Source organism: Prochlorococcus marinus XMU1408 (genome assembly GCF_003208055.1).
Classification (GTDB): domain Bacteria; phylum Cyanobacteriota; class Cyanobacteriia; order PCC-6307; family Cyanobiaceae; genus Prochlorococcus_B; species Prochlorococcus_B marinus_A.
Window position 1 is genome coordinate 1 of sequence record NZ_QJUE01000004.1, and the last position, 57,671, is coordinate 57,671.

Here is a 57,671-nt window from a genome sequence, read left to right on the forward strand (position 1 = left end):
GAAGGCGATTCAGTGCTCAAAAGATTCCAGGAATGATTTGACCAGTTGTGAAGTAAGAAACGAGAAGACTAAAAAAGCCAATCATCGCCCAACGACCATTTGTCTTCTCTGCTTCTTCTGGGTAGCTTGTGTAATCCTCGACAAGCTGTGGCTGTGTTTCACGGCCAAAGATGTTTTGCTTGCCGTACTCAGTGATTACCTGAGAAGAAGCTGCGTTAGAAGAGGTTGTCATTACTGGAATTGCGTTGATGCAAAAAACATAAAGTATTAGCTTTGTTAATCAAAGATTCGGTCCGGTACGGCTTCTTCTAATCCTTAATCGCTTTAAACATCAAACACCAAATACAGCAACTAGTTAGAGAGATATTTATCCAATGATTAGATCTATTGATGACTCTAATAAGTATAAATAGCCCGAACTGGATAGCCCTACTTCAACCGTCCTACTACTATTAAAAGCTTCTATTTATATTGTATTCATCTTTTTAAAACCAACTCAACCAAACTTTTAGTCATGCTTGCAATTAACAAAACTACTGCTGCAAAACTAATCGTTCTATGGAATCTTCCTGCACTTCTTTTATTAGTTGGTGCTTATGAAGTTGGTACTACCGTATTTGCTTAACTCACAATGACATCATCTGATAACAGTCCAAAGAATTGGTCCGAGTGGAATAACACAAAGCATTTCACTGATTATTCAAGAGATTCTGGAACAGGCAAATTTGTTCGCTATACGATCGCTGCATTGCTTTTCGTTCCTATTGGTTTTCTTGCTTATATGACTACTATTTGATAACTAATGATTTCAACGGACAATATTAGAAATAACAACAGAAAAGCAAATAGCTGCATCTAGCGTTAAAGCTAGTATCTAATAAAAAGCTCAAATAGAAAAAGTTCTACTGGCAATTAGGCTCTCGGATGTAAATCTGGGTACCTTGTCGTTTCATCTTTAACTCTGTTTGGATTTTCACGATCAGAGTTTCTAGCTGCGTTAAAAATCATTAGGAATGGAATAGCTATTGCAAAGAAATAAAAATGCAATAAAAGAAGGTCCCAAGGAACTCCTGAACTTCCATAGTCAGGAAAAAACAAGGCAGTCGATAACAGCATCATACGAAGGAACACCTTATTTTTATAGACTAAAAGGATTCTGAACAATTCGTGAGATATTTTGCTTTAACTGGAAGAATGGCTTAGATGTATGTCTGGAAAAATAATAAATAACAGATATAGAAATTACTGCTGGAGTTGAAAAAAGATTGCCGGAATTTATGAAGTGAGTCCTACTACTGCCAGGCGTTGGTCTATTGATTAGTAACGAGCGTAAAGATCAAACAGAATCCCACCAATAAACTCACCTAGTCCGAACCATGATTTCTTCTTTGGTTGTGCTGGAGTAGATGTGGTCATTACATACATTGGCGAAGTCTATTAACAAGGATTGTTGAAAAGCCAATAAACAACCCAGTGGGTATAGCCAAGCTTGCAATAATTGCTACTTCGTTGATTCCGTACATAATTTTTAAGCGTTGGCGTTGGCTTTGCTTAGTCGTAGTTTTAAATAAAAATTGTTTAATGGCTCTTTTATGGAAAGTATTTTTCCGTAGAACTCTTCGCAATGTTGGAGTAACGGATTGAAAGGATTCATGTCCATTTTTTTAGTCCTAAACGATAACTGAAAAAGAGAACCCCCACGTTGGAGGGTTGACTAATGGTTTTGATTACAAAAAAAGTGCAGACTTAATGAACTTTTAATGAATTAGCGAAGAGGGGACTGGGATTTCGACGACCGTCCCCCGATCTAGCTTGATGATGCTTCCGTATCACGCCATCAATATGGTCCTAATTTAAAAAGGATTTATTGAGTCCTGATGTTCGGTTTAGGTAGGGCTATCCAATCTTTTCTTGTTTTCTAACTTGATTTCGCCTATATATTTAATTGAGGCCAAACCTCATCAAGACATAATTGACTTTATATAGTACGAGTCGATTAATAACCCCTTTAGTTATTGGAATTTCTAGAGGGGTTTCTTGTTTTAACCTGTTTTTACTTGATCCATAAAACTTGGGGCCAATGCCCCCAAGTAAATCGACTGTCAAGCTAGTAAGTGTTTAAGTCGAATTTTGCTTCAGTAGCCTTAACTGGAATTAGATTATTTGCTAAAGAATCATCTCCTGAGGAGGCTTGAAAAATAACTCCAGCCCCACCTATCAATAAAACTGCGAACATGATTGCGTGATATGCAGTAAACATTTTCTAAAACCTATACTTATGAAAATCTAATCAGATGAGATATCGCAGTGATGTAGTACAAAGCGAATGTTTCTGGGGTGTTTCTGCTACTACTGCTTGGCGGTGATCAATGGCTTAAAAATTAGAGTTTCACCAAGTAAGAAATAAACCAAACGGCAAATATAATTTTTCCCAAAATAAGAAAAGGAACAAACTTAAAAGCCTTCTTTTCGAATGCTGCTTTATCAAATGCTTGTTTATCAGTTGAAGTCATGAGAAAGAAGCAACTGAATTTCTAGCGGGGTTAAATCACTATTTTCTATTCCCCAAAGCTCACCTTTGTCTGAAGCTTCAAGGATAGATTCGTAAAAATCAGGTGAGAATTTTGAAGGCATTGTTCTAATTAAACGATTACGGAAGAAGCAACATCAAATGAACCTGATGCAAGTAGTAGCGCAGGGATACAAAAAAGAACTAGGAATTTAGCTGCTGAAGAATTATTGATTGAAGTCATGGCAGGGAGGGGTTAAAAATTTTCGGTGATACAGGTATTGAACATTCCATGCACCGATGTAATAAATATAAAAAGTACTCTTGAAGTAATGATGTTCGGTTGGGGTAGTGCTTCCCTACTCCCATCCAAAAAAAAGAAGGATTAGACCAAAGGTGTAAGAAAAGAGGCTTTATGAAACTCTTTACTCCCTTCACCATCCCCAAAAAAGACAACTGCGATCTTTGCAGAATTAAAAGGAATAATCAAAAGAGAGGCTATTTGCCTCTCTTTTTTACAACTGCTTTATTTCCTCGTAAAGCGAAGAAGGCTTTTTAATTGTTGTTCGATATTCGCAAACTATTTCAGTAACTTCTTCCCCATGAATCCAACGGATTTCGCCAGAATCTACGTTGGCAATTTGAAAGAGTGAGGGTGCATCAGGATCACGAGAGCCGCCAGCAAAAGAAAGAACTTTTCCAATTTGGTCCTTTTCATATAAAACAGCGTCCCCAGGTCTGACTTTTAAAAATAAAGGTTCATCCATAAGTTCATTCTGTCCAAATCCATCAAGCAAGGGAAGTATCCTTTTAGACCAAATTTCTAAGTCTGTTAAGTCAAGTAGTTTCAGACAGTATTTGCCTAAGAAATAAGGTTTCTCCTACTACTGCTAGGCGGTGGTCAGTTCAGTAATAAGCCGATATTCTGCCAATGATCGAGCAACTGTCTTATGTAGCTATTAATACTTCAGATTGTCTGTTTTTTTACAAGAATAATTTAAATTTATTTTGTGTGAGGACACAATGAAGCTTTTTCAGCGTTTGCTGGTAGCTCCTGCTGCTCTAGGCCTTATGGCTCCAATAGCCGCTAATGCAGATACTGCATTTTCATCAACTACATCTCTTGGTGGAAGTGCTTTTTTTACTGTTGGTTCTGTTGCTGACGGTGGAACAACAGATACGGAAGAAGAACTTTATATGCAATACAAGTATGTACTTAGCATGAAATCTAGCTTTAGCGGCGAAGACTTGCTTGTTACTGGTATTAAAGCTGGTAACGCATCTGGTCCATTAGCATCTATGGACAGCGCTTACGGTGGTGGTTCTGATCTTACTGTTAAAGATCTTTTTTACTCTTTCCCAGTTGGCGATCTTTCAGTAACTGCTGGACCGTTACTTGATCAGGATGATGTTGTTGCTGCAACAACTTCTGCTTATTCAGACGCTTTCAGACTAGGCAGCATGCCTTACTCATTGGCTGGTAACGAAACTGGTCCTGGAGTTGGTGTTACTTACTCTGGAGACAATGGCGTAGTTGCCTCTGTAAGTTTCGTTTCTGTTGGTGGTGCTTCTTCTACAGTAGGAATCGGCGCTGATGATGGTGATGATGTTTCAACTTTCACTCTTGGCTATAACGGCGACGGCTTTGGTGGCGGTCTTGTAATCGCTTCAAACGACGGTGAAGGTGGAACAACTGGATACGACACATTCGGTGGCGGTATCTACTACAGCCCTGAGTCAATCCCAGCTACTATCAGCGTTGCTTATGACACAAATGATCCAGAAACAGGTGCTGATGCAACTGATTTGTTCGTTGGTGTTGACTATGAAGTTGGTCCAGGAACATTAAGTGCTGCTTACAATTCAACTGATGTTGATGGCAGTGATTCTGAAGACTCAACAGGATTTGAAGTTTCTTACACTTATTCATTGAACGACAACGTTACACTTACTCCTGGTTTCTTCACCGTTGAAGATACAAGTACTGGTGATGACGACACAGGTGTTGTTGTTGAAACAGTTTTTAGCTTCTAAACCTTAAAAGCTAAATCAATCCCTTCGGATGGGTCATTGAATAAAAGGGCTGGCAAAAGTCAGTCCTTTTTCATGTGATGCCTAAAAGAAACAGAATTAACAGATATAGAAGTTACGGCTGGAGTTGGAAAAAGATTGCTGGAATTTATGGGGTAAGTCCAACTACTGCTAGGCGGTGGTCAGTTCAGTAGAAAGCCGATATTCTGCCAATGATCTTTAAAAACCCAAATGAAGAAAACTGCGATTGTAGGTGTTGTTGCAGCGGCCATAGGGCTTGCTATAGGTTCTCAACTTCCTAAATCTGGTACTGCGGGATATGCCGTAATTACAGGAACCACAAAAGATAGAGAAGCAGCTAAAGAGTATTTTCAAAACGTTAATCAATTCACTAAAGAATGTGGTTTTACAACATTGGTATTAGATAGAAATACAGATATACGAGAAGGAAATAAGAGAGGAGATGGTGGTCCTCTAACTGTTATTGCAAGACATCCAAAAGGTAAGGATGCAGTAATTAAATGCTACGAATCTGATGAATATCAAAGGCTAAAAGCAATTCGAGCACCTCATACAAATTGGAATTTCCGACTAACAGAAGGAAAGCTATAAATAAAAAGGGGGCTAATGCCCCCAAGATAAATCGACTGTCAACCGAGCTTTAACTATATAAGAACCTCAACTTTTTCTTAATGAGTTACTCCGCCATCAATGATGGTGATATTGGTATCTGTTGAATTTGCCCAACGTAATTTGCTTAGTTCTTGATATTCCGAACTATTGAAAGCATCAATCGCAGCTTGCTTTGAGGGAAACTCAATGATGACTCCTAATTTTCCACCCTTTCCCTCAACAGTTTCAGCTTCCATATCTTTTGCATAAACTGAACCACCTACTGATTCAACCCAAGGTTGAAAGGCCTCAACATATTCAGCAAAAGCTGGATTCGTAACTGTTGTAGTAACAAGCCAAAGACCCTTAGCCATCAAAAAAAAATCAATTCCAAAGAGTTTCACATACACCATCTACTTTGTATATAAATATTAGAGAACCCTTTAACTTCCCTTATCTCATCTTGCTTTTGGGTTCACTTTTGGGTTCAACGAAAAATTAGCATTAAAAAAGACAGGCCGGGAAACCTGTCTCTGACTGATCGGGGCGACAGGATTCGAACCTGCGACCTAGTGCTCCCAAAGCACCCGCGCTACCAAGCTGCGCCACGCCCCGTTACTGCTTTTTTAGGCCCTCACTAACTTTGTGCTTTCTTGTGACTGGTGATGCATGGGCATGAATTTTATGCTTAGGCCGCTACTAGGCCGCAAAACCATTACCTAAGAAAATAGACTACAAAGACGGGAAGAAACCCTAAAAGAAGATGTTAAAAGTTTAGCCCGTGGGTGGAGCATTCAGGAAGAAAAGGCGAAATACTCGAAATTTTTAAAGGATAGAACCATGAAAACTTAAAGGATACGATTCTTCTAGTCTTATTTAAAAAGAACGAAAATATATCAATTACAGGTTGGGACTTTGGGTTTTCTCCAATTATAAGGAAATAAGATTTCGGATTGCTAGCCCCTTTTAAATACTGCTGACCATTAATTGATTCTAGCCACAAACCAATTAAACTACCATTTCGATAAGCATGAAAGTAAGGATATATCAGCAACAAATAAAACCCACTGAAACTCAATTTTGTGAAAAATGAGTATCTCTTGTTCCTTGCCCTGCTCAATACGGTGGATTTTATCCGTCATCAAAGTTCTTAAATAAAGATCAAACACAAAGTGATAATAAAAAAACCTGCAGTATTAAGCAGGTCTTTTTATTTGATATCTATCTTTTTTGAATCAAAAGATACCAGGAATAATCTGACCAGTTGTGGCATATGCACCAAAAGCCGCAACAAATCCAAGCATTGCAGCCCATCCATTAAACTTTTCTGCTTCAGGAGTCATAGCCGATTAAGAATAAAACATGAAGCAATATTAATAAGAGTATTAAGACTTGTAAAGCTCATTTTGGCTTTTGCGTGGCTTTGCTTATTGAACAAAGAGCCTTTCTTCTGTTTTTTGCAAACTCATGAGATTCATTCTTATTAGTTAGGATAATTTTTGATCTTAGTGAACCCTTTGGCTCCTCATTTAGAACACCCTTTTTTGATTCTTATTTGGCATTTACTCGTTGGCTATCTTCTTACCGTTAGTTGCGATTGGAACTGGATTCCTCTAACCAAGGAGGAGAAAAGCAGAGGGCCCTCTCTTGATAAAATTAGAGGTAAATTATTTGGCTAGCAATTCAAACAAGTAAAAATTATAAAAGCACGATTAGACACAGTTCATAGAGCTAAAAAAAATTTATTAGTTTTTTATTTCACATTGAAGTAAAAGATAAATGGCTAAACGAATTAACTTTGTCTTAAGTTATGTCCCTTGAAGTAGCTTATATTTAGTAGAATATATTCTTACAGTGCTGTTAACTTTAATTCTTGCAATTTGAGTTTAATTTGAAAAGTTCCAGATTGATCTCGTAAGGATAGGAAGTTAATCAAAATAATTAATGACAAGATTTTTAGTGACATGCATATATAAGAATTTTTTATCTTAGTTTTTTGTCAAAATTAATTTGATAATTTTGACAATTCGTTTAATCCATATAATTTTACTCTTAAATATTTAAAATATAAATTTTTCCTCATAAATATATAAATAAAATTTATCTTATATTTTAGCAGGCTTAACAATTAATATTTTTTCTTGTCATGATGACGAATTTTATTCTACCTATAGGCTAGAAGTTTAATGAGGATAAATAGCTAGTGACTTAAAGATTGGGAAAGTGTTATTGATAGAAGATGAAGAACATATTCGAAAGGAAACTTTCGAGTTCTTTAAGTGAGCGAATTGAAGGCAGTTTTTTTATTTGATTTTAAACTGCCTTCTTTCCAAATAATATTTTGAGTTATTTGAATATTTTATGAGATCATAGAATTATATTTAAAAAATAGATCAGACTCTTCTAGTTTTTGTTCACGAAAAGAATAAAAACCTTTCATAATAAATTTGTCAATAACAGCTCGGTAAGTGAGACTAATACCAAATTTTGCTGAGCTTTTGCATGAAATCAAGCTACCATCGCCTGAAAAATGTTTTCTTATAGAACACGGTGATGAAAAGTACATAGAAAAATGGATAAAAAATGGTGAAATCTCATGTGAACTAGAAATTCTTTTCGAATGGCTTAACAAAGAATACAAACTAAAGAAAAAACATTTGAATCATGAAGAAAGAAAAATTGCTGAAGAAGTAAAAAAGCGTTTCCCTATGGAGCAATGGCGTGTAATTAGAGTGATTAGCGATCACCAAAGGAAGTACCGTTACTACAAAAAGGCAATAGAAGACGTAAAAAATCGAACTTCACCTCGAATGAATGAGCAAGCCATTATGACTATCTTCAGCCCAGGTTGGGGTATAAATACTTAGTATGGTATAATTACCTATAAGCTCTGAAGCCCCCTCCCTCATGATTGAAAAGTACCCTTTAATTCCTTTTATCATTTTTGCAGGAGCTTTGATAAGCACAGCAACGATAGGTTTACCTGTATTTGCTGGGTAATTTAGTTTAAAAAATTTAATAGTCGTAATTGAAAAAGCTTCTATTTATATATACATAATTTGAATATTAATAAATTAAATTATTTTTTAATTTATTAACAGTATAACAAAAATAAGTTGTTAAGTCCCCAAATATATATCCTATTTTACTAATATTGATGACCAATAATTAAATAAAAAATAAGAAGAATATATAAATATTCCAAGATACACCCAGTTTAACCAAGCAGGTCTCTTATTACTATTTTTCATTAAGTTGATCAATCCATATTTAGCATAATATACTTAATAGTCTAATATCTGTCCTTTAGCATCAAAGGCTTAATGTAAATTCTAAAGTTAAAACCTAAAAATAATTACATTGGGAAAAGTATTTATGAAAAAACGTTATAAGTTTTTAAAGAAACATATAAATGAGTTTATTGAAACCTACAAAAAAGTACAAGGAGATAAATGGTCATTAGGTTTTCCGGTCTTTCTCTTTGACAGAGATTGGTTCAGACTTAAAAAAGTAAGCGTATATGATCTAGCAATAGAACTAAAACCGGACAACTCACAAGAAGCTCCTGAGATAATTCAATATCAACAATTACTTAAAGAAGGACTTGATCCTTTACTCGCTATTCAAGAGTGTTGGAATGAATTTGGAATTGAAGATTTTTATAGATCTCTTAGAAACTCGTCAGAATGGGAATCAAAAGGTAACAATGGATGGACATTTAAAAAATACGCTGAACTAGTGGTTGGATATAGGAAAACAATTGAAAACAAACAGGTTCGTGTACCAATAATTATTTTAGGAAGAACTCCGAAAGAGGATCATCAACTAGATTGGATTAGTGAAGAATACATTTCGGAATTAAAAACATAGCGTTAATGCCTTAAAAAAATCTATTTTTTATTTTCTTAAGCAATAGTCAAATCATCTGATCTTGTTCCCCATTCAGTATCTTCCAAGAGATCAGAGTACCCAGATGCATTGACCAAATTATATTTCTGAAATTTCCAATCTGAATCTTCAAGGTAATCTGAATATTCAAATGTTTTCGCAAGGAGAGAAAATTCTTTGCTGAAAGGGCACATAAATTTTATGTATTTTTTCAATCATTCACACTCCTATAGGTAAAAGCAAGTAAAAATTATAATTCCTAAATATTTAAGTAAAAGAACTATAAATTCATAAATGACCTCAATTTAATCATTGATATAAGATAAGAAAGTGCTAAGGCCTTTAAAGAAATAAGAATGGGTTACATCAGAAGAGTGCAAAATGGAGAGTTTGACTTCGATAAACTTCCTGAGGGAGTTTATTCCTTTTCTGGACAAGAAGGATTTGTAAAAGTTGTGGTAGACCAAAAAGGTAATCAATTTTGGAATCTTGAAAATTGGTTTGCCTCATTAGATCCAGACGAAAATGAAGAGCAGCGTAATAAAATAATTCAAGACATCAAAACTCGACTAAATGCAGATACAGGTACAATCAATCCGCCTAAAAAGAAACAAAAAAAACTTTTTTTGAATCCATTTAAAAAGGAAGTGTAATATAAAAATTATTAAAAAAATAGAATGATTTGATTTGAAGCTACTCCAATTAGGAAATATCTTAATAATGTACACCAAGCATATAAATTAACACATTCATAATCTGACTTTGAGAGTTCAGCACCCTTAAGTTTTAATAAAAGACTAAATCTATAATTTGAATTATTCTTTACAATGAAGGCTATGCAAATTAGCAATAATAACAATAAATTTGTCTTAACTAACAAAAAGAAAGCAATAATAAAAGAAAGATTTGCGATGAAGTCAATCCTGGGTATAAGAATAGCTGGTATAACAAGCAGATTAGACAATGTATATATAACTCTTCTAAGGTTTGACCAAGAGAACATTTTATTGATATTAATATAAATATATATATCTTTAGCAAACAATCTAAAAGATGGCAATTTTAAATCAAGCTTTATAAAAGCAAGGTAAAAACTAAGCTACGCTTGAATTTAATGGACATTGTTTAGAACCAAAAAGGCTATTGAAGATATTAAAAGCAAATCAAAAAAAATTGTTAGCTATTTATTTATTTTTTTTGTCATATATCTACTAAAATAGTTTAAGAAGTTATGATTACAAAATTAGAGCTTTTAGAATGAAAATAATTCTTCTCTTTTCACTCATTTTTATAACGATTTTATTCATTGGAAGAAAATTCGTATATTCCGCAAAACGAAATCTTTTTAAGGATCAAGCAGCATGGTCTGGAAAAGATATAAAAATAAAATATAATGCTTCAACAGAGATATCAGAATCAAAAGGAAATGAAAATTTCCTAAAAATCATTGCTGATGAATCTAAAATCTATTTAGATGACCAGGCTAATAAAGATGATGAAACCCTTTAAATCAAAATATAAAGAAACAGATAGTCATCAAATTAGAAGTATTTATTGACATCTATGATAAAAAAAATAGTTTTATTTTTAAATTAAAATGTACAATCAAATTTTACAATTTAATAATATCTATTCCTTTTTAGTAAATAATACATTAATTGATATGACTATAAATAATCCAATCTTTGTTTTTGCTATCATAACAGTAATTTGGTTTATTCCTGGAATTATAGTTAGAAGAGTAAACGAGCAAAAACAGATAAAGAGAAAACAAAAGCTACAGGATGATGCTATTAAAAAACTATATCCCAAGCCAAAAGATTAACTAAATTCATTTATTTTTAAATCTGTAAATTATACAATAAAAATATATTTATATCTTATATTTAATTGTCTTTTTACAAGAGGATTCTTTATCAAAAATAGCATTACTATTATTTTTTGAAATCTCAAAAAATCCTCAGATAACTATCTTATAGTATTAGGACTATTATTGAAGATATAGTGAGATACTGTAAAAGACAAAACAAGCAGTCAATGATGATAAGAAAGCTAGGACAATATGGTGGGTACTTGCTAAGTGGAATATTAATAGCATGGCTTATAAACCCAATAGCTGCATTAGCGTTTATTGAGTTTTTCTTAAAGATGACTGTATTAATATCTATTCCTGTAGCTGGAGCTTATTTTTTAAATAAAATTATTCTATTAAAACATCAAAAAGCATGGAATATAATCTTACCTAGCTGGATAATAGGAAGTATATATTTTAGTTTTAGGCTAGTTAAATTAATAGAAAGCCTCATCAATTAAGTTTTAACTGAATAAGGTGATTAAAATGGGGATCCTTCCATAACTCGATTCATATGTCTTTGTGATGAGACGTTATAGTAAGCCTTGGACTAACCCATAGCATTTCTAGAAGTTAAAATATCTAGCCATGCCGAAAGAATTTGTGCTTTATGGATAATGATTAGTACAGTAAAGACTTGAACAACATGGTATTTCCTTTTCTTACTGCAATATTTTTCCCTGATTATGGTTACCAGGGTATCCCATGGGATTTGTATCTACTTCATTTCTTCTTCTTTGCAATAGTAATCCCTTTTCATGTGATCATTTTTGCAGCTCGTAATGCTCAGACTGTAAAGCCTAATGGCGTAAAGGACTGGCTCAAAGGAGAGACTAAAGCAACTAAAGACGAACTAGATACTATGTTCCCTAACAATTTTCCAACCGCTTAACTTCTCTTTATATCCTTTAAAAAATGTCTGAATTTATCAAGGTGCTACAACTTCACTAAATTTGGGCAATTTTAGGTTTATATATATACCTGCATCTAAAAAAAAATGCTTCATTTGCCATTCTTAACTTTTGCTTTGGGAGGAGGAAGCCTCTCAGCGACTATTGTCGGTGTTGTATCTCTTGTTCTATTTGGACTAGTTGGTGTAATTGCTGGACCAAATCTATCTAAGTTTGATTCTGAAGCTTAGTTTTTAGCCAGTAGCAAATCCTATTGGCAAATTCTTAAAACAGATTGGATTTTAAATTTAGAAATCTATCTGTTTTAAAAAAATTTCATAAGAAACTCAATTCCATTAAGTGATTTTCCGCTTGATGGAATTTTTTTTAAACTCTGCTAGTTTTTTATCAACTAAAAATCCATAATACATAATCAAAATCATTACCCTATCTTTATCTCAAAATTTAAGTTAAAAGACATTTACGATATCGCAATATTCATAGCATATATAAGTTTTACTTATATATGCTATGAATATTGCGTATGTAGCTTGATTAGTTGCAGGTCGTGCTTATACATTAATGAGAATCAAATGTACAAAGTTAAATCAAATGGAAATGAATCCTTATAAGCCTTTCATACAAGCTATTAAAAAAATCTATAGGAATTTCAAGTAAAACCTAATAATCTTTAATGAGCAGATTTAAATTCTCCTCCTCTTCCTCCTGCTTCAGTTGCTTGCCCTATTCGAGAAAATAAATCCAAACTTTCATCATTTAAATTAATCACTTCAACCTCAGACCCGCCTAATTTTATTCTCCTGATTACTTGATCTAAAACGGTTACTCCACTTTGATCCCAGATATGAGCTTCAGACATATCAATTGTAATTTTTTTAGGATGTTCGTGAAGTTCAAACCCTTGTCTAAAGTAAATACTACTAACAAAAAATAATTGCCCCTTAACTTTATAAATCCTGTGATTTTCGCTGGTTAAGGTAGAATCAACCTTTATAACTTTTGCCACCTTTCTACTAAATAAAATAGCTGCAAGGCCTACACCAGATAAGAGTCCCAAAGCTAAATTATGTGTAATTACAGTAACGAATACAGTTAAAATCATAACTGAACTATCACTTCTAGGAATGCGGCGTATATCTTTAATTGAAATCCAATTAGCAGTATTAATTGCAATCATTATCATTACTCCAACCAATGTTGCCATTGGAATTTGATTAACCCAATCTTTAGCAGCAAGAATCATTGCTATTAAACAAACCCCAGAACTTAAAGTTGAAAGACGAGTCCTTCCTCCATAACCCACATTCATAACCGATTGCCCTACCAGAGCACATCCAGCCATACCTCCAAAAAGAGAACTAACAATATTACCTATACCTTGCCCACGTGCTTCAACATTTTTATTTGTACTTTTGTCTGTCAAATCATCAAGAATATCTTGAGTAAGAAATGTTTCCATAAGCCCTACCAGAGAAATTGCTAAAGCTGTTGGCAAGATCAAACCAAGTGTTTCAAAATTAAAAGGTACTTTTGGAAACCCGAATCCAGGTAATCCATTAGGAAGGATACCTAAATTTGAAACAGTAGGGACATTTAATTTAAAACCGATTGAAATAGCAGTACAAAGAAAAATTGCAACCAATGCAGAAGGCAGCAGCTTAGTAACTTTTGGTAGCAAATAGATAACTAATAAAGTAAGTATGGTTAATCCCCAAACCGCTGGCAATTGACCTGCAGTAACAACTTTTGCAGAATGAGCCAAGTCAATACCCAAATGAGGCAATTGAGCTAAGAAGATTAAAATAGCCAACCCATTCACAAAGCCATCCATTACAGGCTGAGGTACAAATCTCATCTGATGAGCAAGTCTTAAATAGCCCCAAGCAATTTGAAGAACTCCTGTTAGCAATCCAGCAGCTAAAAGATATTGCAATCCAAGGCCAGGACTAATATTTTCTCCCTGCTGAACAATCCCAGTCATCAAAAGTGCAGTCGAACCAGTTACCGAAGTAATCATGGCCATTCTGCCTCCAAAAATTGCGAGAGTGACTGACAGTAAAAAGGCGCCAAACAGGCCAACTCTTGGATCTACTCCTGCAATACCAGAAAACGCTATGGCCTCTGGGATCATTGCAAAAGCAACAACAAGACCAGCAAGCACATCACGAGAAGGAGAAACAAATTTCTCCTTTGCTAATAAATTGTTCAATTTCAAAACAACTCTTCTACCATCCTGCCCTATTAGATATGAGAATTCATTATTGATAGGGATATCTTCTTACTAATATGAATAAATCTATTGCTTAATCTGATTCTTCTTTTCTCTCAATAAATGAATCCATCAGTTTTTTATACTCATTTTCCCTTGAACTTTTTGCAAAACCAACAATAAAAACAATGGATGAAAAGATAATCAAAGCTAAAATTGTTGGACTAATGCCCATCTCACTAGCAGTTAGAGAAAAGAAGTAACAAACAGGCATTTATTGCGAAATGAATTTTAACAAGACTAAGTTGATTGAACCAAACGTGAAAGTTTTTTAGACAGAAGTTTATTTAAACTCAAATTAAACATACAAAACATTTAAATTTTTACCCTATTTTTCTTTTAATAGACCAACAAATTCTTCAGTAGATAAGGCAGGTTTATACTCCCAGGTCATACCAAATTTATCTCTCCAGGATCCAAATACCCTAAATAAAGTTGATGCATTTGAGGCCTTACAAATTATTACGCCTGTACCATCTTGAGGCGTGTGGGCCCAAGCAATTCTTTCATAGCCATCAATATGATCTTCAGATTTGCCACTTTCAACATAATCAACAAAAGCTTCAGATGAATAAATTTGATCTTCAGAAGATTCAAATTTCCAAGTCACTATATAAAGCTGCATTTTTTTTTTTTAAAGATTGTATTGTATCTGAAAATTATTTTTTATTCCTAAAACCAGGCTCAAATTGTCTTCGAGCTGCCTGGGTTCTAAGTATTAATTGCCTTCCTGAACTCGAAAGAGTAAATCTCAAGGCTTTACCAGACTTAAACATTGCCTCTCCGATTGCCTTGGTTCTAGATAATTCAATTTGATATGCCCTACTAACAGCTCGTTCAGCATCAACATTTGCCAATTTTGCCTGTTGAGCTAAACGTTTAGTTTTTGATTTAGGAATTACGGAGAGTTCACTTTCAGGTTCTGCCCACCTCCATAACCAATTAGAATTGGATTTTGTAATTGAAGAAGATTTTTTAACCATACCCCCATTTACATAAGACGTGAGGCAAATGATCACCTCAAGCCGAGCCTAACCTCTACAGGGAAAAAAAAAGGTTTGAAAAGAAAAAAAAAAAAGAAAGTTAAGAAACTGCTTTAAGATAAAAACTGGCGCATTAATTGCCTTAAAAATCAAAGCTAAAAGAGTAAGCCTGATCTAAGTTTACTAATTTAAATTCAATGGAAACTCCAATACTGCCCACATATACAAAGAAATATTTATAGCAATTGCAGCTCCTACTGAAAGTTTCTTCATCAAAAAATAAATCAATATATTTATAATTCAGCAACAAAATTTCTTTTAAGAAAGTGTTTATATTCTCATCAACACAATAGAGATTAATTTTATTGGTCTTCAGGAAGGAAAAGTAATCCTGACCTGCAATCATTAAGCAATTCTCTAACTTTAGCTAATTTTGAATCAGTTAATTCATCAGCCTTTAGAGAGATCCAAAGAGGTTTAATTAATTCATTATTTGGTCCAAGTCTTACTCGAGCTCCAAACCAACTTGCATGAGATGCTATTGAAGCTCTGCATTTTATCTCATTAATACTTAAATCAACCTTTCTCTCAATAAGCCACTCTTCAAAATGAATCAACTTAGTAAAGTTTTTTATACCCGCATTAACCGATTTAAAACTGCAAATAATAATTATTAAAAATAAAGGATTCTTCAGAAGCTCTTTAGAGTTAATCACCTCTTGGAATCTTGAAATAATCTCATATTAAATGGGTCGCCTGAGATTCGAACTCAGGACCAGCCGGTTAAAAGCCGGATGCTCTACCACTGAGCTAGCGACCCCTATCAGACCAATAGTAATAGTCCACTATGAAAAATATCACGTTGTTGAAGCATTAATGGTCCTAATGTTCCTTTTTGAGGACTAAAAAACAAAAAAAATAAATTTTTTTACCTTCCTCATTGATTTCTTAGGGATATTTTAAGTCTTAATAAATAGTTGAGGGACATGAGAATATTATTTAATTAAGCTTATTAAAAGAAAAAAACACAGATTGAAAGAAGATCCATCGGTAATCGTAATTGGAGCTGGTCTTGCAGGCTCAGAAGCTGCTTGGCAAATAGCAAGTTCTGGAGTGAAAGTAACTCTATTTGAAATGCGCCCAAAAAAGAAATCCCCAGCTCACCATTCCTCCCAATTTGCAGAACTTGTTTGCAGTAATAGCTTTGGAGCCCTTAGTAGTGATAGAGCAGCAGGGCTTCTACAAGAAGAGTTAAGAGAATTACAATCGATTGTAATAGCAAAAGCTGATCAACACGCCGTCCCTGCAGGAGGAGCACTTGCAGTAGATAGAAGTCAATTCAGTAAGTCAATAACACATGAATTATCCTCTCATCCACTAATAAAAATTGAGAGAGAAGAATGCCCTCATCTCCCTAACGCTGACCAAATTACTATTTTAGCCACAGGTCCTTTAACAAGCCAATCCTTAGCTGAGGACATAAAAGAATTTACAGGAGAAAAAGAATGTCATTTCTTTGATGCAGCTAGTCCGATAATTACTGGAGACAGTATTGACTTTTCAAAAGCCTTTCGTGCAAGTCGATACGATAAAGGTGATGCTGATTATGTTAACTGCCCTATGAATAAAGAGGAATATTTACAATTCCATTCTGAATTAATCAAAGCAGAGCAGGCTGAATTAAAGGATTTTGACAAAGAATCAGCTCTTTTTTTTGAAGGTTGCCTTCCGATAGAACAACTCGCAAAAAGAGGAATAGATACTATGCGTTTTGGTCCATTAAAGCCAATAGGGCTCTGGGATCCAAGATGGGGAGATGTTAACGACAAAAATATTCGAATTTTAAAAAGAGCTCATGCTGTCGTTCAATTAAGACAAGAAGATAAAGCAGGAAAATTATGGAATCTCGTTGGATTTCAAACAAATTTGAAATGGGGCGAGCAAAAACGTTTAATCAGAATGATACCTGGCCTATCGAAAGCAGAGTTTATTCGTTTTGGGGTTATGCATAGAAATACTTTTCTTGAATCTCCAAAGCTTATAGAGCCATCGCTGCAATTCATAAATAGAAAAACATTATTTGCTGCTGGACAACTCACTGGTACAGAGGGTTATGCTGCTGCTATTGCCGGAGGTTGGTTGGCAGGAACTAACGCAGCGTTATTAGCTAAAGGATTAAATACAATTACTTTGCCACCGTCAACCATGATTGGAGCATTGACTAACTTTGTCAGCAATAGTCAAGAAAGTCTAAGGGTTCAAAATAAAAAGAACTTTCAACCAATGCCAGCTAATTTTGGATTATTACCTGAGCTCGATAATAGAATCAACAACAAACGTGAAAGATATAAGCAATATAGAGATAGATCCTTGGGGAAAATAAAACAACTAAAAGAAACTTTTATAACTAAAACTTCTTCAACAAAGACCATTTAATTTCTTAGTAAATCATGACTCAATTAAAAAATAAACTTTCTGATTACTGGGATTCGATTGTGATTGGATCAGGTCTTGGTGGTTTAGTTACCGCAAGTCAACTAGCAAGTAAGGGTGCAAAAGTTCTGGTACTTGAACAATATAAAATCCCTGGTGGAAGTGGGGGGTCTTTTAAAAGGAAAGGATTTACGTTTGATGTTGGAGCATCAATGATATTTGGCTTTGGTAAAAATGGATATACCAATTTACTAACAAGAGCTCTCAAAGATGTTGAACAAGAATGTGAGACGATTCCTGACCCGACACAATTGGCATATCATCTACCTAATCAATTAGAAATTACAGTTGATAGAGATTATCAAAAGTTCATTAATAAGCTGATAAATTTATTTCCCCACGAAGAGAAAGGAATAAATCACTTTTATGAAACTTGCTGGGATGTATTTAAATGTCTCGATTCAATGCCTTTACTTTCAATAGAGGATCCAGCATATCTAATGAAAGTTTTCTTTAAATCACCCTTATCATGCCTGGGACTTGCTAGATGGTTACCCGTAAATGCCGGAGATGTTGCTAGAAAATATATCAAAGACCCTGTACTTTTAAAATTTATTGATATTGAATGTTTTTGCTGGTCAGTCATGCCCGCGGACTTGACTCCAATGATAAACGCGGGGATGGTCTTTTCTGATAGACATTTCGGAGGAATTAACTACCCTAAAGGAGGTGTCGGAATTATTGCAGAAAAACTAGTGAAAGGAATTGAAAACTTTGGAGGTGAAGTTAGGTATAAATCAAAAGTTAAAAAAATTATTTTCGAAGAAGAAAATGCAATAGGTGTTTCACTAGAGAATGATGAAGAAATTTTTGGTAAAACAATAGTTTCAAATGCAACGAGATGGGATACATTTGGTGGTCAGGGAGTTAATGATCCACTAGTTAGAAGAGATAAGATCCCACCTGCAGAAACAAAATGGAAAAAAAGATATATACCTTCACCTTCTTTTCTCTCTCTACACTTAGGAGTAAATAAAGACTCTGTTCCTTCTACCACACATTGCCATCACTTACTTCTAAATTCATGGAAAGAGATGGAGAGTGAACAGGGAGTTACTTTTGTATCAATTCCAACTCTACTAGATCCATCATTGGCACCAACAGGTAGCCATATTATTCACGCATTTACACCTTCTTCAATGGATTATTGGGAGGGGTTAAACAACAAAGAATATCTTTCAAAGAAAAAGGAAGACGGAGACAAGCTTATTTCAAAATTAGAACAATTATTCCCTAATCTAAGTCAAAACATTTTGCATAAAGAAATCGGCAGTCCTAAAACACATAAAAGATTTCTTTCTAGAAACAAAGGAAGTTATGGTCCAATTCCTTCCATGAGATTGCCTGGTCTTCTTCCAATGCCATTTAATACTACAAGTATTAAAGGCCTATATTGTGTTGGTGATTCTTGTTTTCCTGGCCAAGGTTTAAACGCTGTAGCTTTTAGCGGTTACGCTTGTGCTCATATCATCGGAACAAAGCTCGGAATAAACAAATGGGGCCTACCGGTATAACTCTTAAAAATTCCTAAAGATTAAGAAGGCAGATTGTCGAGGCTAAACCTATATCCCTGCTGACGAACAGTTGTAATACCTCCTCCATCCCCAAGACCAGCTTGTTCTAATTTTCTTCTGAGGGTCAAAACCTGAGTATCAACTGAACGGGGGCCACCACTAAATGGAGGCCAAGCCATTCGTAAAAGCTCATGACGGCTTCTGACCATGCCAGGAGGCATTAATAGAGCACACAACAAAGCAAACTCCCTTGGGCTTAGCTCTACAGGTTTCTCTCTCAAGGTAACCTGTCTAAGCAGCAGATGAACTTCAAGAGGTCCTACTGCGACGCGTTCCTGTAAACCAATTCTGCCTCTTTTCAGTAAGGTTCTACACCTAGCAGCTAACTCTTCTAGGCCAAAAGGTTTTCTTAAAACATCATCAGCACCATCATCTAGAAGACCAACAACAGGTTCAACCCCTGTTCTTGCAGTAAGCACAATCACTGAACATCCCAATTGCTGTGCAAGTCGAAGTGCTGAACTTTTTTCTAACAGCTCAGCACTAACTAATAAATCTGGTGATTGATCACGACAAAGATCAACTGCTTCCTCAGCAGAACCAACCGCTGCTGCAAGCTGGCCATCTTGTCTGAGTCTCTGAACTAAAACAGTTCTAAGAGTTGGATGAGGCTCAACTACAAGCACCTTAGAAGGTGATTGTGTTGTTGCTTGAATAGGAGAAGAACCTGAGGAGGATCCTTGAATTTGCTCTGTAGCAAGCTGATCTGCAGGTATTGATGTCACAAGTCAGAAATGTAGACCCTTAGACTAGATGAGATATTAAAGCAAACTGTTCACGGACTACCAAGAATATTCCGTGTCTTAGCAAACCATGACATCTTTCGATGCTCCAGAGACGATCAAACACTTCCAATCAATTTGTGATGCTTGTCAAGAACTGACAAGTCGATACCACAGTCCATCTGAACTAAGGATCTATGCAGATGGGTATCTTCATTCTCTTAGGAATTGCAAGACATTAGGTTCACGAGATCAAGAGAAATTAGAAGCATTAATTGATAGATGGATCATGGATCCATCTAGCTTTATTGGTCCAGATGGGGATATTAACAATCTCTTTTTTCAAAGAGAAAACTAAATAAGACTATAAAAGTAACAGGTTATGAAGCTAGTGAGATTTCTAGTTTTTCTTTCAATTCCCCAGAGTTGTACATGCTGATCAATATGTCTGATCCTCCAATAAACTCTCCTTTTACATAAACTTGGGGTATTGTCGGCCAATTTGAATATTCTTTTATACCTTCTCGAATTTCCATATCTGAAAGCACATCAAAAGTATCAAAGCTCATACCGAGAGAATTCAGAATTTGAACAACGTTATTAGAGAAGCCGCATTGAGGCATCAACTTATTGCCCTTCATAAAAACAAATATTGATTTTGAATTAATTAATTGTTCAATTCTCGAACGAGTGTTGGGATCCATAACGAAAAATTTAATGAGGAGTTGAGGTTTTCAATGCCAAAGCATGAATTGTTTCGGTTTTTAATTCATTTTTTAACGCACCATAAACAAGTTGATGTTGCTGTACAAGAGATAAACCAGAGAATTTTGAAGATACAACATTCACCTCAAGATGATCCCCACCGCCCAAATCCTTCACATCGATTTGAGCATCTGGAAGTGATTGCTTAATTAGAACTGTAACTTCTTTGGCTGTAATCATTTTCAAGTAAGTAATTAGGAATGTATTAGAGATAAATAAATTTCAAAGTGACTACTAAAAAAGAATTCACACGATTATATTAGCTCCGACCAACAGCTAGCAAAGCTAATCTCTCAGCAGAACTCATACTTCTAGAAAGATCAATATTAAAATCACTCGTAGATTGATTAAAATCTTTTGAAATTATTATTGGTTTAGAGAAACAAATCGAAGCAGAACCCAAAAATCTTGGCATAACCTCACTGTAGGCTAAACCGACTGGAACTATTTTTATATCGAACCCTTTATGGGAAGCCAATTGAGCTAAGCGGATCAATCCTTTCTTAAGTCTTACTGGTTCGCTAAATCGATTTATCCTACCTTCTGGAAATACAACCAATTGTTGACGCGATACCAATAAATCAACCGCATATCTAAGAGTTGGCAAAGAAGGTCTTCCTTGATCAATGGGAAAACAACCCAACCTGTTTAAAAACCATCCCTGTAAACCTTTCATCTCTGATCTAGTGACCATATATCGACAGTCTCTATGAGTAACTCTTCTACCAGCAGCCATAGTGAGCATCAAAGCATCCCATCTAGATCGATGAGTAGGAGCGAGTACAACAGAGCCACTCAAAGGTAAATTTTCTGCACCAATAACTATTCTTCTTTTGAAAAAATTATTCAAAGCAATATCTTGCGTTGCTACCATAGCTAATCGACTCCAGAAAGGATCAACCCCAAGGCATATTTTTTTTTCTCTCTGAAGAAGGGGCAAGGAACCCTCATTAAATATCTTTACTAATGAAGTTAACGCCGAAGGCTTAATTATTAGCGGTGGTACTGGGCAGTTACTCCAGCGGCTAAAACTTATTTTGCTGTTGATGAATACAATCTAAGTATATTTTTAATTCACATGGCAAGTCTTGGCGTAAACATTGATCACATAGCAAATGTACGAGAAGCTCGTAAGACATTTGAACCTGATCCAGTAACAATGGCTCTATTGGCGGAGTTAGGGGGAGCTGACGGAATCACAGTCCACCTTAGGGAAGACAGAAGGCATATTCAGGATAGAGATCTAAATCTTTTAAAAGAAACTGTACATACTCGTCTAAATCTAGAAATGGCTGCTACTGAAGAAATGACTTCAATAGCCATCAATACAAAGCCTGACATGGTTACATTAGTTCCAGAAAAAAGAGAAGAAGTTACTACAGAAGGAGGACTTAATGTCATCCAAAACAAAGCAAAGCTAAAAGAAATAATCCATCGCCTATCAGATGAAAATATTCCAGTCAGTATTTTTGTTGATCCAGTTCAAGAACAATTGGAAAATTGCGCAGAAATAAAAGCAGGTTGGATTGAACTTCACACGGGTAAATATGCAATCACAAAAAATAATGCAAGAATTTTGGAATTATCCATTCTTAAAGAAAGCACAGCCAAAGCAAAGTCCTATGGTTTAAGAGTAAACGCAGGGCATGGACTGACATATCAAAACGTTGAACAGATTGCAGCTATTGAAGGGATTGAAGAATTAAATATTGGCCATACAATTATTTCTAGAGCCTTAGCAGTTGGTCTATCTCAGGCGGTAAAAGAAATGAAAAGTCTAATTATCAATCCTAGGAAAGACATTCACTTCATATGAAAAACGTTCCAATCGCATTTTGACTCTTGCTAACAATTTATCGAAGCAATAAAGCTGAATGGTTAGCGGAAATACTAGGACACGAACTCCGATTAAATCCTCCTGAAATAACAGAAGAAGTTAACATTATTGTGAGTACATGGCCATCAAGCAGATGGCTAAGTGAACAAATTTCACTCATTAACAATATCAATGCATTAGTTAACTACCCTTTCCCTGGAACATATTTAAAAAGGTTAGTTAAGAGAGTTATTGGTATTGATCCTAATGAAAAAGATCCATGGGAAAAGAATCATCTTGTTTGGGATATTTTAGAGTTTTTACCAGAATTAATAAAAAGAGAAGAAGCACAGGTAATTAGATCTTGGCTGGCAAAAAGCGAAAAAGAAAATGAGCAAATTAATATGAATTCATGGGATCTAGCGAACAATATTGCAGAAATCTTTGATGATTACATACTCTATAGACCTGAGATTATCAAGCAATGGTTAAGCAAGAATAAAAAGAACGTCTCTAGAGACATTAGAGTTAACAAAAATATCCTTTGGCAAGAAACACTATTCAAGTTATTACATGAAAAGATTAATAAAGACCCGTTCTGTATTCAAGCCGAAAAAGCTATTAACTCATTAAAGAAAGGTAAAATTTATAAAAAAGATTATCCCAAAAATCTATATATTTATGGTCTTAGCAGCCTGGCACCATTGCAAATAGATTTAATTCAGGCATTCTCAAAAGTAATAAATATAAAAATTTATCTGATTTCCCCTTGTAATGATCTATGGCAAAGGTGCGAAACAAGAAGACTGCGATTTAGAAACACATGGAATACACCTCCTGACAGGCAATGGTTACTAGAATCTCCGAGACTTGAGGCCTTCCTCGGTCGGATGGGTGCTGAATTTCAACAGTTGCTAGAGGGGAGTGGAGAATATCAATTGGGAGAAAGAAATGAAGAAGATATTTTTTCTCTTACAGCAGATATCACCTCTAATAAAGGCAACAAACCAAACATATTAGAACAATTACAACAAGAATTATTATTTACAAAAAGTGAAAATGTTTTAACTAAAGAGAAATCTGACAAATCACTACTTTTCCTTAAATCTCCGGGGAAGTATCGCCAAGTCGAATTAATACGAGACCATATATTGCAGCTCTTTGCTAATAACAAGAAGCTACAACCTAGAGATGTTTTAATAATGACACCTCAAATTGATAGCTATAAAGCAATATTTGCCTCAGTATTTAACAATATAGATCACAACACTACTCAACTACCCTGGGTAATCACAGATAGAAGTCAAGAGGATAAAGTAGGTTTAATACATTTTGTGCTAAATCTTTTAGAGATTTCGGCTTCACGTCTAACTGCATCAGTTTTCGAAAACCTATTAACAAATCCAGCATTACAAAAACAACAGAATATAAGTATTGAAGAGGTGAGTGATATAAGCAAAAGCCTTCAATCCGCCGGCTTTACTTGGGGACTTGATTCATCAGAAAGATTTGGAGAAGAAACTCATAGCCTATGTTGGTGTTTAGAAAGATTCCTACTTGGTCTGGTTTTACCAGACGATCCAATTAATGGTATTAGAAGTATCTCCCCATATTCCGAGAATATTTCAAATATAGAATTTATAAAAGCCTGGGGCATACTCTCAAAACTTTGCAATTACATCGATGATCTCCGCAGTAAACGCTCATGCAAAGAATGGATAAAACTTATAACATTACTCGTAAAGGATTTATTTGGGGATGGTGGGGAATGGGCATGGGAAGAACAACAACTACTAACTATTGTTAATAATTGGGGTCTCATAACAGATAAATGTGAACTAGAGATTGATTGTTTAGTAGTCAAAGACATTATTACCAAAGCATTAAGTTGTACAAATGCTAAATTTGGTCATAGAACAGGAAAAATTACGATCAGTGCCTTAGAACCGATGAGAGCCATCCCTCATCAAATCATCATCTTAATGGGACTAGAAAGTGGAACATTTCCAAGAATAGATAATAGAAAAAGTTTTAATCTTCTAGAAAGGAAAAGAGAACTTGGAGACCCTAATCAATATGACAAAGACCGCTATTCATTGTTAGAAGCTTTAATCTCAACTCGTCAAAATCTATTACTCGCTTGGAATTCCAAAGATGAAAAGACAGGAGAAGATATTGAACCTCCAAGTCCTATTCAACAATGGCTGAATTACTTAAAAATCAAATTAGGAGCCAACATGTTTAAAGATATTCTCATTGAGCCACCAGCAAATCCTCTTGATCAATTCAACTTTATAAAAACCAAAGATTCACAAATCATGAGTTGTGATAATAAGAATCTAGAGGCTAGAGAATGGCTTGAAAAAGCAATACCGACAAAAAAGGTCGCACTTGCATTACCAATAAATTGGGAAGAAGCAAAAGGAATAAAATTAAAATCTATTTCCTTCGAACAAACAAAAGAATGGTTACTCAATCCACAAACAACATGGTTAAGAGAGAATGATATTCAATCAAAAGAATTTGTAAATCTTATTCAAGACAATGATTTACTCGAACTTTCAGAGTTAGAAAGATATCAACTTCTTAAATATCGACTAGAAAATAGTGATATCAGCAAAGTCAACGATATTAAAAATAATAAAAATTACTGGAAAGAGACTTTTTCTGGCAAAGGTGTTTTCCCTCCAAAAGGCTCTGGAATAATAGAGGAAGAGCTTCTTGAGGAGAGATGGAATAATTTATTATCAGCAGTCTATGCTACCGGTGAAATCACGAAAAGGAGTATAGAGTTGCAAGAGCTAGAGACTGATTTTTATTTTAGTGGCAAGAATTTAATACAGATTGAAATTGGAAGTTTAAAATATAAAAATCTTATGAATGGATGGCTAAATCATTTATATCTATCTGCAAATAGTTCATTTAACTCTAAAACACTTATAATATCTAAAAAAATAGACCATAGAAAAAATATAAATTTTGGAGTAAGCAAGAAAATATTGCCAATTAATACCCAGGAAGCAACTAAAATCCTAAAAGAAATCAGTGTATTAGCAGCCGCAGGAAGAAAAAATTGTTGGCCCATACCACCAGAGAGTGGACTGGCCTATGCTATTGCTAAAAACGAACAGAATAAGGATGAGGAAGATTTATTTAAAAAGAAATGGGAAGGTGATGTTTACATAGAAGGAGAGCGAGAAGCATTAAAAATGGAACTTTGCTTTGGTAAAGAGTGCAATGCCTCTACTTTTTTAGACGTTGAATCATTTCATGAGGTATTAATGAGTCTATACGAACCACTTCTAAAAAATACCAACTAATCTAGTTAATAAAATGAAGCCAAACAAAAGTAGTCTCTTTAAGGATATAAAAACTATCCTATCGAAGTGGGGATTTAGTAAGCAGGGGCTAATTAATAATTCAAAAGGAGAGTGGTATCTGTTTTCTCAAATGTTACTAATACTCCTACATTTAATACCTCCCTACCCAAAAATAGAGAATTTAGAGTTTTCAATAAATGCCTTTTTTATAATTATTGGTTTAGCAACATCAACTCAAGGGCTAATACTTGTTATTAAAGCATTCATAGATTTAGGTGCAAATCTTACACCGCTTCCTTATCCAATGAATGAATCGATTCTGATAAGAAATAATTCATACAAAAATGTTCGTCACCCTCTTTACAAGGGATTATTAATTCTTTCATTAGGAATATGTATTTTCTCATTGAGTTTAATACATCTATTTCTGCTCATATCACTAGCTTATATTTTAAAAATGAAAGCCATAAAAGAAGAAGAAAGATTAAAAATTAAATTTCCTGAATATAAAAACTATATCAAAGAAGTACCAGCTATTATAAAAATAATAAAGTATTTAGATTGGAGATCATAAAATGTTAATTATAAATAATTTAAATTATATGAATAAAGTGATAATAGAGAAAACAAGACTGCATCTTTTTTATATTATTAGAACTATCAAATTATTATGAATAATGTAAACTTATTTCAAGCAAATAAATATCCTTTAACAAATGGTATGCGCCTAATTGAAGCGAGTGCTGGAACTGGAAAAACATTCTCTCTATCTCATCTTTTCTTAAGGTTGTTAACAGAAAAAGAATATTCGATAAACGAAATACTAGTTGTTAGCTTTACAGAAGCAACAGCCTCAGAAATAAAAGCAAAAATCATAGAAAGATTAATATTAGCATTAAAAATAATTGAATCAAAATATACCAACGTAAAGCAATATAAAGTTGACAAAGTATTAAATGAATGGGTTGAATTAAATATAACATCTAAAGATAGAGCTTTACATTTTGCTTCCCTACTTTTAGAAGCATTAGAGAGAATTGATAATGCAGATATCACAACAATTCATGGATTTTGCAGTAAAACTCTTCGTAGAGAAGCGATTGAAAATGGTAATAATGTAAACCCAACCATCGAAAAAGATTCAAATTCATTAATAAATGAAATTGTTGAAGAATATTGGAAAAAGGAAATATTAGAAATAGATATTTCAGAATTAAAAGGAATATTTAAAACAAATTTCAATCGTAAGAATTTAATTCAAGTCCTTAACGCTTTGGATAATGATGTAAATAATATTTTCAAGCACACATTTAATGAACTAAAAATAGATGAGAGTCTCTCAAATCAATTAAATAATTATATTCAATCATTATGGATAGATTTTAGAACTATTTGGAAAGAGAAGGGGAAGGAACTGGAAAATAGCTTTATAGATATTGCAAAGAATCTAAAATCTCAAGGTATTGCAGATACAAAGCCATACTCATCTAAGCCCAGAAAAAATCGTCATGAGCTTTTAAGTAATTGGATTGAGGAGTATAAAGAGAAAAAGCGGCCATCATATGAAGATATTCAAAAACAAGATCTTATAAATAAATATTTTCATCCTAAAAATCTTTACCAATTAGATGCGAAGTATAAAATTGATCTTTGCTCAAAAGACATTAAGCCAATACTTGATATTATAGGAGATTTATATGATAGTCCAGGTGAATTTGTTTGGGAACATGCTTTGTTATGGACAAAGAGAGAGCTTAAAGAAAGAAAATCTAAAAAGGGTATGATAAATTATTCTGATTTACTTAAATCACTAGATCCTAAAAATTTAAATAGTAACAAGATTAAAAATGAAGATAATTCTAATGATGTCTATAAAAACTTAAAACTTAGATATAAAGTAGCATTAATTGATGAGTTCCAAGATACAGACCAAGTCCAATTAAGATTACTAAATGAAGCCTTTGGTAACCGATCAACACATCTATTACTAATGATTGGAGATCCAAAACAAGCAATCTATAGTTTCAGAGGTGGAAGCTTAAATACATATATGAAAGCCAGAGAAACTTGTGATCGAATTGATTTGATGAATGCTAATTATAGAAGTACAAAATCTCTAATTTTAATACTTAATAAATTATTTCTAGATGGATTAATAAGATCAAATCTATCAACTCAAGAACTTAATCCGTGTTCACAAGAAGATCTACTCAAACTGAAAGGAATAAAAGAACCATTTAAGATAATAAATCTAATAGATAATAATCAAAAAGATAAAAAACAAAGCGTAAAATTAGAATCGAAAAGCAAAATAGAGAATAAAATTCCAAAAATTCTTGGATCTTATTTGTTAGAACTATTAAGCAATAATTCCAAAGATATAAACCCCTCAGATATTTGCATACTAGTCAATAGACATGATCAAGCTAAAAATATCCATACCTATTTATCAAAAATAAATATTCCTTCACAACTTTCAAGCAATGAAAATATATTTACTAGAGAAGGTGCCCAAATCCTACAGATATTCATAAACTGCATCGTCAGTCCATATAACCAACAAAAACTATCTTTACTAGCATGTTCTGAGCTAATGCAATGGAAAAAGGAAAAACTTAGTGAATCAAAAACTAATGGTGATTTTGATTCATTATCTTCGAAGTTCAATGAACTTGCTAAATTATTTCCAAAGGTCGGATTATTAGGTTGTTTATCAAACTTTCTAGAAGGAAAATCAATAGCTGACCTTTCTAATAGAGGAACTTTATTAGGTGATCTATATCAAAGCTCTCAGTTAGTAGACGAACAGATCCATCGACAGAAATTTAGTGCCATGAGAGCATCACAATGGCTTAGCAGCCAACGGTTCCAGACCACTGAACCAATACCTGAAGAATACCAACCAAACAGTGCCATTAGTAATAGCGCTGTTAATATAATAACAATCCACAAGAGTAAAGGACTTCAATTTAAAATAGTAATTTGTCCATACTTGTGGCAAAAGCCACCAGATAAAAAAAGTCATTTATGGAAACACAATCAAAATCTATTCATATCTAAAAAGTATAAATGGCATAAAAAATATAATTCTTATCAAGATTTAATTAAAAAAGAATCATTAAATGAAGCAGAGCGATTAGCTTATGTTGCGCTTACAAGAGCTAAAAAACAACTAATCATCCTGTGGGCAAAGGCTGCTGGTCAAGAAGGAAACCCTCTTTCAGGATTTTTATTTGGATCTAAATCAATAAATCTAAATATAGAAGACTGTACAAAAGAAATGATGGAACATTCATTCAAGGAAAGGGAACTAAAAGTCGATATTCAAGATATAAAGTTAATTGAAGCCAACAGAACCTGGACTCAACCTAAAAATGAAGTTAAATTATCACTTGGAGCATCTCCTAAGCATCAGTTTGAGAATAGTTGGGGAAGATATAGTTTTTCGAGATGGATAACACAACAAAACAACGAATCAATTGTAAAAAACTTTTCAGATGAGTTAAATGAAGATCTTGCATTTAAAGATCAAATTGAATTCTTATCTTCAAAAAAAATTGATCAAATATTAATAGGAAAAGATCAAAGTTTTGACACATTAGAAGATCATACTTGGTCTAAAGAAAGTCCTATTGGAGATTTCCCTCGAGGTCCCATAGCAGGTACTTGTCTTCATAAAATACTCGAAAGAGTAGATTTCAATGATATTGAAAATCAACTAAAAATTTCATCTATAATAAAGGAAGAATTAAATATAGTTAATATAAATAATTCATTTATTGAACCAATTAATATTTTATTAAAGAGAATTGCCAATATCCCTTTAGGTGGTCCTTTAGGTAAATTTAAAATGAAAAATTTAAATCCTAAAAGCTCAATCAAAGAATTAAAATTTGATATTCCAATTTGTCATAAAACAAATCCAATCCATACTCTCGATTTATTATCAATATTTAAAGAAGATGCCCAAAAAAAATATGGCTCAGATTATATAAATAAACTAATGAATCTGAATATCTATAGCAACGGTTTCTTAACCGGATCCATAGACCAAGTTTTTGCAGACAATCCAAATCATGAAATTGCTAAATGGTGGGTTTTAGATTGGAAAAGTAACTGGATAGGAAGTCCGCTAACAAAAGAGGGTGATTTATCTTGTGGCCCCATAAATTATTCAATCTCAAGAATGGATGAAGAAATGTACCATCATCACTATCCACTACAAGCCCATATATATTTACTTGCATTACATAGATTTTTAAATTGGAGACTCCCCAATTATTCACCACAAAAACATCTTGGAGGATACATTTACGTATTTTTGAGAGGAATTCCAGATAATCGAGATTTAGAAAAAATGAATTATCCTCAAAGGACTCCAGGCTTAATCATCGAACCTGCTCCTCTTAAAAGAATTAAAAAATTAGATTTATTAATAAAAAAACAAAATAAATGAAGGAACCATTTAAAAAAAAATTTTCAACTGATTTAAATACATCATTATTAGCTACTCTTGCTCGCTATTTCCCACCTATAGAGTTTAATGAAGCTTTAATTGATGTAGTAAATGTATTAATGGATGGTTTATCAAGAGGTGATATATATATAGACATGAGGGAAATCCCTAAAAATCTTGAACTTAAATATAAAGGTTGGCCCAGCTTTCATATGAAAGCTTTATTAGAAAGTGGCTGGACTAAAGGAGATCACTCCCCAATAGTTCTAAATGGAGATTTAATCAGTTGGCGTCGAAAACACAATGAAATAGTTGAGACCATTCAAAAAATACTCGTAAGAAATAAACCTATTAAATACCTACCTAAAGAATTACCTATTCGAATTAATGCTAAGAGTCTAGAGCATCTAAATATTCAACAACTAGAAGCTGTTAACCTTGTTGAAAGTCAACAAATCATCTTATTAAGTGGTGGCCCAGGCACAGGCAAGACTAGTACCATCCTTCAAATGCTTGTAAAAGCATTAACTAGAAATATAACTCTTCAGATTGCAATGGCTGCTCCAACAGGGAAAGCATCCAAAAAGCTAAAGGATACTATTCAAGCTGGTATTGAAGATTTTGAAGACCCTATAAAAGATAAGCTTTCTAATATATCTTCTAAAACATTGCATAAATGGTTAGAAGCAGGACCAAATGGATTTAGAAGAAACTCTCAACGTCTCTTAAAATTAGATCTAATAGTTGTAGATGAGATGTCAATGGTTGACTTGTCAACCATTAATGGATTGCTAGATTCATTACCAAAATCATGTCAAATAATCTTAGTAGGTGATCCTGATCAATTATTACCAATAGGAAGTGGTGGTATATGGCAAATTTTGCAACGCAAAGATACTAAAACCAACCTTCAATCAAACTCAGTCAAACTTACAAAATCATACCGAAACAAAGGAGATATTGCTTTATTAAGAAATACATTAAAAGATGAAGGAGTAGATGCCTTTTGGCGCCTACTTTCAATGAAAAAAGATTCATCAAATACAAGTCAACACCTTTCATCCCTAAAAAACATTCCGGATCCCGTGATAAGTACTCTTTTGAACTATAGAAAGAAGCTTAAAGAGTTAACCGAAAATTGTATTCATTATATTCCTACTGAGGCATGGGAATCAAGCATGATTGAGGTAGAGCCATCAATCGAGATGTTAAAACTCTATAATTTCATAGATAATCTGCTTATACTTTGTCCTCAAAGAAATGGTCCTTGGGGTGTAAAAAAAATCCACGAGTTCCTTTTAGGAAAGAGATTTGAAGAGGAAGTACAAAAATGGGGACAGGGAACACCAATCATGGCAAGAAGTAATCAACCTGAAATAGGTTTAGCGAATGGAGACGTTGGTATAATCATTGGCGACGGCGAGAAAAGACGTTTTTTATTTAATGTTTTTTCTGAGGAGCAAAGACTAGTAACTCGATTAATTAACCCATCAAGATTAAAAATGTTTGATGCTGCATATGCTATGACAATTCATAAATCACAGGGAAGTGAAGCTGATCAAGTGATTTTAGTTTGGCCAAGAACCTCAAAAAATTCAGAAGAGACTAATCTCATGAATTTTTATTCTGATGATTACGAAAAAAGAATGCTGTACACAGCAATAACTCGTGCAAAAAAACAATTACTGGTAATTACCAATAAAGAAGAAGACTTTTAAAGATGTGATCAACTTATTCCTAAAAGGATTTTTAAGATGATAAAATGCATAAATAATCCCTTTAACAAGGCGAGTCAGCAAAGCACGGTTATACACCGATCGGAAGTTGTCTGCCTAATTTGAAGGACAAAAAGGCAACCATTATTAGATGACAAATAAAAATTTACATGAGGATTCCTCATGTCCAGTAGATCAAGATGGTATTAAAGAATCTACTGAGGAGATATGGGATGAAGGAGTTAAAAATTCAGAAAATGGATTTTCTGAATTTAACTTTAGCGAAGAACTAATTCAAACAATCTCTGATCAAGGCTACTCATCACCTACTCCGATTCAAAAAGCTGCAATTCCTGAATTACTTCTTGGTAGAGATTTAGTTGGACAAGCTCAAACCGGTACAGGGAAAACAGCAGCATTTGCTTTGCCAATCCTAGAAAGGCTGAAAAAAAATGTTGGACATCCACAAGTTTTAGTTCTAGCTCCAACTCGCGAGTTAGCCATGCAAGTGGCTGAATCATTTCGCACATATTCCGCAGGTCATCCGCATTTCAAAGTACTTGCAATATATGGAGGCTCTGATTTCCGAAATCAAATCAATACTCTTAGGAGGGGAGTTGATGTAGTCGTAGGGACTCCTGGGCGAGTCATGGATCACATGCGTCAAAAGACTCTCAATACTAGTCATCTAAGTTGTTTAGTTCTAGATGAAGCTGATGAAATGTTAAGAATGGGATTCATTGATGATGTTGAATGGATTTTAGAACAATTACCAGAGGAGAGACAACTGGTTTTATTCTCAGCGACAATGCCATCTGAGATAAGAAGATTATCAAAAAAATATTTAAATAGTCCTGCGGAAATAACAATAAAAGCAACTGAATTAAAGGAAAGACTTATTAGGCAAAGATATATAACCGTTCAAAATGTTTATAAAGTCAATGCACTTCAAAGAGTACTTGAAGCGGTATCAGAAGAAGGGGTAATAATATTTGCAAGAACAAAAGCTATTACAATTATAGTAGCTGAAAAATTAGAATCATATGGATATAATGTAGCAGTTTTAAATGGAGATATTCCTCAAAATCAAAGGGAACGAACAGTTGAAAGATTAAGAAATGGTTCTATAAATATTTTAGTAGCTACAGATGTTGCAGCAAGAGGTCTTGATGTGGATCGCATTGGATTAGTAATAAATTATGATATGCCATTTGATCGCGAAGCGTATGTTCATAGAATTGGGAGAACTGGTCGCGCAGGAAGGAATGGTGAAGCAATTCTTTTTGTTAATCCAAGAGAAAGATCATTTTTAAGTAATCTTGAAAGAGCTGTAGGTCAACCAATTGAGAGAATGGATATTCCAGACAATGAACTTATCAACAGCAACCGAATTAAAAAGCTACAAGCAAAACTAATAAAAGCCGCCTCAACTGAAAGAGATAATCCAGAAGAGGCTAATATTTTAGAAGAATTAATAAAAAATGTTGAAAAAGAATTAGACATAGATCCAAAAGACTTAACACTTGCCGCATTAAATTTAGCAGTTGGCTTTAATGCACTTCTTGAGCATGGGAATGAGGATTGGATCAGACAATCAGCTCAAAGGAATACAAGAAATGATCGACGAGATAATAAATTCAAACAACGCAGAAGAGGTGATTTTGATAACAACAGACTTGAAGATGAGATGGATAGATTCAGGGTTGAAGTTGGGCACCGAGATAGAGTTAAGCCTGGAAATCTAGTTGGAGCGATAGCCAACGAAGCAGGACTAAAAGGGAGATCTATAGGCAGAATCAGAATATTTGAAAATTACAGTCTAGTAGATTTGCCCAAACAAATGCCTGATAAAGTTTTTCAGGCTCTAAAGAAAGTAAAAGTAATGAATAGAGAATTACAGATAAATAGAGCTGACTAAATAAAATTAAAATGTTCTATAGATTATTTCTAACCAGCATGATGACGTTACTTATTTTAGAAGTAAGTAACCCACTAGAGTATAAAGCAGAACATAAAAATAATCTAATTAATAAGTTCTGCATTGCATCATTAAAATCAAAGTTTAAATTTGAAAATAAAGAAAAATTAGAAGAAATTAGTCATTTCACTTGTAAATGTTTCTTTGAAAAATATAGCTCCGGATCTTCGATAAAAAACTCACGTATTTTCTGCAGAGATAAAACCACAGAGGAATTTAATCTCTAATTAAAAGGAACCTTCATACAATGATTAATTCAAAATCAAATAAACCACTAATAAGACTTTTGGGTAATCTTAAAAGTCAAAAGCATCTAATTTATTCAGCTATTACTTGTTCTATATTAAATAAATTTTTTGATCTAGCACCACCGGTATTAATTGGTATATCTGTTGATGTAGTAGTAAGAAAAGAAAGTTCATGGCTTGGTTCAATTGGCTTTAATACTGTTCCAGATCAGTTAATTGCACTTGCAGTAATTTCATTTTTGATTTGGACAGCTGAATCATTCTTCGAATATTTGTATGGCTTAATGTGGAGAAATTTAGCTCAAAAGACACAGCACTATTTAAGAATCAAAGCATATGACCATTTGCAAAAATTAGAGATGACATTTTTTGAATCCGATAATACAGGAAGGCTTATGACTGTACTGAATGACGATATCAATCAACTAGAAAGATTCTTGGATGAAGGAGCTAATAAGATTATTCAATTAATAATTACTGTTTTTATTGTTGGTGGGACAATGATTTTATTAGCTCCCGGCATTGCATTACTAGCATTCATCCCTATTCCATTTATTCTTTGGGGATCTATTAATTTTCAGAAAAGCTTAGCACCACGTTATCGTGAAGTCAGAGATAGAGCTGGAGATCTTGCCTCAAGACTTAATAATAACCTAAGTGGAATGCTTACTATAAAAAGTTTCGCTACTGAGGATTGGGAACTTAAAAGATTAAGATTAGATAGTAATTCATATCAAGAAAGTAATAGAAAGGCAATTAAGTTATCAGCAGCATTTATCCCATTAATTAGATTCGCAATCCTATTCGCATTCCTTGCAATATTAATTGCTGGAGGCTTCCAAACTTGGAAAGGATTAATGCCAGTAGGAACCTACAGTTTTTTAGTATTTATTACTCAAAGATTATTATGGCCCTTAACGACATTAGGGCATATTTTGGATGATTATCAAAGATCAATGGCCTCAACAAATAGGGTTTTAGATTTAATAGATACTCCAATTAAAATTAAAACTGGGAAAGTTAAATTAGATCCTAATAATGTTCGAGGTGAAATCAAATTTAAAAATATAGATTTTACATATCAAGGGCGATCTCAAGTTATCAAAAACTTTAATTTAGATATTAGTCCTGGCAAAAAAATAGGCATTGTAGGAGCTACCGGTTCTGGCAAAAGTACACTTATAAAACTATTATTGAGGCTATATAAAATTAGCAAAGGTTCTATAGAAATTGATGGAAACTCAATTGAATCATTGGATTTAAAAAGTCTACGACGTTGTATTGCACTAGTAAGCCAGGAAACATATTTGTTCCAAGGTACAATTGAAGAAAATATTTCTTATGGGTCACAAAATATTGATAAACCAAAAATTAAAAATGCTGCAGACATTGCGGAAGCATCAGAATTTATTAACCAACTGCCACAAGGTCTAAAAACCATAGTTGGAGAAAGAGGACAAAAGTTATCTGGTGGACAAAGACAAAGAATTGCTATTGCTAGGGCAATTTTAAAAAATGCTCCAATATTAATATTAGATGAGGCCACAGCATCTGTAGACAATGAAACTGAGGCCGCGATTCAAAGATCTCTAAATAAAATAACAAAAAGTTGTACTACAATTGTTATTGCACATCGTTTAAGCACTGTAATAGATGCTGACGAAATTATAGTTTTAGATAAAGGTAAAATCATAGAGAAAGGAACACATGTTTCTCTTCTGAAAAACAAAGATTTCTATTACTACCTTTGGAAAATTCAAGCTGGTGAAAATAATAGTTAAATTAGATAAAAAAAGTAAAAGAGCTAACTACTCTTTTAAAAGTGTCTTGCATTTTTGACCAACGTTGTTCACTGGAGCTTGCAGCAAGAGTATATAAATAACCTCTATCTACGACGACAGTAGCAATTTCGTGCCTACTATTTTCTTCTAAAACAACTGAATATTCAAGATCATAAAATTTGCGTTCATCAACTTTTCTCTCTGATGCATCAATAAGTTGAATAGGATTATTGCTATTTTTTTCACCAAAGAGTCTTTCCCCAACAGCATCCGCCCCACCCAAATCATCTAAATCAACTTCATTCTCTAACTTAGAAATAACAAGACTGAGAGTTTCATCAGAGTTGATCAAATCATGATAAACAACCTCTGGGCCATTATCGACAGCAACTCTAGTCCACCCTGTTGGGAAAAGGAAACCATATCTTCCATCTTGACTTTTGAATGGTTCCAGCCCTGCGGCTCCTCCCGTAGAACATGCTGCGAGTGTCAAGACTAGAGCTATGGCCAATAGGGATTTAAAAGATGTTCGTAGAAATTTGATCATTTTGAGAGACTCAAGCATCACTATTTTGATACATTTCTAATTTAACTGACGGTAATCTTTTTTAAATTAGTGCAACCCAGATAAAACTCTGACTAAATTCAAGTTAATTGCTTCTGAACTCTGAGCGGCTTCACAAAACCATTATCAAAATTGATTGATCAATTTGAGCAATTGCCTGGGATAGGCCCAAGAACTGCTCAAAGATTAGCTTTGCATCTATTGCGTCAGCCAGAGGAGAAAATAAGACTGTTTTCTGAAGCTCTAGTCAATGCAAAGAGTCAAGTAGGTCAATGTAAGAAGTGTTTTCATTTAACTTCAGGAGAACAATGCGAAATTTGCCTAAATAAACAAAGAAATCAAAATCTCATTTGCGTTGTTGCCGAGTCAAAAGATTTACTTGCACTAGAGCGAACTCGAGAGTACAAAGGCCTTTATCATGTAATTGGTGGACTAATTTCTCCGATGGATGGCATTGGACCAGAAATGCTTGAAATATCAAGTCTCATAAGAAGGGTGGATAAAGAAAATGTAAAAGAAGTCATACTTGCCTTAACACCCAGTATTGAGGGGGATACTACTAGTCTTTATGTTGGAAGACTATTAAAACCTTTCACAAAAGTAACTCGTATTGCTTACGGACTTCCTGTTGGAAGCGAACTGGAATATGCGGACGAGGTAACACTTTCGCGTGCTTTAGAAGGACGCAGAGATCTAGATTAATCATCAAACAAAATGACCGCAACCACAAGAAAAAAATCAAAATATAGCAGCTTTCTCCCAGAAGAACGTTTACCTAATTGGATCAAGCCATCTATAGGTAATGCATCTCAACTAGAAAAAGTTCAAAAGCTAGTGAAGGAAAACAGATTACATACAATCTGTGAGGAAGGTAGATGTCCAAACCGAGGTGAATGTTATGCAGCTGGTACGGCTACTTTTTTATTAGGTGGCTCAATCTGTACAAGGAGTTGTGCATTTTGCCAGGTAGAGAAAGGAAAATCACCCGAGAAAGTAAATATTTTTGAAGCAAAAAAAGTTGCTCATGCCGTTCAGGTCTTGGGGCTCAAATATGTGGTATTAACCGCAGTTGCACGAGATGATTTAGCTGATCATGGTGCCAGTCTATTCACAACAACAATGGATGCAATAAGATCATTGAATCCTAATGTCGATATAGAGGTGCTAACACCAGATTTCTGGGGTGGCAATAACAACAACAATAACGAAAAACAAAAAGAGCGACTTAAGCTGGTTCTTTCGGCTGATCCTATTTGCTTCAACCATAATCTTGAAACTGTCAAGAGACTTCAAAAAGAAGTTAGAAGAGGAGCTACTTACGAACATTCACTAAACCTTCTAAAATCAGCCAGGGAAATTGCTCCAAAAATTCCCACAAAATCAGGAATAATGCTAGGACTCGGAGAACAATTTCATGAAATAATTCAAACACTTAAAGACCTTAGAGAAGTCGATTGTCAATATCTGACAATCGGTCAATATTTACGACCTTCACTTGCTCACATTCCAGTTTCTCATTATTGGTCACCTACAAAATTCAATGATTTTGCAGAAATAGCAAAGAGATTAGGTTTTAAGAAAGTAAATAGCGGTCCATTAGTAAGAAGCAGTTACCATGCAAATGACACCCTAAATTAATCTCCTTGAAAAGTTAATTACTCCGACCAACTCCGATAACTTCTTTCAAGGACTGTCTCACAATTACCTACCATAAATGCACCTGCACCTCCCCATACAAGTCTCAAAGGCAAGTCCAAAGGAGAAGATCCAACTGAACGCACAGTATTAAATCCACGCCTACGAAAGTATCGTTGCAAGATTTCGTGTTGATTATTCTCGTCGTAAATAGCTAATAATCTAGCACTTCTACATGGCGTTTCTTCTAAAGCCCAAGCCATAGTTGCAGCCCAAACCAAATCACCTACTTTAGAATTAGCTTTCTTACTAACCTTCATAGTATCAAGTTGAAGTCCCTTAGTAGTTTGATATGCCCATCCTTTCATTTCACCCCATAATTGGACTTTATCCTTACTAGTTATTTCGCCAACAACTAGTCTAAGAGACCAAATATTCAGAGGTCTTCTAACTTGTATTCGCAGCAACAAACCTCTATCAGATGCTTCTTTCTCTAATAGAGTTAAATTAACTTTAGTCATGAGGATGGCCATATAGAATTTTCAGGTAGACGTTTCATTATTTCATCAATTTGACGTTGTCTTTCCGCAAATCTAGCTCTGTCGCTATCTGTAAATTTATTTACACAAGCCTCACATTGTAAGCCTTTTATATACGTTGGCTTTTTCAAATCCTCAGGGGAAATAGGTAATCCACAAGCATGACACATCCTGTGAGAACCTGGTGATAGATCATGATCTAAAGAGACACGTTGATCAAAAACATAGCACTCACCATCCCATAAACTTTTCTCATGAGAGACATCTTCTAGATATTTCAGTATTCCACCCTCAAGATGATGTACATCAGAAAAACCTTCCTCTATTAAATAAGAGGTGGCCTTTTCGCATCTTATTCCACCTGTACAATACATACCTATTTTCAAGGAGGGATTCTCTTTTATTAAAGGTTTTAAATGCTTTTGAACCCATGCAGGAAATTCACGAAATGAGCTTGTATGAGGATTTAGAGCTCCTTTGAAATTTCCAATTTTTATTTCATACTCATTCCGAGTATCAATAACGACAGTATTTGGATCTTCTAGAAACTCATTCCATTCATCAGCTTTTATATATTTACCTACACATTTCTTAGGATTAATTTGTTTAAGCCCAATCGTAACTATTTCTTTTTTCTTACGCGCCTTGAAGCGTCTAAATGCCTGTTTTTCAGTCCAACTATATTTAACATTAATATCAGAAATCTTTAATAAATTCATTAATAATTCAATAAATTGAGTAATCGCATTTTCTGTTCCACAAACAGTACCATTAACTCCTTCAGAAGCTATTAAGATAGTTCCTTTTATTTCTTTGTTCTCTGATAATTCCGACAATTCTTCTTTAATCAAAAGAATATCTGTATCAACAATCGATATGAAATTGTAGAACGCAGCAACTTTGTATTTTAATTTTTTGAAATTATCATCTGTCTTCATTAATAATTGTTCTTGTATTCTTGAGCAAAGTTTGCTTTAACGCCCGCATCAGCTAAAAGCTTACGGTCCACTTCAACCTCGGGATTACTAGTTGTCAAAAGTGTATCTCCATAAAAAATCGAATCAGCTCCAGATTGTAGACATAGAATTTGAGCCTCCCTACCAAGTTGTTGTCTTCCTGCACTAAGTCTGATTCGACTCTTAGGCATAATTATCCTTGCTGTAGCAACCATCCGAACCATCTCTAATGGATCAATAGAAGATAGATCCTCCATAGGTGTTCCCTCAACAGCCACCAACGCATTAATAGGAACACTCTCAGGATGTGGATCTAAAGTCGCCAAGACTTTTAGTAAAGATGCTCTATCAGATACAGATTCTCCCATCCCTATAATTCCACCACAACACACTGTAATACCAGCCATTCGTACTCTTCTCAATGTTTCAAGTCGATCGTGATATGTTCTTGTTGAAATAATATTGGAATAATGTTCAGGACTGGTATCTAAATTATGGTTGTAAGCCGTTAACCCAGCTTCTGCCAATCGAGAAGCCTGAGAATCAGTTATCATTCCAGCGGTGACACATGCTTCAAGGCCAAGTTCTCTAACACCTCTAACCATTTCAAGCATTGAATCGAAAGAGTTTCCATCCTTTATTTCTCGCCAAGCCCAACCCATACAAAATCTGTCTGCTCCTGCATCTTTAGCGGCTCTTGCCCTCTCAAGGACTGACTTAACTTGAAGAGAAGGGATAGGTTCAACTTTAGTTTCATTATGTACAGATTGTGGGCAATATGCGCAGTCCTCTGAACACCCCCCTGTCTTTACGCTTAGAAGAGAAGCTAATTGAACCTTATAACCTGGATTGTAAGACCTGTGAATTATTTGTGCTCTCCACAATAAATCCATTAATGGTAATTCGAGTATCTCTTTAACTTCTTTTATGGACCAATCATGTCTAATATCACCTCCCTTTATTTTATTAAAATTAAAAAAAGAGTCCTTCTTTATACTGAATTTATTAGATTCTTTAATATTGTGATTAATAATTGTCATAAAAGAATTTTAATATAAAAAAATTTTATTGTTATTTAGTTTTAGCTGATAATCAATAAAAAATCATAGAAATCAATATATCCAATTAATTTAGTCATACACCTCCAAATCTTCTTCTTCTTGACTGATAGTCAAGAAGTGCCTTTGTTAGAGCATCTGCATTAAAATCTGGCCAAAAGACATCTGTCACATGTATTTCTGCATAAGCTAATTGCCATAATAGAAAATTACTTATCCTTTTTTCACCACTAGTTCTAATAAGCAAGTCTGGATCAACCTCACTTGCGGTAAACAATTCAGAAGCGAATACATTTTCATCTATCAAAGAAGGATCTAATTCTCCTTTTACCGATCGCTCAGCCAACTTTTGAGCAGCAAGTACTAACTCTCTACGACCTCCATAATTGGTACAAATATTAAAGCGTATTCCTTTGTTATTTAAAGTTGACTTAACCGACTCATTGATCAAGTCTTTTAATGAGACTGGCAATGGATCAAGATCACCTAAAAAATTAATTTTTACTTCTTCAAGTTTTAAATTAGACAATTCACGTTTAAGAACACTTTCAAAAAGTGTCATCAAGAAATTCACTTCTTCATTCGGTCTAGACCAGTTTTCAGTTGAGAAAGCATAAACAGTAAGAGCTCCTATCCCCCAATTACTACATAAGCGCAAAGTAGCTTTTAGCGCCTCAACTCCAGCGGTATGACCAATTGTTCTTGGCAACCCCTTTGCTTTTGCCCACCTGCCATTACCATCCATAATCACAGCAATGTGATCAGGCATACGAAGACGATCCAATTCTTTAGGTAATGGATATACCTCTTTAGTATTAGAGCTGCTTATTACAGAAGGGTAAGTCAATTCAAAGACTCCTTACTGTCATTACTGTTCCCAAGATTAACTCTAGACTGACCAACTTTAGGTTCAATAGTAGAAGAAGTCGATTTCAATGAAGAATTCGTGCTGGTGGACTTAGATGCAGAGGGATTTGAAGGATCCAAAAAATCTTTCAGAAGATCAAGTAATCGACTGCTAGTGATTGGTCTCTCCAGTCGTCCTTGACTTGCTAAAGATAAGGTACCTGATTCTTCTGAAACCACAACACAAATACATCTATCAAATCGTTCAGTTATCCCCAGAGCCGCCAAATGTCTAGTCCCATATCTACTTATTCCTTGCCTCGAAAGCGGCAAAATAACTCCTGCTGAGATAATTCTATTTCCCTTTACCAAAACAGCTCCATCATGAAGAGGAGTATCTGCCGCGAAAAGATTTAATAACAACTCAGATGACAATTGAGCATCTATTGGAACACCGGGGAAAAGAAAATCTTCAGGACGCAAGTCACTCCCCATGTCAACAACGATTAATGCCCCTTTTCTATTTTGCGATAAGCGCCCTGCAGCTTCAGTTAATTGAGCAAAAGTATTTGAGCTTGCTCTAAATTCTTTTTGAGTATTACCAAGAATTACAGCTAATCTTCCAGTTCCTAATAATTCCATCAATCGCCTTAGCTCTCCTTGCCACAAAATTGCTAAAGATAATGAGCAGGCCAATACCAATGCATCTACCAGTTTTGAAGTGATTGGTAAATTCGCAAACCGCTGAACAAACCACGCTAATGAAACTAAAAAGAGATAGCCTCTTAAAAGCCACAATGTCCTTTGTTCTTTAACTCTTGTAAAAAGGAGGACCCCAAGAGCTGAAGCAAATAAGACATCAAGGAGGACACGCAAGTTTATAAGCCACCAAAAGTTCACTCCTATACCCCAACGTTATTTCAACTTACCTAATTCTTGGTAATAAAGCGATCAGGTAATACATCTAATTGCAATAGATCTTCAGGAAGCTCTCTTCTTTGTGTTAACTCTACACAACCTTCTCCAACTATTACTGTGGCAGGTCTAGGAATTCTGTTGTAATTCGAACTCATTGAATAGTTGTAAGCTCCTGTTCCAAATACGGCAAGGAAATCACCACTTTCACAAGACGGAAGGTAAAAATCTTTCAATAAAACATCTCCTGACTCACAATGTTTTCCTGCAATAGTGACTTTTTCTAAATTTAAATTCAATGGTTTGTCTACTAAGCAAGCACTGTAAAGTGATTGGTAAGTTATTGGACGGGGATTATCGCTCATCCCTCCATCAACTGATAAATAGGTTCTTATTCCAGGAACAACTTTTTTTGCTCCAATCTGATAAATAGTAAGCCCAGAATTAGCTACCAGAGATCTCCCAGGTTCACACATTAATCTTGGTAAATCTAAATTTCTTTCTCCACATGCTTTGACGACAGCTTTAGAAACAACTTCAACCCATTCTTCAATTGAGGGAGGATTGTCTTCTTGAACATATTTAATACCAAGACCTCCACCCAAATTCAAATCAACTATGGAATGACCGATTTCCTTGGCAAGCTTTAAAGTATCAGCCATAACTCCAGCGAGATCAATATGCGGTTGAACTTCAAAAATTTGAGATCCTATATGAGCATGTAAACCAGTTAATTTGGCCCAATCGTATGTCTTTAATTCTTCTAAAACCGACTTCACATCATCAGGATCAAAACCAAATTTGCTGTCTAAATGTCCTGTTCGAATATATTCATGTGTATGGCATTCAATTCCAGGAGTAAACCGCAACATTAATTTCGCTGGTTTTTTTTCAGAAGCAATGATTTTTAATAACTCAATGTCGTGATGATTATCTATAACTATTGTCACATTATTTTTATAGGCAAAATTTAATTCATCGTGAGATTTGTTATTTCCATGAAAAACAATATTCTCGCCTTTTACACCACCCTTCAAGGCCGTTAGTAATTCACCTTCTGAAACTGCATCGAGTCCAAATCCTTCAGAAGCAATAAGTGCACAAATTGCCAAAGAGCTATTAGCTTTTGAAGCGTATAAAGGAAGAGAATCTCCTGGATAATGCTTATTTAAAGAATCAATATAAGTTTTACAGGCAGTCCTAAGTGATAACTCATCAAAAACATATAGAGGTGTTCCATATGTTTTTGCAAGTTCACTTAGTTGACAGCCTCCTACTATTAATTTCTCACTCTCATTAATTTCTGAAGAGATAGGAGCTATATTTCGATTTGGACTATAAATATCCCTATTGGGTTCATAAGCTTTTGGGCCTAGCATGGGAAGTTTTTACTTCAATATTTAGCCAATCTAGGGATCAATCAACCAATTAGTATTCTTTTTGAAGAAAGACCGCTTAAACAATTAAAAGTTGGTTATGAATCTCAAAATAATCCAACTTGAGGAAATGCATTTAAATGATTGTTTTGACTTGGATCAAAAATCATTAAAAGGCCTTTGGACAAAAGATCAATGGCAAAGAGAACTTACTGATCCTAAAAGGATTTGCCTAGGAACGATAGATATTGAAACTAAAAAACTTCTTGGTCTATGTTCTGCATGGTTAGTAACAGATGAATTACACATAACATCAATTGCTGTTCATCCCATACATAAAAGAAAAGGAATTGGAAAAGTTCTAATCTCAGACTTAATTAAACGTGCAAAGGCTCTTTCAACAAAACACATAATTTTAGAAGTTAAAGACAGAAACGAAGAAGCTAAATCTTTTTACAAATCAATGGGATTCAAAATTGTAGGTCATAGATCCAATTTCTATAAAGATGGGAGCGATGCTCTAATCCTCACTAAAGGATTATTTAAAAAATAATAAAAGCAATAATTTAAGTACGGTTAACCGAAGTCAAAAACAAATATTTTTATTGGCCTTTGCATCAATAAATACATTTAATTCTTTTTCAACAAACACTTAATATTTACCCTTTATAAAAAAAAGCCTAACCGTACACATTTCACACTTAACCCTGATAAATTAGGTTAAATAGTTAATGGCAAGAGCTAAATGTTTGAGAGGTTTACAGAAAAGGCAATAAAAGTGATCATGCTTGCTCAAGAAGAAGCAAGACGCCTTGGGCATAATTTTGTAGGAACTGAACAAATCCTCTTGGGTCTAATTGGAGAAGGAACTGGAGTTGCAGCTAAAGTTCTTAAATCTATGGGAGTTAATTTAAAAGACTCAAGAGTAGAAGTTGAAAAAATAATAGGAAGAGGATCAGGCTTCGTTGCAGTAGAAATTCCTTTCACACCAAGAGCCAAGAGAGTGCTTGAGCTTTCACTAGAAGAAGCTCGACAACTTGGTCATAATTACATTGGAACTGAACATCTTTTGCTTGGCCTTATTAGAGAAGGCGAAGGTGTTGCAGCAAGAGTTCTTGAAAACTTAGGCGTAGATCTTACAAAAGTAAGGACACAAGTTGTTCGCATGCTCGGTGAAACAGCTGAAGTAACCACTGGTTCTGGATCATCAAAAGGATCAGCAAAAACTGCAACTCTTGATGAATTTGGCACTAACCTTACTAAGCTAGCTAGTGAATCAAAGCTCGATCCTGTAGTTGGGAGGTACGAAGAAATCGATCGTGTAATTCAAATTTTGGGTAGAAGGACTAAAAACAATCCGGTTTTAATAGGAGAACCAGGGGTAGGAAAAACAGCTATTGCCGAGGGACTTGCTCAGAGAATTCAACAAGGAAATATTCCTGATATTCTCGAAGAAAAAAGAGTACTAACTCTTGATATCGGTCTACTTGTGGCAGGAACAAAATATAGAGGTGAGTTTGAAGAAAGATTGAAAAAGATAATGGAAGAAATAAAGTCTGCTGGAAACGTAATTTTAGTTATTGATGAAGTTCATACGCTAATTGGAGCAGGTGCTGCTGAGGGGGCTATTGATGCTGCAAATATTTTAAAGCCAGCTCTAGCAAGAGGTGAATTACAGTGTATTGGCGCTACAACTTTAGATGAATATCGCAAGCATATTGAAAGAGATGCTGCATTAGAAAGAAGATTTCAGCCCGTAATGATTGGAGAACCTTCAATTAAAGATACAATTGAAATTCTTAGAGGTCTAAGAGAGAGATATGAACAACATCACAGATTAAAAATTACTGATGAAGCATTAGATGCTGCTGCAAATCTTGGTGATAGATATATTTCAGATCGTTTTTTACCCGACAAAGCAATTGACCTAATAGATGAAGCAGGAAGCAGAGTTCGTTTACTTAATTCCAAGTTACCCCCGGAAGCAAAAGAGGTTGATAAAGAATTAAGGAAAATTCAGAAAAATAAAGAAGAAGCCATAAGAGATCAAAATTTCACACAGGCTGGGGAACTTAGAGAAAAAGAAGTTGAACTTAGAGATAAAATCAGAAACCTTTTACAAAACCTAAGACAAAAAAACTCATCAAATGCCGAATCAGATTCTGGTGAAAAGAAAGATACAATTCAAGAAAAAGCAGATCAAATAACTTCTCAACCAGATGAATTAAAAGTTTCTCAACCTATAGTCAACGAAGAAGATATTGCTCATATCGTAGCTTCATGGACAGGTGTTCCTGTACAGAAATTAACGGAGAGTGAATCAGTCAAACTTCTAAATATGGAAGATACATTGCATCAAAGATTGATCGGTCAAGACGAAGCTGTTAAGGCCGTTTCTAAAGCTATAAGGAGAGCAAGAGTTGGTCTTAAAAATCCAAACAGACCAATTGCTAGTTTTATTTTTTCTGGCCCAACAGGTGTAGGAAAAACTGAACTAACTAAAGCTTTAGCAGCCTATTTCTTTGGTAGCGAAGAAGCCATGATTAGACTAGATATGTCTGAATTTATGGAAAGGCATACTGTTAGCAAATTGATTGGTTCCCCTCCTGGATATGTTGGATTCAATGAAGGTGGTCAATTAACAGAAGCGGTTAGAAGAAGGCCTTATACAGTCGTTTTATTCGATGAAATAGAAAAAGCTCATCCAGATGTATTTAATCTTCTACTTCAACTCCTCGAAGAAGGTAGATTGACAGATTCAAAAGGTAGAACTGTTGATTTCAAAAATACTTTAATAATAATGACCTCCAATATTGGCTCTAAAGTTATAGAAAAAGGTGGTGGTGGGCTAGGATTTGAATTCTCTGGTGAAAACCTAGAAGATACTCAATACAACAGAATTAAATCTCTAGTAAATGAAGAATTAAAGCAATATTTCCGACCTGAGTTCCTCAATAGATTAGATGAAATAATTGTATTCAGACAACTCTCCAGAGAAGAAGTTAAGGACATAGCCGAAATCATGCTTAAAGAAGTATTCCAAAGAATTAAAGAAAAAGGGATTTCTCTAACTGTCTCAGACGATTTTAAAGAAAGATTAGTTGAAGAAGGTTATAACCCTTCTTATGGAGCTAGACCATTAAGAAGGGCAGTAATGAGATTGTTAGAAGATAGCCTTGCTGAAGAAGTTTTATCTGGAAGGATAAAAGATGGAGACAAAGCAGAAGTAGATATTGATGAAAGTAAAAAAGTAGTTGTAAAACATCTAGGAAAAGATAGTTCAACTCCAGAATTAGCAAGCGCTACTGTTTAACTATAAAAATTCAAACAACTAATATATGACCCTAAATATTCATTGTATTTCACCATTAAAAGTAGTAAAGGGACAGGATGCTTGGATTAAATCGATAAAACTAATTGATAAATTAACTAAAAGGCCTTTAATTTTAGGTAGAAGCAGTTCAACAAAGCATGTAAGGGATTCATTTCAACTTGATCTTATATCAAAAGGTATTAATGCAATTTCTTATGAATTAGATAGCGATTGTTGTGAATTAGATATCAATAATGCATATCAATTTTCAATAAATAACAATTGTGATGGAATTATTGCCGCAGGTGGGGGGAAGGTCCTTGATGCAGGAAAGTTAATTGCTGATTTACTCGGCATCAATTGCATAACTGTTCCTCTAAGCGCTTCGACTTGCGCCGGATGGACTGCGTTATCTAATATCTATAGCCCTGATGGAAAGTTCATTAAAGATGTAACTTTAAAAAGCTGTCCCAATTTACTTATCTTCGATCACAACATTGTGCGCGCTGCTCCACCAAAAACTTTAGCTAGTGGCATTGCAGATGCTGTTGCTAAATGGTATGAATCATCCTTAACAAGTAGTACGAGTCAAGACGGCTTCGTTCAACAAGCAGTTCAAATGGCCAGGGTTTTAAGAGATCAGCTATTTTTAAATGGCTACAAGGCTTTCACGGATCCGCTAAGCAACTCCTGGGTAACAGTCGCTGAGGGATGTGCTTTGACAGCTGGAATAATTGGAGGACTTGGAGGCGTTAGATGCAGAACAGCGGCGGCACATTCAATACACAATGGATTAACTCAATTGGCTTATAAAAACAAACCACTTCATGGGGAACTTGTTGGATTTGGTTTGCTCGTACAATTATATTTAGAAGAGAAGAATTCAAATAGTCAATTACCAAAACAAGCTAAATCACAACTCATTAATTTCCTATCTCAACTAAATTTGCCTATTTCTATAGAATCTATTTCTTTAAAAAGTCCAACTCCAGATCAGCTACATAAAGCATGCAAATTTGCATGTAAAGATGGCTCAGACATACATCATTTACCTTTCCCAATTAATGAAAATGTTCTTCTTGAAGCCATTGAAAATTATCATTCATTACCTACAAGTTCCAACATAACTTTTAAATAATATTTAAGATCATTGAACAAAGAACGAAGTAATCATATTAATCCAACAAATGCTTCAAAAGCTTATATAAAAAATATAAAAGATCAAATTATTGATAAGCAAGCTAGTAGGCTTTTTGAAGATCTAAATTGGATAAAATTAAAGGGTATTTCATGTAATGAATCAGATTTATTTCCAGCAGTCATAACAGGTAGAGGAAAAAAAATACTTCTTTTACATGGTTTTGACAGTTGTTTTCTTGAATATAGACGTCTCACACCTTTTCTAAAAAAGAATAATAAATTAATTATTCCTGATCTATATGGATTTGGCTTTTGTCCAAGATCTAGGGGCAACAAATATGGATTTAAATATTTAATAAAACATTTAAATTCTGTTTTGGACCTTTTTTCAGACAATCAACCTATAGGAGTAATCGGTGCTTCTATGGGAGGGGCTTTGGCTTTGGAGTTAGCCAGACAAAACCCAAAAAGAGTCGATAAATTACTTCTTTTATCCCCAGCAGGTTTAGTAGGAAAAAACCCAAAAATACCCTGGCCCTTAAATCATTTTGGCGCTTTTTTCCTCAGCCAAACTTATGTCCGTAGGGGATTGTGTAGACAAGCATTTGCACATCCAACCAAAAGTGTTGGCCCTGCCGAAGAACAAATAGCTTCAATACATTTAAAAGTTCCCGGATGGGAATCTTCTCTTGCAGACTTTGCAGCACAGGGAGGTGTATCCGATTGTGGACTCCCAAAACCAACTCAACCTCTCAAAATTATTTTAGGGAAGCACGACAGAATTATTCCAAAGAATGAAAAGGAAAAAACGAACAAAATCTATAATTCCAGCATACAAATAGCAACGAATTCAGGACATTTACCCCACCTTGAAGAACCCCAATTAGTAGCTGAAACCTGGAAAAATTTTAAATAGCAAATGATCTTCAAGCAGAATCATAAGAAAGGAGTTCTTGCTAAATTATTAGAAAAAGGTATAAAAATATTACTTAAAAAGGAGTGCAAAAACATTAGTAATATAACTATAGATATTGAATCTAGTTCTATACAAATCATTAAAGGTATAATAAAAAAAATAAATATAACAGCCAAAGATGTAAATTATAAAGACCTTTTATTTGATGAAATTGAATTGGAAGCTAATGATATGAAAATCATATTAAAGATTAATAATAAAGAATTAAATCTCAGAAATAATTGTAAAATAAAATTTAAAGTTTCATTATCTGAAAATTCATTAAAAACTATTTTATTTTCCCACAATTGGACTTGGATTGGTAAATTATTAGCTCAAGGAATATTAAATCAAAATAAATTAGAAGACATAAAGATAAGAAATAATCAAATTTTATTTAAAGCTTCAAAAGATAATGAAATTATAAATGAAGAGGAAAATGTTGATATAAAAGTAGAGAAAGATAAGATTTTTCTAGAAAATAAATCCTATAAAAGTTCAGTTGAGATACCTATTGAGGATAAGATATTGATTAAAGATGTATCTATTAAAAATAATTTAATTATTATTCATGCTAATTCTACTTTAAGTATTTAATTAATCTATGAGATGATTAATGGTGATAGCAAAATCACTATGTAAAAAACTATAGCAGGAGTAAATAAATAGCTGTCTATTCTATCGAGAATTCCTCCATGACCAGGTAAAAAGTCACCTGAATCTTTTAATCCAGCATTTCTTTTCATCATTGATTCAGTCAAGTCTCCGACGAGAGAAAACAAGGCCACTAAAATACCAATAAAGATACCAATAAAGATTCCAAATTTCCACCTAAGTAAATAGCCGCAAAGTGCTCCAATTAATATTGAAAAAAATAATCCACCAAAAACACCTTCAATGGTTTTAGAGGGTGAAATAGGAGATAGTGAATGATTCCCAAACTTCTTACCTACAAAATAAGAGCCTATATCAAATCCAACTATCATCAGGCATGTAGAAAAGGTTATTAGCATTCCAAATGTAATAGATGATGACCAATCAGGAGGTATCAAATGTAGATTATTTTTTAAATCAGACTCTAAGAGATTTCTCAATTTAATCCAATGACTAGGCAAAAAACCCAAATAAAATAACCCGAAAATTGATGCTGCTATATCAGCAATTGAACCTGTAACTGGTTGAAGCAATAACCAGCAACAAATAGCAGCTCCAGATAATGGTAAAATTGCATCTGAAATCTCAATAGAAACATATCCACGAGAAGATAATTGAGTAAAAAAAAGTAATATTTGACAGGCCACTAATGTTGTCTTAGTAGCTGGTCTTATCCCTGTAAATTCTGTCATCCGAAAGAATTCTAAGAGTGCCATATGGACAATTATACTTAATGATATAGAGAACCACCAATTACCAAGAGATACAATTAAGATCCCAAAAGCACCTACTAAAAGTCCACTTAATAATCTTTTTTTTGAAACAGCTAAGGACATTAAATTAGATGTAGAAAATATAGCTTTCTTATATAAAACATACTTTGAAAGGTTTGCTAATAATAAATTTCATTATAGCTGATAAATACATATTATTAATCAAGAAATAACTCTTACAAAATCTGAAATTTGATCTGGCCAAAAGCATCTTTGCTCCACCAACCAATCAACACGAGCTTTGTCCAAAACTTCACCAGGCACCAATAAAGGTATTCCTGGAGGATAAGGGCAAACCATATCAACTGAAATTCTTCCTATAGATTCCTTAAGACTAACACTCTCAAAATTCGAACCCCAAGAAGAAGAGCATGGATTCAATGGCTTAGAAACGACATTAAAAGGTGGTCTTTTAAATAAAGAAAATTTTTGTTGACTATTAGAAGATTTTAAGATTTCATTCCAAACTCTTACAAATTTTTTTTTCAATCCCTTATGTGAAGAGAACCCAAGGCAAAAAGTTAATGTTCCTGGCTCAGCTAATTCACCAATTATTCTTTTATCTATAAACTTTTTATCAACTTCAATGCCACTTAAGCCGTATTTTGAGGTATGGAGAATAAGTCTTAGTGGGTCACTATTTTGAAGAAGAGGTACATCATGGCTAATCAGAAATTCCGATAAAGACTCAGCTTCTTCAATTCGAGCATTCAATTTCTTTTGTCCTTTCGGTTCTATGAGTTCCTTGATTGAGCTTTCACAAGAAGCTAATAAAAGAGAGCTAGGGCTTGAAGTTTGAAGCAACTCTATACTTCTCTCGATTTTAAATGGATCAACCTTGTCCCCTTGCGACCATAAAACTGCGGATTGAACTAAACCAGGTGCAGATTTATGTAGAGAATGAACAACAAGATCTGCACCTAAAGTTAAAGCCGACTTAGGTAAATCTGCTCTGATTTGACTTACTAGATAGCCACCATGAGCCTCATCAACCAAAACTGGTAAAGAGTGAGAGTGAACCTCTTTAATCAAAGGTTCCATATCGGCAGAATATCCTTGATAAGAAGGGTTAACTAAAACGACTGCAGCTATATCTTCTTCTAATTCTTTTGCTTTTATAAAAACCCTCTGTAACCAACTCCTATCAAAAATATAAGCATGACCACGATCAGATAGAAAAGGAACATCAAAAAGAATCGGTGTTAATCCTCCAAACAAGCATGCTTGAATACAGCTTTTATGGATATTCCTGGGCATAAGAACAGCTTGACCAGGACGAGCCAGCGCCAAAAGTGAGCTTTGAAGTAAACCCGTAGCACCGTTAACTCCGTACCAACATCTATCAACTCCCACTTCAGAAGCAGAAGACTTTTGACTTTCTGCTACTGCTCCTTCACCAATCAATGGTCCACCAATTTCAAAAAGCTCCGGTAAATCCCAAATGCCAGGTCTTAGCTTTAGGAGCTTTCTAAGCTTTTTAGGAAGAGAATTCCCTCTCCCATGCGCTGGTAAAAAAAGGTTTTCACTTTTATTACCAGAAAGCAAGGTAATCAACCCCATAGAAAAAAAGAAATCCCTAAACTTAATGTAAATAATTAATGAGTAAGCAAATCAAAAGAAGGTATTAATGAGTTAGCTAACAGAACTTATGATGAACACATGAAATACGATTTCAAAAGAGATTTAATCTGGTTAATCTTAAGGCCATGGATTTTAGTACCTAGATTTATTCAGATTGTCGGCGCTATATCTCTTCTTTTAGCAAGACTTATTTTTCAAGGTTCTAGTACTGATCAAAAGACCCAAAAGAGTCTCGCTAAATTTCTTCTTAATACACTTGTTGGTCTTGGTCCTTGTTTTATAAAAGTAGGCCAAGCACTATCTACAAGGCCAGATCTAATTAGAAAAGATTGGCTAGAGGAATTAACAAACTTACAAGACAACTTACCAGCTTTTTCTCACGAAAAAGCACTTGAAATTATTGAAAATGAGCTTGGGAGGCCAGCAAATCATCTTTTTGAAGAATTCCCATCAACACCAATAGCCTCAGCCAGTCTTGGACAAGTATATAAAGCCAGGTTAAGCAAAAACTATTGGGTAGCAGTAAAAGTCCAGAGACCTCTTCTGATTTTTAACATTAGAAGAGATATTGTAATTATTAAAATACTGGGTGTACTAAGTGCGCCAATACTACCTTTAAATCTTGGATTCGGGTTAGGTGAAATAATTGATGAATTTGGAAGAAGTTTATTTGATGAAGTTGATTACAAAAAAGAAGCAAAGAATGCTGAGAAATTTTCTACCCTTTTTCACGAAAACAAAGCAGTTACGATACCAAAAGTAGAAAGACATTTATCATCCGTAAAAGTATTAACCACAAGCTGGATTGATGGTACAAAATTAAAAGATAGAAAAGAATTAATTACAAATAATTTAAATCCATCAAAAATAATTAGAACTGGTGTTATCAGTGGAATTCAACAATTGTTGGAGTTCGGTTATTTTCATGCAGACCCTCATCCAGGAAACATGTTCGCTCTTAAAGGAAATAATGGTGATTTAGGGAATATAGCCTACGTTGATTTTGGAATGATGGATTCAATATCAGAAGAAGATAGATTAACTCTTACGGGTGCAATTGTTCACCTTATTAATAATGATTTTTATGCTGTAGCTAAAGATTTTCAAAAGCTTGGTTTCCTAAGTGCAGAACAAGATTTAAAACCACTAGTACCTGTCTTAAAGGAAGTTCTAGGAAGTGCAATTGGAAAAGATGTTGCCTCATTTAACTTCAAAGAAATTACTAATAAATTTTCAGAGTTAATGTTTGATTACCCTTTTAGAGTTCCTGCAAGATTTGCCTTAATTATCAGAGCAGTAATTAGTCAAGAGGGACTTGCCTTAAGACTTGATCCTGATTTCAAAATTATTGACTTGGCATATCCTTATGTAGCCAAAAGATTACTAACTTCAGATACAAATGAGATGTTAAACATACTTTTAGACGTAATATTTGATCAGAATGGTCATATAAGAGTTGAGCGAGTAGAGAATTTATTTGATGTATTAGTTCAAGACTCAACTACACCTGCAAAAGAGCTAATTCCTGTAGCAGGTGCAGGTCTTAAACTATTAACTAGTTCTAGAGGCTCATTGGTTAGAAAAAACTTATTAATGAGTATTATTAAAGATGAGAAAATAGATACAAAAGATATGAAGCAATTAATCAAATTAGTACGAAAAACATTTAATCCCTTAAAAATGGCTTCGGGCATTTTAAAACAAAATAATACACAAGTTGCATAGTTGATAAGTTTAAAATACAATAATTAAAAGCTTAAATCAAAATATTAAGAATGTTTATCAACAATATTCTAGATCTACTCACATTCATAACTATTAATATAGAAAATGCGGACATTTCAAATATAGATGAATTTATTTCTGATTATCAACAAATAAAACCCATTGAAGATCCAGTTTTTTGGATTTCTTGTGGGGCATTTATTTGTCTAATGTCTGGATTAATATTTGCCGATATAATGAAATCTAAATTACGTAATTGGTCAGCAGAAAAAATATCTCCTCTACCGCTGGAAAACCCCAGAACTATGTCAAGTTGGTTTTCATTCTTTACAGGCCTAACAATTATTTTCGTAAGTGCCTTGAGTATAATAAACTTCTCAATAATTAAATCGCTTATATTTTCATCAATAATTTCCATACTTTTCGGCTTAAGCATGTGGAAAGCCATTAAAGATTTATTGGTTCAAGTAGAGAATGGAACGATTAAGGAAATAGATGATTTTTTCTAATAAAAAATATTATCTCTAGTCTTCAATTTTAATTAGGTTAATATTAAAATGAGAAATTTAATTTAAATTTAATGTCACTTAGTAGACTACAAAAAATAATATCTGAATCAGGCCTTTTATCAAGACGAAAAGCTGATTCACTAATTAAACAAGGTAGAGTTACTTTAAATGGTAGAAAAGCAATTATCGGAGAGAAAGCTGATCCTTTATCTGATCATATTTTAGTTGATGGTAAAGATCTACCTGATAAGGTTAATTATAAAGTTATACTATTAAACAAACCTCCTGGAATAATATCTAGCTGTAAAGATAATCATGGAAGGGAAACAATATTAAGCTTAATCCCTGAACATCTTCGTCATGGCATACATCCTGTAGGTCGATTAGATTCATATAGCAGAGGAGCAATTCTGTTGACTAACAATGGAGAATTAACTCTGAGACTTACTCATCCCAAGTACTCACATACAAAAACATATCTTGTTTGGGTAAGTGGCCAACCTAGTCAATTAATTTTAGATAATTGGAGGAAAGGAATATCACTTGATGGAAAAATGACAATGCCAGCGACTATAAAAGTGAAAGAAGTTATGAACAATAAAACACTTCTTAAAGTGACGATGAAAGAGGGGCGTAATCGACAAATCAGAAAATTAGCTGCCATTTTTGGACATCCTGTCAAGGATCTACAACGGATAGCGATCGCAAATATAAAATTGAATGGCTTACAAGAAGGGAAATGGCGTGAATTAAACTCAAGCGAATGGATTTCGATTCTTAATTAGAATTATAATAATTTTATGGCTTTAACATTTCCGTTTAAAAAGAAATCATCAAACTTGTCAAATTTGCATGACGAACCAGATCCTGATTATGATTTTTTAAAAGCAATAAATCTATTTAAATCTCAAAGAAAGAAATTTGAAGTTTCATTAGAAGAATTGTCAGAGAAGACAAAGATCTCAAAGAATGTACTAATAGCAATAGAAAATGGATGGAAAAAATATCTCCCAGAAGCAACATATTTAATTTCAATGATCAAAAAACTTGAAATTGAGCTTAAGTTAGAGAAAGGAAGTTTAAATGGTCTATTAAACCAAAAAGTTACTGTAAATAGTCTATCTAAATTTAAATTTAATTTTATAAATATAGACTTTCTAAATAGCTGGGTTGGGAGTTTATTATATATTATTACTATGCTTTTATCAATATTTGCAATAAATTTCCAACAAGAATACCTTCTAAAGATACATAGTATATCCACTGAACCAATTATCCTAAATGATCCTGAGAAACCGAATGAAGATATAAATCAATAGCTATTATTTAAAATATTCAACGTTTATATCTTTTAGCTAAATTACCATATTTGTACAAAGCCTCTTTTATATTTAAATCATATTTGTTTAATCGCCATGACCAATTCCCTTCGATTGTTCCAGGCTTATTTAATCGAGAACAATCATCAAGATTTAATAAATCTTGCATAGGAGCTACGAATAGTTTTGCTCTCGTATTCATTCCAACACTAATCAAGTCCCAAGAAGAAAAGTTATCAGAATCACGAATAATATTTTTAATTTGTTCTTTTTTATCTTGATCTATTTCTTTCCACCAACCAAGAGAAGTTGAATTATCGTGAGTTCCTGTATAAACAATCCAATTTTCATCTTTAATATTCTCTGGTAAATAGGGATTATTTAAATTCCCATCAAAAGCAAATTGGAGTATCTTCATTCCAGCCAATTCATAATCATCTCTTAACTTTTCAACTTTTGAAGTTATAAGACCTAAATCTTCTGCAACTAGAGGAAGTGAGCCTCCACAATCTTTTTTTATTAAACCAAGTATCTCCTTTCCAGGAGAGGGCAACCAAAATCCATTCTCTGCTGTTTTGTCTTTTCCGGGAATAGCCCAAAAAGCTTCTAAAGCACGAAAATGATCAAGACGTAAAAAATCAACCTGATCTAAGTGTCTTGAAATTCTTTTTCTCCACCATCTGTATTTATTTGCCTTATGCCTGCTCCAACGATAAACAGGATTTCCCCAAAGTTGTCCAGTCTCAGAAAAATAATCAGGAGGGACTCCACTTTGAAGGTATGTCTCTGAAGTGGTTAAAATAGAAAATAATGATCGATTACTCCATACATCTGCACTGTCTTTAGATACATAAAAAGGAACATCTCCAAATAAAAAAATTCCTAATTTATTTGCAAGTTTTCTTATTGATTTCCACTGCCTATCTAAATGCCATTGGATCAGGTTATGACCTAATAACTCTTTTTGATAATCTATTTTCCATTCTGCTAATTCATGCTTATCATATACAGCAAAATTTTCAGGCCATTCCCACCATGGAAGATTATTATTCTGAATCCTTAATTCCATGAAAATGGAATGATCATCTAACCAAAATTGCTTTTTACACCAAAATTCAAATTCCTCTTTAATAGTAGTATCTTGTTTTTCCCAATTATCAATCAAAGAAGAACTTAAAACTTTAACTTTTGAATTAGCTAATTGAAAATCAACTCTTTTTTCAAAACCCTCAAATTCAGAGGCAAATTTTTTTATATTTCCAGCTAAAAAGCCATCTCTCACTAAATCATTTTCATCTAGGAACCAAGGATTAAAAGCGAAACTAGAAGGAGAACTATATGGGGAACCTAGAGGATCTGGGGGTGCGAGAGGCAGAAATTGCCATACTCCTATTCCATTTTCAGCTAGGCCATTAAGCCATGCTCTAGCTGGGCTTCCAAAAGTACCGCAAATAGGGCTATCAGGTAATGAGGTTGGATGAAGTAGGATTCCTGAATTTCTTTCCAATTTTCACTTTGTGTTATGCCTGAAAAATAGAAAAGAAATACTAATAAAGCTATTTTTTTAATAGATTCAAAATTAATCGCGAATCGAAATAGAAAATCTTTTAGTTAAATATCTTGGAAATTCAATTTATGGTATAGAGCTTACTTAAAGTTTCTCTTTAACTAAACAACAAATTTATAATAAAAATATGAATTAAATTATTCAATAAAAAAACAAGGTTTTTCCTAGATAAAAGCTACAACTTTAATGTCCCTTTTTCCTTTAATTAGATTATTTTTGATGTGACTTCATTGGCTTCTGAATGAAGCCATCAAAACTAGAAAAGGACTTTTTTAATCTTCCTCTCAAATTCCTCCGACTTTTAGACACAAGCAAAAGAAAC

At 34.0% G+C, this 57,671-nt stretch carries 64 protein-coding genes and 2 tRNA genes; 36 read left to right on the top strand and 30 right to left on the bottom strand.

The genetic code is table 11. The annotated features are described in order from the left end of the window. Window positions 1-16: 16 nt before the first annotated feature. Complete coding sequence (locus DNJ73_RS05845; RefSeq protein WP_158466789.1) at window positions 17-232, bottom strand: high light inducible protein; 216 nt, start codon at window positions 230-232, stop codon at window positions 17-19. Between the two features lie 399 nt (window positions 233-631). On the opposite strand from DNJ73_RS05845, the gene DNJ73_RS09980 reads away from it, so the two are divergent. Beyond that, a complete protein-coding gene (locus tag DNJ73_RS09980) occupies window positions 632-796 on the top strand; it encodes a hypothetical protein (protein WP_187152602.1) in 165 nt (54 codons plus the stop codon). Window positions 797-912: 116 nt separating this feature from the next. On the opposite strand, the gene DNJ73_RS05850 is transcribed toward DNJ73_RS09980, so the two are convergent. After that, window positions 913-1,119 (bottom strand): hypothetical protein, encoded by a 207-nt coding sequence (locus DNJ73_RS05850; protein WP_158466790.1) that lies wholly within the window; start codon window positions 1,117-1,119, stop codon window positions 913-915. Between the two features lie 354 nt (window positions 1,120-1,473). Between DNJ73_RS05850 and DNJ73_RS09985 the strand changes: the two genes are divergently transcribed. Then, window positions 1,474-1,644, top strand: a complete 171-nt coding sequence (locus DNJ73_RS09985) for a hypothetical protein (RefSeq protein WP_187152603.1) — start codon at window positions 1,474-1,476, stop codon at window positions 1,642-1,644. Window positions 1,645-2,107: 463 nt separating this feature from the next. On the opposite strand, the gene DNJ73_RS09990 is transcribed toward DNJ73_RS09985, so the two are convergent. From DNJ73_RS09990 to DNJ73_RS05855, 4 genes are all read right to left on the bottom strand, one after another. After that, on the bottom strand, window positions 2,108-2,260 hold the full coding sequence (locus tag DNJ73_RS09990) for a hypothetical protein (protein ID WP_187152604.1): 153 nt from the start codon (window positions 2,258-2,260) through the stop codon (window positions 2,108-2,110). 121 nt (window positions 2,261-2,381) lie between these two features. Beyond that, window positions 2,382-2,513, bottom strand: a complete 132-nt coding sequence (locus DNJ73_RS10200; RefSeq protein WP_261792593.1) for a hypothetical protein — start codon at window positions 2,511-2,513, stop codon at window positions 2,382-2,384. Then, window positions 2,500-2,634, bottom strand: coding sequence for a hypothetical protein (locus DNJ73_RS10205; protein WP_257473379.1), 135 nt, complete (start codon window positions 2,632-2,634; stop codon window positions 2,500-2,502). Before DNJ73_RS10205 ends, DNJ73_RS10200 begins: the two co-directional genes overlap by 14 nt. 390 nt (window positions 2,635-3,024) lie before the next feature. Beyond that, entirely contained in the window at window positions 3,025-3,306 is a 282-nt protein-coding gene (locus DNJ73_RS05855; RefSeq protein ID WP_257473380.1) for a DUF3104 domain-containing protein, read from the bottom strand. A 226-nt stretch (window positions 3,307-3,532) separates the two neighbouring features. Here DNJ73_RS05855 and DNJ73_RS05860 point away from each other — a divergent pair, with 226 nt between their 5' ends. The 3 genes from DNJ73_RS05860 to DNJ73_RS05870 all read left to right on the top strand — a co-directional run bounded on the left by DNJ73_RS05860 (window position 3,533) and on the right by DNJ73_RS05870 (window position 5,152). Further along, entirely contained in the window at window positions 3,533-4,543 is a 1,011-nt protein-coding gene (locus tag DNJ73_RS05860) for a porin (RefSeq protein WP_158466791.1), read from the top strand. Window positions 4,544-4,620: 77 nt separating this feature from the next. Continuing rightward, window positions 4,621-4,734, top strand: coding sequence for a helix-turn-helix domain-containing protein (locus DNJ73_RS05865; RefSeq protein WP_158466792.1), 114 nt, complete (start codon window positions 4,621-4,623; stop codon window positions 4,732-4,734). Window positions 4,735-4,771: 37 nt separating this feature from the next. Further along, window positions 4,772-5,152 (top strand): DUF1330 domain-containing protein, encoded by a 381-nt coding sequence (locus DNJ73_RS05870; RefSeq protein ID WP_158466793.1) that lies wholly within the window; start codon window positions 4,772-4,774, stop codon window positions 5,150-5,152. Between the two features lie 77 nt (window positions 5,153-5,229). On the opposite strand, the gene DNJ73_RS05875 is transcribed toward DNJ73_RS05870, so the two are convergent. From DNJ73_RS05875 to DNJ73_RS05885, 3 genes are all read right to left on the bottom strand, one after another. Further along, window positions 5,230-5,526, bottom strand: a complete 297-nt coding sequence (locus DNJ73_RS05875; RefSeq protein ID WP_158466794.1) for a DUF1330 domain-containing protein — start codon at window positions 5,524-5,526, stop codon at window positions 5,230-5,232. A 167-nt stretch (window positions 5,527-5,693) separates the two neighbouring features. Next, a tRNA-Pro gene (locus DNJ73_RS05880) sits at window positions 5,694-5,767 on the bottom strand. A gap of 620 nt (window positions 5,768-6,387) precedes the next feature. Beyond that, complete coding sequence (locus DNJ73_RS05885; protein ID WP_011125327.1) at window positions 6,388-6,495, bottom strand: high light inducible protein; 108 nt, start codon at window positions 6,493-6,495, stop codon at window positions 6,388-6,390. Window positions 6,496-6,651: 156 nt separating this feature from the next. Here DNJ73_RS05885 and DNJ73_RS05890 point away from each other — a divergent pair, with 156 nt between their 5' ends. From DNJ73_RS05890 to DNJ73_RS05900, 3 genes are all read left to right on the top strand, one after another. Then, on the top strand, window positions 6,652-6,831 hold the full coding sequence (locus DNJ73_RS05890; protein WP_158466795.1) for a hypothetical protein: 180 nt from the start codon (window positions 6,652-6,654) through the stop codon (window positions 6,829-6,831). A 789-nt stretch (window positions 6,832-7,620) separates the two neighbouring features. Further along, window positions 7,621-8,019, top strand: a complete 399-nt coding sequence (locus DNJ73_RS05895) for a hypothetical protein (protein ID WP_158466796.1) — start codon at window positions 7,621-7,623, stop codon at window positions 8,017-8,019. Between the two features lie 508 nt (window positions 8,020-8,527). Continuing rightward, a complete protein-coding gene (locus DNJ73_RS05900) occupies window positions 8,528-9,022 on the top strand; it encodes a hypothetical protein (protein WP_158466797.1) in 495 nt (164 codons plus the stop codon). A gap of 35 nt (window positions 9,023-9,057) precedes the next feature. Here DNJ73_RS05900 and DNJ73_RS05905 read toward each other — a convergent pair whose 3' ends face one another. Continuing rightward, on the bottom strand, window positions 9,058-9,234 hold the full coding sequence (locus DNJ73_RS05905) for a hypothetical protein (RefSeq protein ID WP_257473381.1): 177 nt from the start codon (window positions 9,232-9,234) through the stop codon (window positions 9,058-9,060). Window positions 9,235-9,396: 162 nt separating this feature from the next. On the opposite strand from DNJ73_RS05905, the gene DNJ73_RS05910 reads away from it, so the two are divergent. The 7 genes from DNJ73_RS05910 (at window position 9,397) to DNJ73_RS10000 (ending at window position 12,033) form a co-directional block, all read left to right on the top strand. Then, entirely contained in the window at window positions 9,397-9,693 is a 297-nt protein-coding gene (locus tag DNJ73_RS05910) for a hypothetical protein (RefSeq protein WP_158466799.1), read from the top strand. Between the two features lie 183 nt (window positions 9,694-9,876). Continuing rightward, on the top strand, window positions 9,877-10,062 hold the full coding sequence (locus DNJ73_RS09995) for a hypothetical protein (RefSeq protein WP_187152605.1): 186 nt from the start codon (window positions 9,877-9,879) through the stop codon (window positions 10,060-10,062). Window positions 10,063-10,297: 235 nt separating this feature from the next. Continuing rightward, complete coding sequence (locus DNJ73_RS05920; protein WP_158466800.1) at window positions 10,298-10,549, top strand: hypothetical protein; 252 nt, start codon at window positions 10,298-10,300, stop codon at window positions 10,547-10,549. Window positions 10,550-10,637: 88 nt separating this feature from the next. Further along, entirely contained in the window at window positions 10,638-10,865 is a 228-nt protein-coding gene (locus DNJ73_RS05925; RefSeq protein WP_158466801.1) for a hypothetical protein, read from the top strand. A 212-nt stretch (window positions 10,866-11,077) separates the two neighbouring features. After that, entirely contained in the window at window positions 11,078-11,353 is a 276-nt protein-coding gene (locus tag DNJ73_RS05930; RefSeq protein WP_257473382.1) for a hypothetical protein, read from the top strand. A 185-nt stretch (window positions 11,354-11,538) separates the two neighbouring features. Then, entirely contained in the window at window positions 11,539-11,784 is a 246-nt protein-coding gene (locus DNJ73_RS05935) for a hypothetical protein (protein ID WP_158466802.1), read from the top strand. A gap of 105 nt (window positions 11,785-11,889) precedes the next feature. Further along, window positions 11,890-12,033 (top strand): hypothetical protein, encoded by a 144-nt coding sequence (locus DNJ73_RS10000; protein ID WP_187152606.1) that lies wholly within the window; start codon window positions 11,890-11,892, stop codon window positions 12,031-12,033. A 440-nt stretch (window positions 12,034-12,473) separates the two neighbouring features. On the opposite strand, the gene DNJ73_RS05940 is transcribed toward DNJ73_RS10000, so the two are convergent. The 6 genes from DNJ73_RS05940 to DNJ73_RS05965 form a co-directional block, all read right to left on the bottom strand. After that, window positions 12,474-14,018 carry a SulP family inorganic anion transporter gene (locus DNJ73_RS05940; RefSeq protein WP_158466803.1) on the bottom strand — a complete coding sequence of 515 codons (1,545 nt, stop codon included), beginning with the start codon at window positions 14,016-14,018 and terminating at the stop codon, window positions 12,474-12,476. 88 nt (window positions 14,019-14,106) lie between these two features. Beyond that, on the bottom strand, window positions 14,107-14,286 hold the full coding sequence (locus tag DNJ73_RS05945) for a hypothetical protein (RefSeq protein WP_158466804.1): 180 nt from the start codon (window positions 14,284-14,286) through the stop codon (window positions 14,107-14,109). Between the two features lie 114 nt (window positions 14,287-14,400). Continuing rightward, the gene (locus DNJ73_RS05950; RefSeq protein WP_158466805.1) at window positions 14,401-14,697 is read right to left on the bottom strand and encodes a DUF3303 domain-containing protein; all 297 of its coding nucleotides are present in this window, start codon (window positions 14,695-14,697) and stop codon (window positions 14,401-14,403) included. Between the two features lie 34 nt (window positions 14,698-14,731). Next, the gene (locus tag DNJ73_RS05955) at window positions 14,732-15,055 is read right to left on the bottom strand and encodes a hypothetical protein (RefSeq protein WP_158466806.1); all 324 of its coding nucleotides are present in this window, start codon (window positions 15,053-15,055) and stop codon (window positions 14,732-14,734) included. Window positions 15,056-15,417: 362 nt separating this feature from the next. Further along, entirely contained in the window at window positions 15,418-15,771 is a 354-nt protein-coding gene (locus DNJ73_RS05960) for a hypothetical protein (RefSeq protein WP_261792594.1), read from the bottom strand. A 32-nt stretch (window positions 15,772-15,803) separates the two neighbouring features. Further along, window positions 15,804-15,875 (bottom strand) — tRNA-Lys (locus DNJ73_RS05965). Between the two features lie 212 nt (window positions 15,876-16,087). Here DNJ73_RS05965 and trmFO point away from each other — a divergent pair. Then, entirely contained in the window at window positions 16,088-17,491 is a 1,404-nt protein-coding gene (trmFO, locus tag DNJ73_RS05970; protein WP_158466807.1) for an FADH(2)-oxidizing methylenetetrahydrofolate--tRNA-(uracil(54)-C(5))-methyltransferase TrmFO, read from the top strand. 14 nt (window positions 17,492-17,505) lie between these two features. Further along, window positions 17,506-19,062, top strand: coding sequence for a carotenoid isomerase (gene crtH, locus DNJ73_RS05975; protein WP_158466808.1), 1,557 nt, complete (start codon window positions 17,506-17,508; stop codon window positions 19,060-19,062). Window positions 19,063-19,082: 20 nt separating this feature from the next. Here crtH and DNJ73_RS05980 read toward each other — a convergent pair whose 3' ends face one another. Then, a complete protein-coding gene (locus DNJ73_RS05980; RefSeq protein WP_187152607.1) occupies window positions 19,083-19,847 on the bottom strand; it encodes a response regulator transcription factor in 765 nt (254 codons plus the stop codon). A gap of 88 nt (window positions 19,848-19,935) precedes the next feature. Here DNJ73_RS05980 and DNJ73_RS05985 point away from each other — a divergent pair, with 88 nt between their 5' ends. Further along, on the top strand, window positions 19,936-20,202 hold the full coding sequence (locus DNJ73_RS05985) for a DUF6761 family protein (protein WP_158466809.1): 267 nt from the start codon (window positions 19,936-19,938) through the stop codon (window positions 20,200-20,202). A gap of 22 nt (window positions 20,203-20,224) precedes the next feature. On the opposite strand, the gene grxD is transcribed toward DNJ73_RS05985, so the two are convergent. From grxD to DNJ73_RS06000, 3 genes are all read right to left on the bottom strand, one after another. Then, the gene (grxD, locus tag DNJ73_RS05990; RefSeq protein ID WP_158466810.1) at window positions 20,225-20,548 is read right to left on the bottom strand and encodes a Grx4 family monothiol glutaredoxin; all 324 of its coding nucleotides are present in this window, start codon (window positions 20,546-20,548) and stop codon (window positions 20,225-20,227) included. A gap of 10 nt (window positions 20,549-20,558) precedes the next feature. Then, a complete protein-coding gene (locus tag DNJ73_RS05995; protein WP_158466811.1) occupies window positions 20,559-20,789 on the bottom strand; it encodes a BolA family protein in 231 nt (76 codons plus the stop codon). 79 nt (window positions 20,790-20,868) lie between these two features. Continuing rightward, window positions 20,869-21,549: a lysophospholipid acyltransferase family protein gene (locus tag DNJ73_RS06000; protein ID WP_158466812.1), complete on the bottom strand. Its 681-nt coding sequence runs from the start codon at window positions 21,547-21,549 to the stop codon at window positions 20,869-20,871. Window positions 21,550-21,687: 138 nt separating this feature from the next. Between DNJ73_RS06000 and DNJ73_RS06005 the strand changes: the two genes are divergently transcribed. The 7 genes from DNJ73_RS06005 to DNJ73_RS06040 all read left to right on the top strand — a co-directional run bounded on the left by DNJ73_RS06005 (window position 21,688) and on the right by DNJ73_RS06040 (window position 35,923). Beyond that, window positions 21,688-22,425, top strand: a complete 738-nt coding sequence (locus tag DNJ73_RS06005; protein ID WP_158466813.1) for a pyridoxine 5'-phosphate synthase — start codon at window positions 21,688-21,690, stop codon at window positions 22,423-22,425. Between the two features lie 26 nt (window positions 22,426-22,451). Further along, window positions 22,452-25,745: an exodeoxyribonuclease V subunit gamma gene (locus tag DNJ73_RS06010; protein WP_158466814.1), complete on the top strand. Its 3,294-nt coding sequence runs from the start codon at window positions 22,452-22,454 to the stop codon at window positions 25,743-25,745. 13 nt (window positions 25,746-25,758) lie between these two features. Next, window positions 25,759-26,319 carry a methyltransferase family protein gene (locus DNJ73_RS06015; RefSeq protein ID WP_158466815.1) on the top strand — a complete coding sequence of 187 codons (561 nt, stop codon included), beginning with the start codon at window positions 25,759-25,761 and terminating at the stop codon, window positions 26,317-26,319. A gap of 96 nt (window positions 26,320-26,415) precedes the next feature. Continuing rightward, on the top strand, window positions 26,416-30,201 hold the full coding sequence (locus DNJ73_RS06020; protein WP_158466816.1) for a UvrD-helicase domain-containing protein: 3,786 nt from the start codon (window positions 26,416-26,418) through the stop codon (window positions 30,199-30,201). Continuing rightward, window positions 30,198-31,919: an AAA family ATPase gene (locus DNJ73_RS06025; protein WP_158466817.1), complete on the top strand. Its 1,722-nt coding sequence runs from the start codon at window positions 30,198-30,200 to the stop codon at window positions 31,917-31,919. Before DNJ73_RS06020 ends, DNJ73_RS06025 begins: the two co-directional genes overlap by 4 nt. 148 nt (window positions 31,920-32,067) lie before the next feature. Beyond that, window positions 32,068-33,834 carry a DEAD/DEAH box helicase gene (locus DNJ73_RS06030; protein WP_158466818.1) on the top strand — a complete coding sequence of 589 codons (1,767 nt, stop codon included), beginning with the start codon at window positions 32,068-32,070 and terminating at the stop codon, window positions 33,832-33,834. Window positions 33,835-34,141: 307 nt separating this feature from the next. After that, on the top strand, window positions 34,142-35,923 hold the full coding sequence (locus tag DNJ73_RS06040; protein WP_158466820.1) for an ABC transporter ATP-binding protein: 1,782 nt from the start codon (window positions 34,142-34,144) through the stop codon (window positions 35,921-35,923). 1 nt (window position 35,924) lies between these two features. On the opposite strand, the gene psbP is transcribed toward DNJ73_RS06040, so the two are convergent. Further along, window positions 35,925-36,470 carry a photosystem II reaction center PsbP gene (psbP, locus tag DNJ73_RS06045; RefSeq protein ID WP_158466821.1) on the bottom strand — a complete coding sequence of 182 codons (546 nt, stop codon included), beginning with the start codon at window positions 36,468-36,470 and terminating at the stop codon, window positions 35,925-35,927. Window positions 36,471-36,590: 120 nt separating this feature from the next. Between psbP and recR the strand changes: the two genes are divergently transcribed. Both recR and lipA read left to right on the top strand, forming a co-directional pair. Continuing rightward, window positions 36,591-37,190, top strand: a complete 600-nt coding sequence (recR, locus tag DNJ73_RS06050) for a recombination mediator RecR (protein ID WP_158466822.1) — start codon at window positions 36,591-36,593, stop codon at window positions 37,188-37,190. Between the two features lie 12 nt (window positions 37,191-37,202). Then, the gene (gene lipA, locus DNJ73_RS06055; protein ID WP_158466823.1) at window positions 37,203-38,126 is read left to right on the top strand and encodes a lipoyl synthase; all 924 of its coding nucleotides are present in this window, start codon (window positions 37,203-37,205) and stop codon (window positions 38,124-38,126) included. Between the two features lie 17 nt (window positions 38,127-38,143). Here lipA and DNJ73_RS06060 read toward each other — a convergent pair whose 3' ends face one another. The 6 genes from DNJ73_RS06060 to lysA form a co-directional block, all read right to left on the bottom strand. Next, a complete protein-coding gene (locus DNJ73_RS06060) occupies window positions 38,144-38,644 on the bottom strand; it encodes a hypothetical protein (RefSeq protein WP_158466824.1) in 501 nt (166 codons plus the stop codon). Next, a complete protein-coding gene (locus tag DNJ73_RS06065; RefSeq protein WP_158466825.1) occupies window positions 38,641-39,600 on the bottom strand; it encodes a rhodanese-related sulfurtransferase in 960 nt (319 codons plus the stop codon). Before DNJ73_RS06065 ends, DNJ73_RS06060 begins: the two co-directional genes overlap by 4 nt. Then, complete coding sequence (gene bioB, locus DNJ73_RS06070; protein ID WP_158466826.1) at window positions 39,600-40,658, bottom strand: biotin synthase BioB; 1,059 nt, start codon at window positions 40,656-40,658, stop codon at window positions 39,600-39,602. The genes DNJ73_RS06065 and bioB overlap by 1 nt, the downstream gene beginning before the upstream one ends. 94 nt (window positions 40,659-40,752) lie before the next feature. Beyond that, the gene (locus DNJ73_RS06075; RefSeq protein ID WP_158466827.1) at window positions 40,753-41,523 is read right to left on the bottom strand and encodes an isoprenyl transferase; all 771 of its coding nucleotides are present in this window, start codon (window positions 41,521-41,523) and stop codon (window positions 40,753-40,755) included. Next, entirely contained in the window at window positions 41,520-42,422 is a 903-nt protein-coding gene (gene cdaA / locus DNJ73_RS06080) for a diadenylate cyclase CdaA (protein ID WP_158466828.1), read from the bottom strand. Before cdaA ends, DNJ73_RS06075 begins: the two co-directional genes overlap by 4 nt. Before the next feature lie 29 nt (window positions 42,423-42,451). After that, window positions 42,452-43,816, bottom strand: coding sequence for a diaminopimelate decarboxylase (lysA, locus tag DNJ73_RS06085; protein WP_158466829.1), 1,365 nt, complete (start codon window positions 43,814-43,816; stop codon window positions 42,452-42,454). 97 nt (window positions 43,817-43,913) lie between these two features. On the opposite strand from lysA, the gene rimI reads away from it, so the two are divergent. The 5 genes from rimI (at window position 43,914) to DNJ73_RS06110 (ending at window position 49,818) form a co-directional block, all read left to right on the top strand. After that, window positions 43,914-44,366 (top strand): ribosomal protein S18-alanine N-acetyltransferase, encoded by a 453-nt coding sequence (gene rimI, locus DNJ73_RS06090; RefSeq protein WP_158466830.1) that lies wholly within the window; start codon window positions 43,914-43,916, stop codon window positions 44,364-44,366. 192 nt (window positions 44,367-44,558) lie between these two features. Then, on the top strand, window positions 44,559-47,126 hold the full coding sequence (locus DNJ73_RS06095) for an ATP-dependent Clp protease ATP-binding subunit (RefSeq protein ID WP_158466831.1): 2,568 nt from the start codon (window positions 44,559-44,561) through the stop codon (window positions 47,124-47,126). A 25-nt stretch (window positions 47,127-47,151) separates the two neighbouring features. After that, window positions 47,152-48,264 carry an iron-containing alcohol dehydrogenase family protein gene (locus DNJ73_RS06100; RefSeq protein WP_158466832.1) on the top strand — a complete coding sequence of 371 codons (1,113 nt, stop codon included), beginning with the start codon at window positions 47,152-47,154 and terminating at the stop codon, window positions 48,262-48,264. A 12-nt stretch (window positions 48,265-48,276) separates the two neighbouring features. Next, window positions 48,277-49,182: an alpha/beta fold hydrolase gene (locus DNJ73_RS06105; RefSeq protein WP_158466833.1), complete on the top strand. Its 906-nt coding sequence runs from the start codon at window positions 48,277-48,279 to the stop codon at window positions 49,180-49,182. A gap of 3 nt (window positions 49,183-49,185) precedes the next feature. Continuing rightward, entirely contained in the window at window positions 49,186-49,818 is a 633-nt protein-coding gene (locus DNJ73_RS06110) for a hypothetical protein (RefSeq protein WP_158466834.1), read from the top strand. A gap of 5 nt (window positions 49,819-49,823) precedes the next feature. Here the strand turns inward: DNJ73_RS06110 and DNJ73_RS06115 are convergent, their stop codons facing one another. Continuing rightward, window positions 49,824-50,711, bottom strand: a complete 888-nt coding sequence (locus DNJ73_RS06115) for a phosphatidate cytidylyltransferase (RefSeq protein ID WP_158466835.1) — start codon at window positions 50,709-50,711, stop codon at window positions 49,824-49,826. 99 nt (window positions 50,712-50,810) lie between these two features. Then, entirely contained in the window at window positions 50,811-52,208 is a 1,398-nt protein-coding gene (locus tag DNJ73_RS06120; RefSeq protein WP_158466836.1) for a lysine decarboxylase, read from the bottom strand. Between the two features lie 99 nt (window positions 52,209-52,307). Here DNJ73_RS06120 and DNJ73_RS06125 point away from each other — a divergent pair, with 99 nt between their 5' ends. From DNJ73_RS06125 to DNJ73_RS06140, 4 genes are all read left to right on the top strand, one after another. Then, entirely contained in the window at window positions 52,308-53,954 is a 1,647-nt protein-coding gene (locus tag DNJ73_RS06125) for an ABC1 kinase family protein (protein WP_158466837.1), read from the top strand. A gap of 50 nt (window positions 53,955-54,004) precedes the next feature. After that, window positions 54,005-54,463 (top strand): hypothetical protein, encoded by a 459-nt coding sequence (locus DNJ73_RS10110; protein WP_158466838.1) that lies wholly within the window; start codon window positions 54,005-54,007, stop codon window positions 54,461-54,463. 71 nt (window positions 54,464-54,534) lie between these two features. Then, window positions 54,535-55,248 carry a pseudouridine synthase gene (locus tag DNJ73_RS06135; RefSeq protein WP_158466839.1) on the top strand — a complete coding sequence of 238 codons (714 nt, stop codon included), beginning with the start codon at window positions 54,535-54,537 and terminating at the stop codon, window positions 55,246-55,248. 15 nt (window positions 55,249-55,263) lie between these two features. Beyond that, window positions 55,264-55,782, top strand: a complete 519-nt coding sequence (locus DNJ73_RS06140; RefSeq protein ID WP_158466840.1) for a helix-turn-helix domain-containing protein — start codon at window positions 55,264-55,266, stop codon at window positions 55,780-55,782. A 16-nt stretch (window positions 55,783-55,798) separates the two neighbouring features. Here DNJ73_RS06140 and malQ read toward each other — a convergent pair whose 3' ends face one another. Beyond that, on the bottom strand, window positions 55,799-57,289 hold the full coding sequence (gene malQ, locus DNJ73_RS06145) for a 4-alpha-glucanotransferase (RefSeq protein WP_158466841.1): 1,491 nt from the start codon (window positions 57,287-57,289) through the stop codon (window positions 55,799-55,801). Between the last annotated feature and the right edge of the window lie 382 nt (window positions 57,290-57,671).

Coding starts and splice junctions, on each gene's coding strand:
- DNJ73_RS05845 (WP_158466789.1), bottom strand. CDS start 232: ATGACAACCTCTTCTAACGCAGCTTCTTCTCAGGTAATCACTGAGTAC.
- DNJ73_RS09980 (WP_187152602.1), top strand. CDS start 632: ATGACATCATCTGATAACAGTCCAAAGAATTGGTCCGAGTGGAATAAC.
- DNJ73_RS05850 (WP_158466790.1), bottom strand. CDS start 1,119: ATGATGCTGTTATCGACTGCCTTGTTTTTTCCTGACTATGGAAGTTCA.
- DNJ73_RS09990 (WP_187152604.1), bottom strand. CDS start 2,260: ATGTTTACTGCATATCACGCAATCATGTTCGCAGTTTTATTGATAGGT.
- DNJ73_RS10200 (WP_261792593.1), bottom strand. CDS start 2,513: ATGACTTCAACTGATAAACAAGCATTTGATAAAGCAGCATTCGAAAAG.
- DNJ73_RS10205 (WP_257473379.1), bottom strand. CDS start 2,634: ATGCCTTCAAAATTCTCACCTGATTTTTACGAATCTATCCTTGAAGCT.
- DNJ73_RS05860 (WP_158466791.1), top strand. CDS start 3,533: ATGAAGCTTTTTCAGCGTTTGCTGGTAGCTCCTGCTGCTCTAGGCCTT.
- DNJ73_RS05865 (WP_158466792.1), top strand. CDS start 4,621: ATGCCTAAAAGAAACAGAATTAACAGATATAGAAGTTACGGCTGGAGT.
- DNJ73_RS05870 (WP_158466793.1), top strand. CDS start 4,772: ATGAAGAAAACTGCGATTGTAGGTGTTGTTGCAGCGGCCATAGGGCTT.
- DNJ73_RS05875 (WP_158466794.1), bottom strand. CDS start 5,526: ATGGCTAAGGGTCTTTGGCTTGTTACTACAACAGTTACGAATCCAGCT.
- DNJ73_RS05885 (WP_011125327.1), bottom strand. CDS start 6,495: ATGACTCCTGAAGCAGAAAAGTTTAATGGATGGGCTGCAATGCTTGGA.
- DNJ73_RS05900 (WP_158466797.1), top strand. CDS start 8,528: ATGAAAAAACGTTATAAGTTTTTAAAGAAACATATAAATGAGTTTATT.
- DNJ73_RS05905 (WP_257473381.1), bottom strand. CDS start 9,234: ATGTGCCCTTTCAGCAAAGAATTTTCTCTCCTTGCGAAAACATTTGAA.
- DNJ73_RS05910 (WP_158466799.1), top strand. CDS start 9,397: ATGGGTTACATCAGAAGAGTGCAAAATGGAGAGTTTGACTTCGATAAA.
- DNJ73_RS09995 (WP_187152605.1), top strand. CDS start 9,877: ATGCAAATTAGCAATAATAACAATAAATTTGTCTTAACTAACAAAAAG.
- DNJ73_RS05920 (WP_158466800.1), top strand. CDS start 10,298: ATGAAAATAATTCTTCTCTTTTCACTCATTTTTATAACGATTTTATTC.
- DNJ73_RS05925 (WP_158466801.1), top strand. CDS start 10,638: ATGTACAATCAAATTTTACAATTTAATAATATCTATTCCTTTTTAGTA.
- DNJ73_RS05930 (WP_257473382.1), top strand. CDS start 11,078: ATGATGATAAGAAAGCTAGGACAATATGGTGGGTACTTGCTAAGTGGA.
- DNJ73_RS05935 (WP_158466802.1), top strand. CDS start 11,539: ATGGTATTTCCTTTTCTTACTGCAATATTTTTCCCTGATTATGGTTAC.
- DNJ73_RS10000 (WP_187152606.1), top strand. CDS start 11,890: ATGCTTCATTTGCCATTCTTAACTTTTGCTTTGGGAGGAGGAAGCCTC.
- DNJ73_RS05945 (WP_158466804.1), bottom strand. CDS start 14,286: ATGCCTGTTTGTTACTTCTTTTCTCTAACTGCTAGTGAGATGGGCATT.
- DNJ73_RS05950 (WP_158466805.1), bottom strand. CDS start 14,697: ATGCAGCTTTATATAGTGACTTGGAAATTTGAATCTTCTGAAGATCAA.
- DNJ73_RS05955 (WP_158466806.1), bottom strand. CDS start 15,055: ATGGTTAAAAAATCTTCTTCAATTACAAAATCCAATTCTAATTGGTTA.
- crtH (WP_158466808.1), top strand. CDS start 17,506: ATGACTCAATTAAAAAATAAACTTTCTGATTACTGGGATTCGATTGTG.
- DNJ73_RS05985 (WP_158466809.1), top strand. CDS start 19,936: ATGACATCTTTCGATGCTCCAGAGACGATCAAACACTTCCAATCAATT.
- grxD (WP_158466810.1), bottom strand. CDS start 20,548: ATGGATCCCAACACTCGTTCGAGAATTGAACAATTAATTAATTCAAAA.
- DNJ73_RS05995 (WP_158466811.1), bottom strand. CDS start 20,789: ATGATTACAGCCAAAGAAGTTACAGTTCTAATTAAGCAATCACTTCCA.
- DNJ73_RS06005 (WP_158466813.1), top strand. CDS start 21,688: ATGGCAAGTCTTGGCGTAAACATTGATCACATAGCAAATGTACGAGAA.
- DNJ73_RS06015 (WP_158466815.1), top strand. CDS start 25,759: ATGAAGCCAAACAAAAGTAGTCTCTTTAAGGATATAAAAACTATCCTA.
- DNJ73_RS06020 (WP_158466816.1), top strand. CDS start 26,416: ATGAATAATGTAAACTTATTTCAAGCAAATAAATATCCTTTAACAAAT.
- DNJ73_RS06025 (WP_158466817.1), top strand. CDS start 30,198: ATGAAGGAACCATTTAAAAAAAAATTTTCAACTGATTTAAATACATCA.
- DNJ73_RS06030 (WP_158466818.1), top strand. CDS start 32,068: ATGACAAATAAAAATTTACATGAGGATTCCTCATGTCCAGTAGATCAA.
- DNJ73_RS06040 (WP_158466820.1), top strand. CDS start 34,142: ATGATTAATTCAAAATCAAATAAACCACTAATAAGACTTTTGGGTAAT.
- psbP (WP_158466821.1), bottom strand. CDS start 36,470: ATGATCAAATTTCTACGAACATCTTTTAAATCCCTATTGGCCATAGCT.
- lipA (WP_158466823.1), top strand. CDS start 37,203: ATGACCGCAACCACAAGAAAAAAATCAAAATATAGCAGCTTTCTCCCA.
- DNJ73_RS06060 (WP_158466824.1), bottom strand. CDS start 38,644: ATGACTAAAGTTAATTTAACTCTATTAGAGAAAGAAGCATCTGATAGA.
- DNJ73_RS06065 (WP_158466825.1), bottom strand. CDS start 39,600: ATGAAGACAGATGATAATTTCAAAAAATTAAAATACAAAGTTGCTGCG.
- bioB (WP_158466826.1), bottom strand. CDS start 40,658: ATGACAATTATTAATCACAATATTAAAGAATCTAATAAATTCAGTATA.
- lysA (WP_158466829.1), bottom strand. CDS start 43,816: ATGCTAGGCCCAAAAGCTTATGAACCCAATAGGGATATTTATAGTCCA.
- rimI (WP_158466830.1), top strand. CDS start 43,914: ATGAATCTCAAAATAATCCAACTTGAGGAAATGCATTTAAATGATTGT.
- DNJ73_RS06095 (WP_158466831.1), top strand. CDS start 44,559: ATGTTTGAGAGGTTTACAGAAAAGGCAATAAAAGTGATCATGCTTGCT.
- DNJ73_RS06100 (WP_158466832.1), top strand. CDS start 47,152: ATGACCCTAAATATTCATTGTATTTCACCATTAAAAGTAGTAAAGGGA.
- DNJ73_RS06110 (WP_158466834.1), top strand. CDS start 49,186: ATGATCTTCAAGCAGAATCATAAGAAAGGAGTTCTTGCTAAATTATTA.
- DNJ73_RS06115 (WP_158466835.1), bottom strand. CDS start 50,711: ATGTCCTTAGCTGTTTCAAAAAAAAGATTATTAAGTGGACTTTTAGTA.
- DNJ73_RS06120 (WP_158466836.1), bottom strand. CDS start 52,208: ATGGGGTTGATTACCTTGCTTTCTGGTAATAAAAGTGAAAACCTTTTT.
- DNJ73_RS06125 (WP_158466837.1), top strand. CDS start 52,308: ATGAAATACGATTTCAAAAGAGATTTAATCTGGTTAATCTTAAGGCCA.
- DNJ73_RS10110 (WP_158466838.1), top strand. CDS start 54,005: ATGTTTATCAACAATATTCTAGATCTACTCACATTCATAACTATTAAT.
- DNJ73_RS06135 (WP_158466839.1), top strand. CDS start 54,535: ATGTCACTTAGTAGACTACAAAAAATAATATCTGAATCAGGCCTTTTA.
- DNJ73_RS06140 (WP_158466840.1), top strand. CDS start 55,264: ATGGCTTTAACATTTCCGTTTAAAAAGAAATCATCAAACTTGTCAAAT.